Raw genomic sequence first — 56,049 nt, 5'->3', positions numbered from 1 at the left:
AGAGAGCATTATTCGCGACAATATGTTACCAGGCGACCGCCTGCCGCAGGAAAAGGATCTGGCGGCCCATTACGCCGCGGGAAAAGGTACGGTGCGCGAAGCGCTGAAATCGCTGGAGGTGCAGGGGCTGATCCGCACCCGAACCGGCCCCGGCGGCGGTGCCTTTATCGAATCAATGACCGAAACCCGCGCCATGACGCTGCTATCGAACTATCTGTTCACCCGCCAGCTGTCGATCGGCAATATCTATGGGCTGCGCCGGGCGCTGGAGCCGCTGGCGGCGGTCAGCGCCATCGCCAATATTGATGAGGCGGGCTTTGACCGGCTTAACCAGCTTATTGCCGTTTACGACCATCCACCTGCCGATGATGAGGAGCGCTGGGCGCAGCGCATGGCTGAGCTGGATTTTCACGGCGTGGTAGCCAGCTACGCCGACAACGTACTGCTGGCATTTCTCTGCCACTTTTTACAGCGACTGCTGAAAGATTTAGCGGTGTGCAAAGATATCTATCAGCGCCCTGAGCCGGTTGACCGCCGCCTTGGCATCGACTTCCAGCGACGCCTGATCGCCGCCCTGCGCCAGAAGGACGCCGCACAGGTCGGGGAAATTATGCGTCAGCACATGGCCCATGCCGAACAGGCGATGCTGGCGCTGGAGGCGACGCTGGAAGAACGCTTTTTAAGCGACAACCGCAGCTAATACGCCAACTATGCTTGCCTGGCGCTCCAGGCGCTCCACGAGCCAACGTATAGCGTCGGATCAATGTCCAGATCCTGCAACGCCGCCGCCAGCCAGGCGGCGGCATTACCGGAACCACAATAAATCACCAGCGGGCGATCGCGTTGTTTCAGGTTAAATTCATCCACCAATCCCTTACGCTGCGAGTAAGGCAGTAACTTCCCTTCTGCATCCTGTAGTAACGCCATGGGAATATTAATCGCGCCGGGCAAATGCGCAGGCGCGCTACCGTCGCCGTCAAAAGCGCTTGTGCCGCGCGCATCCACCAGCAGAAAGCCTTGCGGATTTTGACCAATCTCTTCGCTAGTAATTGACTGAAAGCTACCGTGTGAAGTGAATACCGTCGGCTCCGCAGCGGCAGCTTCCGGATTGCCACTTTTCAGGCCGCCGTCGAGAATAGCCACGCGATGATGGCCGGCCCAGTTGAGTACCCACCAGGCCCTGGCTGCGCTGCTACCGTTGCCGGCGTCATAAACAACCACGTCAGTCTGGCTATCAATGCCCTCTTGCGCCAGCCAGGCCCGGACCGCAGCGCGCTCCGGCAACGGCAGGCGGCCACGATCGCCACCGCCCTCTCCGGCATAGTGACGGGCAATCCAGGTCGGTAGCGAGTTTGGCAGCAGGTTATCCGGCAAGCTGGCTTCCGTGCTGACGTATATCAGCCTGGCTGCCGCAGGTATCCGGCTTATAAAGGGCGATGTCGCGCTTGATGACATAGATTCTCCTCACTTTTTAGTTTTGCTTAACAGCAGGCTGTCACCCACCGCAGCGGGCATGCGAATACACATAGCGGCGCTGACCAGCGCCAGCAGCGCCAACAGCAGCCAGGTCCACAGCAGGCTGCCCTGAATGCTTTGTGCCACATGGGCAGTAAAAAAACGCAGCAGCAGCGCGGCCAGCGCGACGCCGAGGGCGGTAGTCAGATTCTGAATCGACAAAAAGAAGCTGGTCGCCGCTGCCAGACGCGGTTTTTCCACCTCGGCATACGCCAGGGTACCGAAAGCATTCATCTGCAACGAGCGCGCCCAGCCGAAGCCGAACAGTGCCAGCACATAAACCACCATGACGTCCTGCGGGTGCAATACGCCGGCCAGCGCCAGGCAAATGCCCGCCAGCATGCCGTGCAGCGCCAGACCATTGCGATAGCCAAGCTTACGCAGCAGCCGGGTGCTGAAAAATTTCATGCTTAGCCCACCCGCTGCCGGAATTAGCACCACCATTCCGGCATACAGTGGGCTGTAGCCATAGCCTTTTTGCAGCGTGACAGGCAGCAGAAACGGCAGACCGCCGACCGCAATGCGAAACACCGAACCACTGAGCATAGAGGCGCGAAAGCTGTGGAGTTCCAGCATTGAAAGATTTAATACTGGCGATGTAATCCGCGCAGCGTGCCAGCGGTAACCCAGCAGCAGCAGCACGCCCGCCGCGAGAGCAAGACCGACCGTCCAGGACGGTTCCTGCGCCTCACCAAGCGTAATCAGTCCATAAATCAGGCAGGTAAAACCCAGCCCGGTCAACAACGATCCGCTTTTATCCAGCCTAATCTGGCGATCGCCTGCGGTGGCCGGTAAAAAGCGCCATATTAGCGCCAGGGTAAACAAACATAGCGGCACGTTCACCCAGAATATCCAGCGCCAGTCCAGCCAGGTGACAATGACGCCCCCAAGGAATGGCCCGATTACCGGCGCAATCATCGCCAACAAAATCACCAGCGCCATGGCCTCAACCAGCTCGTGTCTGGCCGCCGAACGCAACACGATCAGCCGCCCGACCGGCGCCATAAGCGCGCCGGACAGCCCCTGAATAAAGCGCAGTACAATCAGCGACTGCGCATCGCGGGCAAAGCCGCAGGCGGCTGAAACCAGCATAAAAGCAGCAATCGCGAGGGTAAAAAGCGCTTTATCGCCATAGCGTTCTGCCAGCTTACCGCTCACCGGAATTAGCACAGTTAACCCCAGCAGGTAGGCGGTGATGGTCGCACTCAGGGTGATAACATCACTACCAAGGGTATGGGCCATTTGCGGCAAGGCGGGCGCCACGATAGATGAGTCGAGCTGCTCAATAAAAAAAACCGCCGAGATTATCCAGGCTACGCGCCGGGTGGCCGGCGAGAGAGGCCCGACTGCCGCTTTCGGTGAAGAAGCGGAGGGGGTCATCCTACCTCCTCCAGCACGGCATTTTCGCTATTACCGGCAATTAAACTGCGCAGAGATTGCTTCACTTTCGCGTGCTCAGCCGTCGAGTCTTGCCACTGCGCGCGGGAAAAAATGCCGGCTACCTTACCAGGACGTTGCAACACCAGAATACGATCGGCTACCTCCAGCGCTTCATCCAACGAGTGAGTAATCTGATAAACGGTCTGCCCACGCGCGCGCGAAATTCGTTTAAAATCGTGGCGCAGCGCGCCGGCGGTAACCTCATCAAGATGGCCGAAGGCTTCGTCAGCGATCAAAATATCCGGTTGGGTAATCAGCGCGCGCGCAAAAGCCACGCGCTGACGCATGCCGCCTGATAACTGGTGCGGAAAAGCCTGTTCATAGCCCGCCAGCCCCACTCTGGCGAGCAACTCCGCCGCACTATCCCGGACAGAACTATTGCAGCTGCGTAAAATCTCCATCGGCATTAACACGTTATCAATGGCGCTGCGCCATGGCAGCAGCCTGTCGCTTTGAAATACGCAGCCAATTCGCCCACGCAGCCGCTGAAAATCCCGGTAAGGATCGACGCCCAGCACCCGCACGCTACCGGATGAGGCGGGCAATAAGCCTAGCAGCAGGCTAACACTGGTCGATTTACCGCAGCCGGTCCTCCCGACCACGCAAATATGCTCACCGGCGCTGATGGCGAAACTCAGGTCGGCAATGGCGGCTACGCTTTCGCGGGCGCCCTGGCGTGAAAAGTGGCGCGAAACCCGGGAGAAACTAATGGCTGATTCAGTTGACATTGTCGCCCACCCCATCGCCGGAGCGATAAAAAAGATAGTGACGCTCAGCCAGGCTGATTAGCGCATTGCTGACAATCACAAACAAAACCAGCACCGCGGTCCAGACAATGGTTTGATCCATGCGAAACATCTCCTGAGAGACCCGAAGTTCATGACCGATGCCACTGATGCCACCAAGCAGCTCGGCCATTATGGTGACGCGCGTGGCATTGCCGATATTGATGCGCCATCCCGTCAGCAGCGCGGGCAACACTGCCGGCCACCATAAAATACGCGCCTTTTGCCACGGCGTTGGGCGCAGTGAATGCACCAGTTCAACCCAGTCGCGAGGAATGCTGCGCAGCGCGTCGCGCGACTGATAGAAAAAGGTTGGCAGAGCAGATGTCACCACGACGAAAGCGATCCGCGCCTCGCTGTCAGCAAACCAGATAATCGCAAACAGCACCCAGCACAGCGCCGGAATCCCTTGCTTTAGTTCAATAAGCGGCAGCAAAAAGCGCTCAATATGTCTGTTCCAGGCCGCCAGCAGCCCCAGCAGTGAGGCGATAACAAAAGACCCGGCGAGATAAAACAAAATGCGTGCGTAGGTGGTTCCGACTGAAGCCCAGCCCTCCTGAGTGGAAAGCAGAGCGACTATATTGGTGAATATCTGCGTTAACGAAGGAAAAAACATCGGCGTCGAATAACGCGAAGCCCACACCCACGCGCCGAGCAGAATGGCGATAGCCAGAGAGCCTTCCCACGGGAGGCGACGCGGATTATTTCGCTTCGCTCGCTGTCGGAAAGTCCCTGCCTTTATTATTTGATTCGATAGATTGCTCACAGGACCTCGCTCCGTTAACGACTAACGTCAAAATCAGGCACCAAAGTATTCAGCTCATCGTCCGTCAGCGGGCGGGGCAGCAGTTGCGCCTCTGGCAATAGTTTTTGCGTCAGCAGCGCGATGGTGTTGCGATGCGACGCCAGCGGCTCGATGTGGATTAAGTCACGATAGCGACGCAGCACCTGCACCATGGTCGGCACGTCAAGCTTTGCATCATGCGCAACCAGCTTTGCCGCCGCCTCGGGCTGCGCGGCAATATAGGCGGCAGCTTCACGGTTTGCGGCATAGAATCGGCGGGCCAGGTCCTGGTTTTCCGGTTGGGCTAACCATCCGGTTGCTACGCCAGTGGTCACCTGAGGAACAAAATCGGTGCCGGAAACCTTTTTCCACAGCGCCTGGTTGAACACAGCGATGGTATGCAGCTGCCCCTGGCTTTGCTGCACCGCTGCCGCCCCTTCAATCGGGTTTACCAACAGCGCGTCGACGCGGTTAAGCTGCAGCTCCGCCAGAAACGCCGCGCCGCGCACGCTGGAAGATTTCACGGTGATTTTATTCATATCCAATCCCTGCTGCTCAAAGAACCATTTCGACAGCGCCCAACCGCCTGAGATAGTGTCGGTAAGCAGGGTTTTCCCCTGTAAATCCGCCAGGGTTTTGATTGCCGGATCTTTAACCACAATATCCGACTCAAAATTGAATACGTTCCACAACAGGGCAATATTCGCGCCCTGCTGCTTAAAGCGGGAAACGGCTGGCACGGCAGCGCAATAGCAAAATGAATCTTTGCCGGTGGCAAAATCGGTATAGGCGACGTTAGAAGGCTTTGGCGTAACGTTGAGCTTAAAACCGTTTTTCTTATCCAGCTCCAGATGCTGTATAAGCGCAGGGATCCAGATACTTTGCGAAGGTGCGGCAAATACGGTGATGTTTAATTGCGGTAACGTCCCGGCCTTAGCGCCTGCGGTGAAAAACAGCAGCATCAGCACTGCGATAAAAGCACTGCGCCCCGTCGGGTTAAATTGGTTCATCATGATTACCCGCCACTCAGTCGATAACCGCGCGGTGCAGCACGCGTTCCTGGCCGCCATAGTTAAAGACGCCGCGATGGTGAACAATCCGGTTATCCCAGATCAGCGTGGCGCCGTCCTGCCAGTAATACTGGGCGAGCACTTCCGGCGAACGTAAGTATTCAAAAACGATATGCAGAACGTGGTCGCTGACGATACGCGGCAGTCCAAGGACCCGCTGCGCATATAGCTCACAGGGGAACAGCTGTTTGGCGCCGGTTTCAGGATGAATACGCACCAGCGGCGCCTGCAAAGGCGGCGTTTTCTGGCGCGCCTCAAACAACAGTTCAGGCTGGGGGTAGGACATGGAAATAAGCCCCATCTGGTCGCCATTATTAATCAGGCTGAGCGTATCCAGCCAGGCGGCTAATTTAGCGTCCAGCAGACGATAGGCAGCGGTAGCATCAGTAAAAATAGTCTCACCGCCGAACCCGGGCGCTTTTAGCGCATGCAACGCAGTGAGCTTTTGCGGCTCTGGCCGATAGGCCTGGTCAATATGCCAGATGTAATTGGTACGCGTTTTTTTGCGCGAAGAGTCTATCGCATTGAGCTCTCCCGCCCCGGTACGCGGCGCCTGAGGATTGCCAGCAAAGCGCGGTGTGCCAAATAATTGGGAAAAATATTCAAAGGTATGGCTATTCACCGAGCCGGGTACAAATGATAAAAAACCATATTTAAGCAATGACCGGTAGAGAAACTTTCGCACCGGCTCTGCAACCTCCTTGCCCTCCCGCAGCTGAAAACCGTCGACAATACCACCTGCCACCGGCGTAAATGGCCGGATAGTGATATCGGCAAAAGTTTCTGGCTGATGACGAAACGTTTCCGGATCGAGAACGGCCGGTTGATGAAACTCCGGGTCAAGCGGCTGGTGCAGATGAATAAGGTCAGAACTCATTGAGAATACCCATTTTATGATGAACTACGGACACATTCATAATATTGAATGTATATTTAGCTCAGATTGAATAAGTAATCTCACGCTACAGGCAAAGGTAAAAAAATATAAATATATATTAGTGTCATCTTAATGCGTTTATCGTCTTTAGCGCACTGACCTCTGAGATAATAAATTGATGCCTGCGTATTCAGCTGTATCAACTCAGGTTTCGCGCCGGAGGTTTTTTATTGCCGCAATTAGTTCAGGTCTGATCGGAATATTTCAAGGTAGCAAATACCAGTTCGTCGCCGGGGCGCGATGCGTTTGCGCTCTTAGCCGGCGTGACGACGCTATGCTCACTGCTGCTTTGCGCCTGCAGCGCTGCAAGGGCCGACAGTAAGCGCGCAGGCAAGCCATCGCTCACCGCATAGGTAACCGACTTTGCTTCGCGCGTGGCGAAGAGCATTCCCGCTTCGCGCAGCACGGCCAAATGCTGTGAAATTGTCGGCTGACGAATATTGAGCTGCGCCTCCAGCATTGATACCGTTTGCGGCTGCTGGTGCAGCAGCAAAGCGATATGCAGCCGTACGGGATGACCGAGCAATCGAAGCAGCATGGCGACGTTGTTGCCGCGGGTTTCTGCCATTATTCCTTCTCCTTTACAGGCGCGGCACTCGCACAGGTTTTGTAATACCATTCCAGCGCGCTGGCATCTTCCCGGCGCTGACGCACCCCTTCCACCGTGCGCGGAGGCGGTATGATTGCATCATCGCCCGCCTGCCATTCCGCTGGCGTATAGAGAGGGAATTCATAGCTAAGTTTTATGGCTTCAAGCTGGCGCAGCTGTTCCGCCACGGAACGCCCGGTTGAAATTGGATACCAGTTAATTGCCTGAATGATGCCCTGCGGATCGATAAGAAAGCTTCCGCGAACGGTGCCGGATGAATGTGAATTGCGCGGCAGCATACCAAAGGCGCGCGCCACCACCATGGAGGGATCTTCAATCAGCGGGAAGGAGATATCGACGTTAAAATTCACCTTGATGCTGTTAAGCCATGCCAGATGGGCGTAAAGTCCATCGACCGACAGCGCCAGTAGCTGGCAGTTTAGCGCCTCAAATCTCCCGGCATTACGGGCAAATGCTACCAGCTCGCTGGTGCATACCGGCGTAAAATCCGCTGGATGCGAAAATAATAATACCCAGCGACCGCGAAAGTCACTGAGGTTAATATCACCCTGCGTTGATCGGGCGGAAAAATCGGGCGCCTCATCATATAAAAAAGGCGAACGGCCATAATCTGATGATAAGTCATTTTTTTCTGAACGATACATAAGCAATTTTCCTGACATTCAATATATTGAATATTTCACAAATATGCGCAGCAGTCACCGTCAGGGTTTATATGTATTTCAGAATAATAAAGCCACTTTCATCAAATAGCGATTTTCAAATCAAAAAAAGATAGCGACTGTACGCTTCGTCACAATAATCCCGAAGATGTCGCCTTACTTAATTTAAAAAAAATGCACCGGCGCTAAGAACACCACCCTTGGAATAAATGACTATAAAACGCGCCTCAAACTAAAATAACAAAGCTCTTCTTATTTGTGCAGCGGATTAAAACTGCCAGATGCAATAATTAAAATCATCCGCTCATGCAACTGCTCCGCCTTTAACGCAAACCACCAGCCACCTGTAGCCTTCGCCTGAGCGCGCGCCAGGCTGCTGGCTAACATCGCGGACTTGCTGAATACATAAGTGTGTGCTTATATAATTAATGCAGGCAGATACGCCGCCGCCGATGAAAATCCCGCACTGACCCGGAGACGTCGCGCGGCCTTCGCCTGCTGTACGTATCCAGTCCGCAATGCGCCGGGCTACGCATTGATAGCAGCCAACGCCGGGAGTTTTTATGTTCTACAACAACAACGACAGGGAGGAGACGGAGAAATTTGTCCCTCAGAATCCCCTGCTTACGGATAGCCTTCTCAAAGCCCGAAAAATTTTTATTACCGGCACCGTTGAGGAGAAGATGGCGAAGGAAGCAGTGCAGCAGCTACACATTCTGGCCGCCATCAGTGATGAGCCAATCTCTGTTTTTGTTAACTCACCCGGTGGGCACGTTGAATCCGGCGACATGATCTTTGATGCCATCCGCTTTATCAGGCCAGAGGTTATCGTGGTAGGAACCGGCAGCGTCGCCAGCGCCGGCGCCCTGATTTACGCAGCGGCGAAAAAAGCCAATCGCTATGCCCTGCCGAATACCCGATTTCTGCTTCATCAGCCGGCGGGGGGGATGCAGGGGCCGGCCACTACTCTGGAAATCTATCGCGACGAGATAGTCAGGATGAAGAACCGACTGAACGCCATTTTTGCCGAGGCCACCGGACAAACGGTGGAAAAGATCGATGCCGATACTCAACGCGACTTCTGGATGAGCGCTGAACAGGCGGTGGCATATGGCCTGGTGGCAAAAATCATCGTTGCGGAAAGCGAAATCGTAAAGCCTGGCCAGCCGCGAAAGCGTACCGGCTGAGCGTTGCGCCCGACATAAGCGCCTGCTAATGTAAAATGATGAACGAAAACGCCATATTCAAAGCCCTGGCCGACCCCACTCGCCGGGCCATTTTTGACAAGCTGGTCAACGGCCGAATGAACGCCACCGCCCTGCGCGCGGGGATCGACATCAGCCAGCCAGCAATGTCTCAACACCTTGCCGTGCTGCGCGATGCCAGGCTGGTACGCGAGGCGCGTCAGGGTCGCTTCGTTAACTATGAGGTCGACCCGCAGGGACTTTCGCTGATGCTGAGCTGGCTGGCGAAATATCACGCGTTCTGGCCAGAGCGCATCAATGCACTCAATCATTTACTGAAGGACATGGACCAATGACCGACGTTGAAACTAAAAATGAGGCAACGGAACTTGTTCTCGAATATCGGCTGGATGCCGCACCGGAGAAAGTCTGGCGCGCAGTGACTATTGCCGAATACCGCCAACAGTGGCTGCCAGATGATACCCTGCATAGCCCTGAGCCAGTCTCATCCATCCCCGGAAAAGAAGTGCGCTATCGCATGAAGGAAGGTGAGGCGCCCTGGCCGGCAAGCGAAGTGCGTTTTACCATCGATGCAGACGGCGACGGCGGCACCATACTGACCATTAACCACCGTCCTCTGACGGAAAGCCAGCGTCTGCCGGCGGCAAACGACGATGCAGTGCTGATGATGGCGGCCTGATCATCGGCAGTGCATCAGTCAGTCGCCCGCATCCCTCAGGATGGCGGCATTCACCACGCTAACGCAGAGCTGCCGCAGGCCGTGGAAATCAGGGTGTTATACGACCACCGCGCGCGCACGCTGAAGAAGCCGGCAGCGCTAGCCAACAGCTGCCAGCGCGCTATCACTCTATCCATACGGCCAATCCCCTGATTAACCGCGTTCTGGCGCTTTTCTACGCGCCAACGTCGCGTTACTGGATATCAATTAAAAACAAGCCACCAAGTGATCATCAAGATCAATTTAAATCATAAAATCCAGTAAGTTAAATATACAAAATAGGATCAGATCACAGAATCTGTCGCTTTACATTGACGCAGATCAATACAACTAGGATATTAGATATCAAAACAACCAGACCCAGGGATCATAATTATGCAATCAGCAATAAACCCGCAGGTGAGCCGCACGGCGGCAATGGCGGCCCTGATTGGCACCGCCATCGAATGGTATGATTTTTTTATTTTCGGTACCGCATCAGCGCTGGTTTTTGGCAAACTCTTTTTCCCGCACGACACGCCGTGGGTCGGCATGCTCTCTTCTTTTGCCATCTTCAGCGCGGGATTTATTGCCCGACCGCTGGGGGGCTTTGTTTTTGGTCATTACGGCGATCGTATTGGCCGCAAAGCCACGCTGGTTACCACGCTGCTGCTAATGGGAGCGGCAACTACGCTTATCGGCCTGCTACCGACCGCCGCGCAAATCGGCGTCTGGGCGCCGGTATTACTGGCGATTTTGCGCCTGTTGCAGGGCTTCGCCGTCGGCGGCGAATGGGGCGGCTCGGTGCTGGTTTCCGTCGAGAACTCACCGCCTGAGCATCGCGGACGCTATGGCTCCTTTACCCAGATGGGCAACGGCGTCGGCGTGGCGCTTTCCACCACCGCATTTGCCCTTGCCTCGCTGCTGCCGGAGGAAAGCTTTATGTCATGGGGATGGCGCCTGCCTTTCCTGGCAAGCGCTATCCTGGTGGTGGTCGGGCTGTTGATGCGAATGAAAATGGAAGAAACGCCTGATTTTACCGAGCTGAAGCGCACCAACAGCCTGGCTGAGAAGCCGATCAAAGATGCTTTCACGCACAGTGCTAAGCCGATGCTGATCGTTGCCGGCCTGAAGTTTTCAGAAAGCGTGTTTGGCTTTATTGTGCTGGCGTTTCTGCTCTCTTATGCCGTGCAAAATACCGGCATGGATAAGTCGGTGGTTCTCTGGGCCAACGTGATAGGCGCCCTGCTCTCTATCGGCGTGTTCTATCTGTTTGGCGTGATATCCGACCGCGTTGGACGCCGACCAACCTTTATTTTTTCGTCGCTGGTGGTGATCGTTTCCGCTTTTCCGATGTTCTGGGTGATCCAAACCGGTATGCCGCTGTATGTGATTCCGTTTGTGGTGCTGATTTATAATCTGGGCCAGGGCGGCACTTACGGCGTTGAGCCGGCTTATTTCAGCGAGCTGTTTCCGGCCAGGCTACGCTATTCCGGCATTTCAATTTCTACCCAATTAGTCACCATAATCGCAGGCGGTATGGCGCCGACTATCGCTACCCTGCTACTGGCCGCCGGCAATGGAAATCCTTGGATGATTTCCGTATATTTGATGCTATCTGGCGCCATAACCCTGGTTACCGCGCTGATTGCACAGGAAACCGCTCCGCGCATTCTGGCAAAACATCGTTTTAATACCCGCCAGGCTGACGAACAGGCTGATTGCCATGCAACCGACTGATGCCTTTCAGCGACGCAGCGGCGGGCAGAAATCTGGATTCAGCTAAATGGAGAGCGCCATCGTGTCACGCAGACAGCCAGAAGTTATTTTACCCGATCGCCTGTCGCTGCAAATTTATCAGGTTATCCGGCACAAGATCGTCTATGGCGAACTCAGGCAGGGACAGCGCCTGTCTTTGCCGGATCTGGCACAGGAATTCGGCACCTCGCGTATGCCGTTACGGGAAGCGCTGATGCGCCTCGAAAATGACCGGCTGGTGGTTTCCAAACCGCGCTCCGGCACCTACGTTGCTGAAATTACCATTCAGGATATAGAGGAAATCTGCGGCATTCGCAAAGCAATTGAATGGTTTGCCACCGCCGAAGCCACCAAGCGCATGCCGCGCACCGTGATGCGCCGCCTGCTGGATGAAGTTAACGCGGCCGATGAGGCAATTAAGGAAGGAAACTATATGCCCTTCTTTGAATCCGACCTGAACTTGCACCGCAGCATCGTTGAATACAGCGGTAACTCACGCATGCTGAATATTCGCGACTCGATTGAGCCATACGTTGAATGGCTGCGCGTGGCGGGCGCCACCAGCACGACCAACACCAAAGGCGCTTCCGCAAGGCACCGACAGATCCTTGAAACGATGATCGCCGGCGATATTGAAGGCGCCAGCAAGCTGGCGGCGATCCACGTTGACGAAGTCTGCGCCTGGACGGTGATCGACTTCGATAAAATCAGCTAAGACTCCACGTCCCTGACCCGCAACGTCGGGGATTTTTTGACGCCGCAAACTGATATATTAGATATCTGATATTAAAAAGGAGCATCCATGAAAGCATTTAATCCCAAAGGTATCATTGCCACCGTCGTCACGCCGTTTAACGAGGCTGGCGAGATTGCAGAAGATAAACTGCGCACCGAAGTAAGGTTCCTGCTGGGCGCCAGCATTACCGCTATCTGCGCCTGCGGCACTACCGGAGAAGGCAACACTCTCAGCGCGGAAGAGAGCGCACGCGTTTGCCGCATCGTGGTGGACGAGGTGGCAGGCAAAATTCCGGTCATCGGCGGCATTATTCAGAACTCAACCTATCAGGTCATCCGCTACGGTAAACAGCTGAAAGAAGCCGGCGTCACGGCATTGCAGGTCACCCCGGTTCACTACCTGTGGACGCCGACCGATGAATCCACGGTGGAATACTATGAAACCATTGGCCGCGAAGTCGGCCTGCCGCTGATTATTTACAACGTGGTGCCCTGGGCGCTGATCCGCCCGGAGATCGTCTCGAAGCTGGCTGATATTCCTGAGGTGTGCGGCATTAAGCAATCCGGCGGCGACATTCATAAAATCGCCGATCTGGTGCTGAACGTTTCCGACCGCATTTCAGTGCTGGCAGCGGTGGATGACCTGCACTACCCGGCCTTTATGCTCGGCGCCCAGGGCGCGCTGGCGGCCATTCCGACGGTAACCCCTTACCTGAGCACCGCGCTGTGGGATGCCGTGCAATCCGGCGATCTCAAAAAGGCCAAAGCGCTGCATGAAACCATTCTGCCTATCTGGCGCGCTATCGATGGTCCTAACCAGCCTGCTACCATTAAAGAGGCGCTGCGCCTGCAGGGCCGTGACGGCGGCCTGCCGCGCAAACCGGTCAGCCCGGTAACGCCCGAGGTTTCCAAACGTATCGCCGCTGCGCTGGAGAAAGCGGGCATGTTGCATAAACAGCAGGCTTAATGGCCGATCATGACGCCCGCGCTGCGGGCGTCACAACGCCGAAACATAGCGAGGTAGACAATCAGCAGCGCACCGCCCTCACCAGAGGAATAACCCTGCGACCTGCTTTTTTATTTCATCAACCAGAAGGTATTTTATGACGCTTACCGGAGAGGTATTTATTGGCGCCGCCCGCCAGCGTGGCGGCGGGGACGCTTTCCCGGCGATCAACCCTGCGAGTAATACCGCACTGACGCCTGACTTCCATGACGCCAGCGCAGAGCAGGTTGATCGGGCCTGCGAGCTGGCGCGCCGGGCGGCACGGCCGTGGCGCGATGCAACGCCGGTGCAGCGTGCAGAGCTGCTGGAACGCATTGGCGATAATATTATGGCGCTCGGCGAGACGCTGATTCAGCGCGCCATGCAGGAAACCGCGCTGCCGCAGGCCAGGCTGGAAGGCGAACGCGCCCGCACCGTCGGACAGCTGCGCATGTTTGCCGCCATGCTGCGCAGCGGTGAATGGTTACAGCCGGTTATCGAACCCGCGCTGCCCGAACGTAAGCCGCTGCCGCGCCCCGACCTGCGTCAGCGCCAGATTGCGCTGGGCCCGGTCGCCGTTTTCGGCGCCAGCAATTTCCCCCTCGCCTTTTCCGTCGCCGGCGGTGATAGCGCCTCGGCGCTGGCGGCTGGCTGTCCGCTGGTGGTTAAAGCCCACCCGGCCCATCCCGGCACCAGCGAACTGGTCGCCTCGGCGGTGCAGGCTGCGGTGAAAACCCTCGGCCTGCCGGAAGGCGTCTTTTCAATGCTGCACGGTGCCAGCCATAAGGTTGGTGAACAACTGGTCAGCCATCCTGCCATTCAGGCGGTGGGTTTTACCGGTTCACGCGCCGGCGGCATGGCATTAATCAAGCGCGTACAAAGCCGTGAGATCCCGATTCCGATCTACGCTGAGATGAGCAGTATCAATCCGCTGATTATTTTACCGACGGCGCTGGCGCAGCACAGCGCGCAGCTGGCACAAAACTATGCCGATTCACTGACCCTCGGCGTCGGGCAATTTTGTACGAATCCCGGCCTTATTTTGCTGCCCGCAGGTGAAGCAGCGGATCTCTTCGCCAGTAATCTGGCGCAGGTGTTGCAAAGCAAAAGCGCCGGAACCATGCTGACCAAAGGGATTGCCAGCGCCTGTCGCGACGCCACTGAGCGCCTCGACAGCGCTAACGACGCTGAACGACTGGCATCCGGCGCTGCGGCCAGCGGCGCAAACCAGGCTGCGGCGGCCGTTTTCAAAACCGATGCCGCGAGCTTTATATCCTCCCGGTGGCTGCAACAGGAAATTTTCGGTCCGGTCGCGCTGCTGGTCAGCTGTCGCGACGTTGCAGAAATGCAGCAGATCGTTGATTCGCTGGAAGGCCAGCTAACGATTACCCTGCAGCTTGAGCAGCAAGACAACGCGCTTGCCAGCACGCTGCTGCCGTCGATTGAGGAAAAAGCGGGCAGGCTGCTGGTCAACGGTTATCCGACCGGGGTGGATGTCGGCCATGCCATGGTGCACGGCGGCCCCTGGCCGGCCACCAGCGACGTGCGTACCACCTCGGTCGGCGCCAGCGCTATCCTGCGTTTTGTACGCCCGATCTGCTATCAGGATTTCCCGGATGCCCTGCTGCCGCAGGAACTGCGCCGCTAGCGGATAACATAATGAGGGGGCGCTTGCCGGCCTTCTGTGACCTGAGTGCCAGGCTTGCAGCAATGAGGGGGATGCCGTTCGCACGGGCTATGGGTTGTTTATTTAACCTACGGTGGGCTGTTCCGTTCGCCGGTGTTCACCTCTGATGGGTTGTTCCGCTCGCCTCTACGGCCAGTGCCATCGCTGCCCGCCGCTGCGGGCGACCGGCAAGGGGCCATCAAACGTCATGGCCCCTTGACCCCGGACTTCCGGCAGTTTCTGCGTGGCTGCGCCCTTCCCTCACGCATGTAGCCCGCCGTACGGGCCGTTCGCGATGCGTTCCCGACGCAGCGCTTACTTTCGCCGCATCCCTGCGGCTCACCCTGGCGGACTTCATTCGTTCGGCGCAGAAAAGCCTGTTGGTACAGGTTTGTGGGAAACGGCATCCGTTTTTAATCGATAACGGCGTTGGGCGCAGGTTTGCTGAAAATGGCATTCGTTTTTTATTAAAAAGCAAAACCAGGTTGCGGGCATCCAGCCCGGCGCAGACCTGCTTTTATCTTTTCACTCAAAGCGATGAAGAGGTTTACGGGGGAGGAGAAGGCCCGGCTGCTTTCAGCAGGCTCGCGGCCAGGGATGGCCGGGCGCCAGGCCACACGGATGTGCTTGCGCCAGTGCGGAAAGCTGCCGGGCCTTTTGCAGCCGCAGCGGGTTGGTCGCATGTGGTTAACTTATACACATATAATTTATTTGTATAAGTTTTGCGCATCATTATTCCCTCAGCCAGGCTAAGCTTTTAGCTGGACTAACCATCAGCGATGCTGGCTGTCAACAGCATAAGCCAATAACAGCATCGTTGCGAATCAGGAAGCAGTCGATGATCGCTAACGATAGCCATTTCCCTCCACGTCAAACGCATCTCTCCGCAGAGGATCGCCATATTTATAACTGGGCGAAAAATGCCGCACTGGCCGATACGCAGGCGGTGATTAAGCCGGAAAACGAAGCGCAGCTGCAAGCGGCGATTGCTGGCGCTCAGGGTCAGGTGCGGGTGATGGGCAGCCGCATGTCGCCCGGACGGATGCTCAGCCTGCAAAATAGCCAGGATACCCTGATCGATACCTCCGCGCTGCGCGGCCTGCTTAGCAGCGATGAGCACAGCGCAACCTTTGCCGGCGGTACATCGCTGCACGAGGTTTATCAAGTGCTGACAGCGATGAATCGCATGTTGGCCGCCTCGCCCGGCGTTATTGACTCGCAGACGTTGGCGGGGGCGATCTCCACCGGCACCCACGGCCAGGGATTGCAGCAAAGCTCGCTGGCGGATGAGGCGCTGAGTATTCGCCTGGTGGACGCGGAAGGTGACGTTCACCACTTTGACCGCCAGCATCCATGGTTCGGCGCGGTGCAGCTGGGACTGGGCGCGCTCGGCGCAATCAGCGCAGTAACGCTGCGTACCCGCCCTGCAACTCTGTTTACCTGCTATAAAAATGCCGGAGAAGCCGATAATCTGGAAAAAGAGTTACTGGAATGGAATCAGCAGTGGCCGTTAAGCAAATGCTGGTGGTTCCCGGATGAGAATCAGGTCCACGTCTGGAATGCACATCAGGCCAGCGATGCCGAACAGGCGGCCTGGCGCAATAATCGCGGCGATTTGGTGGTCGAGCAACAAACCAGCGATGAAATGAACGACACGGTGGATAAAACCCTCGTTCAGATGCGCAGCGACACCAATATTCGCGATGAAAACGGTAAACCATTTCGCACCGTTACCCGTTTCAAGGACTTCTCCAACGTTACCGGCGATATCTACCAGGTATTTTGCCGCGGCATCGCAACGCCGCAAATTAATATCGAAATCGGCATTCCGCTGGCGCGTGCGCCGCAGGTCATCGAGGCGCTGAAGGCCTGGCATGCCAGCGATCATCCGCATATGCACTACCCGGTAATCCTGCGCTGTACCGGTCCCTCACAGGCCTGGCTAAGTCCGGCCTGGCAGGAGGCAACCTGCTTTTTCGGCTTCGTGGTTTATTATGCTGAGGACGGCTCGCTGTCGCAGGAAGGCGTCGCTTTTCTGCGCGAGGTGGAAAAGCTGCTGGCGCAGCACGGCGGCAAGCCGCACTGGGGAAAATACTTCGATGCCAGCCTGTATGACTGGCCAGCGCTTTATCCGCAGTGGCAACAGTTTGCCAGCGTGCGCGCGGCGCTGGACCCGCAGGGAAAATTTCTGAATCAATTTAGCGCGGAGCTACTGGCATGAGCAGCAAAGATAATAAAGCCTGGGCTACGTTGCTGACTCAGCCCGGCTACCGGCCTGGCGTCGAGGCGCTACAGCGTTCACTGCGCCGCAGTGGCAGCAGATGGCCGCTGGTGGTGATGGTGACCGATGCCATTGACAGCGGACTGCGTAATCAGCTGGAGGCGCAGGGCTGTCTGATCCGTCAGGTACCGATGGTCGGCCCCGATCCACAGCTGGCGCATCGCTATGCAAATGCGCGTTTTGCCGAGGTATGGAGCAAGCTCGGCGCCTGGAACCTGACAGAATTTTCCCGACTGGTATTTCTCGATGCAGATATGCTGGTCGTACAAAATATGGATGAGCTGTTCGATTTAGCGCTGGCGCCCGACACCATCGCCGCCTGCCACGCCTGTCGCTGCAATCCTAATCGTATCGCCAGCTATCCGGCGCACTGGCAGCCGGAGAACTGTTATTACAGCTGGTGCCAGGATGCTGCGATGACAGCCCATCCGCCGGCAAAGGTCGATAATTACCTCAACGGCGGTTTGCTGGTATTGCAGCCGGACGCCGGAGTTTATCAGCAGATGATGGGCCAGCTGGCAGCGATGACAGATATCTCAGCGCTGTTTTTTGCCGAGCAGGATTTTCTCAATGATTTTTATCGCCAGCGCTGGCAGCCGCTGCACTATGGTTATAACGCGCTGAAAACCCTGAGCCATCAACATCCGCAGATGTGGGATATGCAGCGGGTTAAAAATATTCACTACATCATTGATAAACCTTGGGAAAAATATCCGCAGCCGGGCGACCAATGGTTTGAACTGCACCGGCTGTGGTGGCAGATATATCAGTCGTCACCGCTAAACGACCGCTAACCCTGGTACAATGGCACCGGCTGGCCGATGATATAGCGTTTGCGCAGCCGGGCTGAAATGGCATCCATAATCATCACCACCGCCACCAGAATCAGGGTAATAAACATCACAACGTCCCAGTTCCACAGGCGCATATTCTCGGCGTACACCAGCCCGACGCCGCCTGCGCCGACAAAGCCCAGCACTGCCGCCGAGCGGGTATTGGATTCAATCTGATATAAACTCAACGCCAGCAGCGTGGGAAAAGACTGGGTAAAAATGCCAAAACGGTGCTTTTGCAGCGATCCAGCCCCCAGCGCGCTCAGTCCACGTCCCGGTCCTTTTTCTACCGCTTCGTGCCCCTCAGCATACAGCTTGCCCAGCAGACCAAGATCCTGCATGACTATTGCCAGCACGCCGGCCAGCGGCCCCAGCCCCAGCGCGCGCACAAAAATCAATCCCCAGATAGCCATGTCCACGCCGCGTAGCAGGTCGAACAGTCGACGCATGAGGAAGGATACCGGCTTCGACCAGCCTTCGTGCATTACGTTGCGGGCGGCGAGAAAAGAGAGCGGCAGCGCCAGTACTGTGGCGGTGAGCGTGCCGGCAAAGACAATCGCCAGGGTAATAAGCACCTGACTAAAGTAATAGCGAAATGGCCACTCAGCTACATCCTGCCAGATAAACATACGCAGAAAATAGCGACCAACATCGGTCATTCCCTGATCGAAGCGCGCCCAGCTAATGCCAAAGTGCGCGAAAAAAAACAGATAATAAAGCAGCCCCAGCGCAATAAAAATGGCTACGCGCGTCAGATAGCGCCGCTGCATAGCAAAAATATCCCGGTGCTGGCGGCGAACCTCTGCCAGCGATGCGGTTCCGGCTACGCCCATCATGACATCCCCTCCACTACCCGCCGCCGTACGTAACCGGATACCGTATCCAGCAGCGCCACGACTAAAATAATCAACAATAACGTGATGCTGACCTGGTCATAGCGGTCCAGTTTGATATTCACCATCAGCTCCTGGCCAATACCACCGGCGCCCACCAGCCCAAGAATGGTCGACTGGCGAAAATTGACCTCAAGGCGCATAAAGCTATAAGAAAGAAACGTCGGCTTAACCTGCGGCCAAAAGGCAAAGCGCATTCGCTGCAGGCGGCTGGCGCCACAGGCATCGAGTCCGCGCACCGGTTTCAGCGAGGCGCTTTCCAGCGACTCATAAAACAATTTGGTCAGGCTGCCAATGGTATGCAGTGCCAGTGCGACGAATCCGGGGAATACGCCGACGCCGAAGGCCATAACGAACATCACCGCCCAGGCCAGTTCCGGCATGGTGCGCATAAAAGCCACGATGGCGCGCAGAATAAAGCGCGCCAGCGGATGGCTGCCGGTATTGTCTGCCGCCAGGAAAGCCAGCACGGTGGCAATTGCCGAAGAGAGCAACGTGGCCGCCAGCGCCAGGTTGAGGGTTTCCCAAACTAGCGGCAGCTGGATATGCAGGCGATAGCCCCAGTAGGCCAGGGAGCCTTTAACTTTTGCACTGGCAAACAGCTGGTCCCAGTGCAATACCGGTAAGGTGTCGTAGATGTAGTCGAGCATATCCGGCCCGGCATCAATGAGGCGCGCCGGACTGAATTCGGTGTAATGGCCGCTGACCAGATAGAGCAACAGGATCCCCAACGACCACAGCAGCGCATCGCGCTTTTGCCGGCCGCGTATCCGCTGATAATAGCTTTCAAAATCGGTATGAGACATGCAGCTACCAGACTTTAGCCCCTCCCCGCCGGGAGAGGGGCTGATTAAAGGAAGGGTTTATCAACTACGTCCGGCGTTCATCAGATCGCGCTTCATCTCAATGACCTTTTCGTAATCCTTCACCGTGGCCGGTACGATATGCTGCTTGCCGCCCATCGCTTTGATAAAGCAGTCGTGATGATCTTTATCCAGGGTTTTAATCGCCGCAATCAGTTTGGCTTTAAAGTCGGCGTCCAGCTTATGGTTCACCAGGATCGGACCGTTAGGGATCAGCGGCGATTCCCAGATAATGCGGATTTGCTTCATCAGGTCAGGATGACCGACACGTATCAGACGGCCAAAGGAGCCGCTGGTGTAGCCGGTGTTGTAATCACCGATCATCGACGTCCAGGTGACCGCCCCTTCAAACTGGCCGTTCAGCACGCCAAGGATGTCCTGCTCGTGGCCGCCGGAGAAAGTGACGCTGGAGAAAAAGCCGTTATATTTGTTGTCCATATTGGCATCTTTGCCAAACTTGTCCTGGAAGGCTTTATTCGGGAACAGATAGCCAGAGGTAGAATCCGGATCGGCAAAGCCAAATGATTTTCCTTTCAAATCGTCAAGGGTCTTGTACGGACTGTCGGCCTTGACCACCACCACCGAGTGATAGCCTTTTGACTGATCGCTATCATCGGCAGCAATGCCTACCACGTCTACCGCTTGCGGATTTTCAATATAGACCGAGGCAAACGAGGCCGGCGACATGCTCAGCACCACGTCAATTTTATTATTTTTTAAGCCCTGAATAATCGCCGAATAATCGGAAGCGTTGTTCAGTTTGGTTTCAACGTTCAGCGCCTTGTCAAAATAGCTTTTCACGCACTGGTTATCACCAATCTGCTGCGTGCTGTTTTGACCGCCGAGAATGCCAAGAGTCAGCTGTTTTGGCGCGGCGGCCTGCGCGCAGGAAAGCGTCATGAAGCCAGTCAGCACGGCAAGAGTAGCGAGTTTTTTCATTGCTGCGTCCGTATCCCAAAAGTTAGTTAAGTTGCGTGATTTCTTCGCCATACAGGGTATGAAGAAGGTTTTCATTAAGCTGCGCGGGGTGACCATCGAAAATAATGCGTCCACTGGCGATGCCAATGACCCGCGTGCAGTACTCTTTCACCAGCTCGACCGAATGCAGATTCACCATCACGCTGATGCCGTTGTCGCTAATCTGACGCAGCACTTCCATAATGCGACGGGTGTTTTTCGGATCCAGCGAGGCGACCGGCTCGTCGGCCAGCAATATTTTCGGGTTCTGCATGAGCGCGCGGCAGATAGCAACGCGCTGCATCTGTCCGCCAGAGAGATTTTCCGCACGCTGCAGCGCCTGCGGCAGCATGTTCAGCCACTCCAGCAGGCCAATCGCTCTGGCGCGATCTTCATCAGAAAAAATTTTGCAAAAAGATTTCAGGGTAGAAGTCTGGCTGAGTCGTCCCAGCAGCACGTTCGTCAGTACGTCCAGTCGTGGTACCAGGCAGAAATCCTGGAAAATCATGCCGCACTCGCTGCGCCACTGGCGCATCTTGCGCGCCGGCAGCGCCGCGACGTTCTGCTGACTGCCATCGTCGCGCTGATTGATGATTTGCCCTTCGCTGGCCGTGATGGTGCCGTTCAGGGTATGCAGCAGGGTGGATTTACCGGCGCCGGAACGGCCGATTACCGCCACCAGTTCTCCGGCGTGCAGGTCGAAGCTGATATCATCCAGCACCCTGGAACCGGCGTTGTAGGCTTTTCCCAGCCCGACAACCGACAGTACTTTTTTATTAACTGCCCGCAGGGAAGATTCGACAGGTACGGGACGTAAGATTGCCAGTGACATAAGTTTTACCGTTAAAAGTAAGCATTAATGATCCGGGCAGGCTATGCCTGAGCGCGACTTTATTAACGGCGACGCAGATGACGCGTTGATGACAAACCGGTGATGAAAAAATGACGCTGGCGTGGCTAACCGGCGAGCAGCGTCAGACCGTCGTGCGCAGGCTTTACATTCGCCGGCAGTACGTTTTGTAATAGCCAGTCGTCCACCTGATGACTGATATGCGTCAACCAGCTGACCTGCGGCCTGAGCTGTTCATGAAGCTGTAACGCAAGGGTAATGTCGTTGTGATTGCGCGGGCGCTGCGCCTGCGGAGAATGGCTGCAATCCAGCACCAGCACGTCAAGACGCCGATGTTGCAAAAAGCGCAGAGTCTGCGGCGGTAAGCCGACGGTGTCCGTCAGGTAAGCCAGCTGCCAGTCGCCGTAGCGAATCAGATAGCCGTAGGTTAATTTTGAATGAATCAGCGGCAGCGGCGTCAGGGTGAAATCACCGCAGGCCAGCGGCTGGAACGGCGGCGGCAGCGGCTGAAAATCCAGCAGGCCGGGATGGCGATAGAGATCGTCACAGCCCTGCTCGTCCGGCGGGCCAAACACCGGAATACGCGCCCCCATGCCCCAGCGCAGAGCGAACAAGCCCTGCACATGATCCATATGATAATGCGTTAGCAGGATACGGCTTAGCTCACCGGGGTGAAAGCGCCGCTCGAGATGCACCAGGCCGGCATCCAGCAGCGTGGTTTCACCATTACATTCAATCAGCGCACTGGCGCTGGCGCGCTGGTAAGCGGGCTGCTGACGAGCGCGCTGGCAAACCCGACAATCGCAGCCGAACACCGGCACCTGCTGCACGCCGCCGGTGCCAAGGAAGGTAAATCTCATCGCATCTGCTCCAGCAGCCGGTTAAAGGCCGCCAGCGTCTCGCTGAGCGGCCCGTCGTTGCTCAGTGAGTGACAGCCCTCTGGCGCCGGAGCAGCGGCGCGCGCCAGCCGCACGGCGATCTGCTGCTCGTCCTCGCGTCCACGCCGGCGCAGGCGCTGTTCAAGCTGCGGCAGAGAGACCGTCAGACAGATCGGCAGCATGCGCGCGCCGTAGCGCGCTGCCGGCGCCGCCAGATGCAGGCGGGAACCGTTGACCAGCACATCCAGCCCGCGTTCCAGCCAGAGATCGATCTCAATGCCCAGCCCGTAATGCTGGTCGTGCGCCTGCCAGTGGACGGCGAACAGACCCGCCGCGCAGCGCCGCTGAAATTCCTGCGAACTAAGGGCAATATGGTTCTCGCCGCCAGCGTCCGCCGATCGGGTGATATAGCGATGGGCAATCAGCAAGGCTGGCGGCGTCTGAGCGCGCAGCGCCTGCAGCAGGCTATCCTTACCCGCGCCGGATGCGCCCATCAGCCAGATGAGCCGGGCCATCAGTAAACCACCCGCCCCTGACGCCAGACGCGATCGAGATAAACCTGCTGCCGGTGCGCTTTAACCAGCAGCAAATCGGCACGTTTGCCTTCGGCTATCACCCCGCGATCCTCTAAGCCGATCGCCCGCGCCGGATTGCGGGTTACCAGCGCGATCGCGGCCGGAATGTCGTAGCCATTATCCGGCTGCTGCGCGATGCGAAACGCCGCGTCCAGCAGGCTGGCGGGATAATAATCTGATGACAGAATGTCCAGCCGCTGGCGCGTCGCCAGTTCAGCGGCGGCGACGTTGCCGGAATGGGAGCCGCCGCGCACAATATTCGGCGCCCCCATCAGCACCTGCATACCCCGGCGGTGCGAGGCATCTGCCGCCTCAACGGTGGTGGGAAACTCGGCGATTACGCTGCCGACCTCGTGTGATTCGTTGACGTGGGCTTCGCTGGCGTCATCGTGGCTGGCAATCGGAATGCCGTTCTGACGACACAGGGCGGCAATGGCCTGGCGGTTTGGCTGCGACCAGCGGCTGGCAAGTTGCAGCTGCTCGCGTTCAAACGTGGCCATCTCTTCATCGCTCAGGCCGTACTTTCCCTTAAAATAGATGCGGTATTTTTCCAGCGAGACATACTGACGCTGGCCTGGAGAATGATCCATCAGCGACACCAGCGCCAGCTCCGGCAGCGATTGCAGCTGTTCAAACAGCGCTAAGGTGCTGTCGTGAGGCAGCTCGCAGCGCAGGTGAATGCGATGCTCTGCGCGGTTGAGCCCGTGCTGCTGGCTATAGCGGATGGCCTCGATCATCTTTTGCAGATTTTCCATGCGATGGCCGCCGTCACGCACATCACCGACGCCAATCGCATCCAGCACGGTCGTAATCCCGCTGGTAATCATCAGCGCATCGTGGCTGCTCATTGCCGAGTGCGCCGGCCAGTCAACTTTCGGCCGCGGGGTAAAGAACTTATCGAGGTTATCGGTATGCAGTTCGACCATGCCCGGCATCAGCCAGCCGCCCGCGCCGTCTATCGCCTGCGGCAGGCTGCTTGGCGTATCGGCAATGGCATTAATCACCCCGTCCACCACCGACAGCGAGCCATTAACCACCTCGTTTTCTAACACCAGCCGCACGTTATTGATAATCATTGCCCGGTCTCCCCGCCCTCTGGTTGCATAACGTGTAAACGATCGGCGACGCGCTCACGTACCGCCGCATCATGAAAAATACCCACCACCGCGGCGCCGCCGGCGCGCGCTTCTTCAATCAGCCCCACCACCGCCTGGCTATTGGCGCTGTCCAGCGAGGCGGTAGGCTCATCCAGCAGTAAGATGGGATGCCCGGCGATAAAACCGCGGGCGATATTAACGCGCTGCTGCTCACCGCCGGAGAAGGTTGAAGGCGCCAGCTGCCAGAGCCGCTGCGGTACGTTCAGGCGGCTCAGCAGATGGCTGGCTTTGTCCTGGCATTCTTCACGGCCTACGCCGCGCTCCAGCAGCGGCTGCATCACTACCTCAAGGGCAGAGATGCGCGGTATTACCCGCAGGAACTGGCTGACCCAACCGAGGGTATCGCGCCGCACCGCCAGCACATCGCGCGCCGGCGCGCTGACCAGATCGACCCACTGCTGCTGATGGTTGACCCAGATATGCCCGCTATCTGGCTGGTAATTGGCATATAGCGAGCGCAGCAAGGTTGATTTACCGCTGCCGGAGTGGCCGTGTAGCACCACGCACTCACCGGCGGCGACCTGCAGGCTGGCGTTATGCAATACCGCCAAACGGGCGCCGTTTTGATTGTGAAGTACAAACGTTTTTGACAGATTTTCTGCCCGAAGCATGGTTTTCATGTTTTACCTGATGAACAGAGATCGTGACGCCCGTCCTGCGGGCGGCCGGTAAATGCCGACTCAGCTGAGCACCGAAGAAACCAGCAGCTGAGTGTAGGGATGATGCGGGTCATCCAGCACCCGATCGGTCAGCCCGCTCTCCACGACCTCGCCTTGCTGCATAACCAGCAGCCGGTGGGCCAACAGCCGCGCTACGCCCAGATCGTGGGTCACGATCACCAGCGCCAGGTTAAGATCGCGCACCAGTCCACGCACCAGGTCCAGCAGTCGGGCCTGCACCGAGACGTCCAGCCCGCCGGTCGGCTCGTCCATAAATACCAGCTGCGGGTGAGTAACCAGATTGCGGGCAATTTGCAGACGCTGCTGCATACCGCCGGAGAACGTACCCGGCAGGTCGTCCAGCCGCGACAGCGGAATTTCAACGTCCTGTAGCCAGCGGCCAGCTTTGCTGCGAATCTGGCCATAGTGACGTTCGCCGATTGCCATCAGGCGCTCACCAATATTGCCGCCCGCCGAAACCTGTGGCCGCAAACCATCCATCGGATACTGATGGACCACGCCCCATTCCGTGCGCAGCAGCCGTCGCCGGTCGCTCTCGCTGATGCCATACAGATCCTGTCCGCGGTAAATAACCTCGCCCTGCTGCGGCGCCAGGCGCGCAGAAAGTGCCTTCAGCAGCGTGGTCTTACCGGAGCCGGATTCACCGACGATGCCCAGCACTTCACCGGGATAAAGCGCAAAAGAGACATCGCGGAAGCCCTTGCCCGGCGCGTAAAGATGGGTGAGCTGATTAACCGTCAGCAGCGGTTGTTGCATTATCATGCTGGCTTCGTCTCCTGTTGCTGACGGCAGTGGTCGGTATCCGAGCAGACGAACATGCGCGTACCGCTATCATCCATGAAGATTTCATCGAGATAGCTGTCTTTAGCCCCGCACAGAGCGCAGGGTTGCGTCCACTGCTGGATACTGAAAGGATGATCGTCAAAGTCGAGGCTTTTCACCCGGCAGAAAGGCGGCAGCGCGTAAATGCGCTTCTCGCGACCGGCACCAAAGAGCTGTAGCGTCGGCATCATGTCCATTTTCGGGTTATCAAACTTCGGGATCGGCGACGGGTCCATCACATAGCGTTCGTTGACCTTCACCGGATAGGCATAGCTGGTGGCTATGTGGCCAAAGCGGGCAATGTCTTCATACAGCTTGACCTGCATCACGCCGTACTCCTCAAGCGCATGCATTTTGCGCGTTTCCGTTTCGCGCGGTTCGATAAAACGCAGCGGCTCCGGCACCGGCACCTGGTAGATCAGAATCTGGTCCTCACGCAGTGGCGTTTCCGGGATGCGGTGACGCGTTTGTATCAGCGTGGCCTCCGCCGTACGCTCCGTGGTGCTGGCGCTGCTGACGCGCTGGAAAAACGTGCGTATCGACACCGCATTGGTGGTGTCATCGGCACCCTGGTCGATCACTTTCAGCACGTCCTGCTGACCAATCAGGCTGGCGGTTATCTGAATGCCGCCAGTGCCCCAGCCGTAGGGCATTGGCATTTCGCGTCCGCCAAAGGGCACCTGGTAGCCCGGAATGGCAACCGCTTTCAACAACGCGCGACGAATGCTGCGCTTACTTTGTTCGTCCAGATAGCCGGGGTTATAGCCCGTCAGTTCACTCGCCATTGGTTTTCTCCTGCCAGTCGGCGCGCAGCTGGTTTATCAGCGTCAGCTCCGCCTGGAAATCAACGTAGTGCGGCAGTTTGAGATGAGAAACAAAGCCGGCGGCTTCAACGTTGTCGGCATGTGACAGCACAAACTCCTCGTCCTGCGCCGGGCTGTTGACCCGCTCGGCGTATTCCGCGGTTTGCAGCGCGCGGTCAACCAATGCCATCGCCATCGCTTTGCGCTCCGCGCGGCCAAACACCAGTCCGTAGCCACGGGTAAAGAACGGCGGCTTATCTTCCGGCGCGTTAAAGCCGTTAACCATTTCACATTCGGTCAGCAGCAGCTCGCCGATTTCAACGGCAAACCCCAGCTCTTCCGGGGCGATCGCTACCGTGACGTAGCCGGTACGGATCTCGCCGACAAACGGATGGTTGCGCCCATAGCCGCGCTGGGTGGAATAGCCAAGCGCCAGCAAAAAACCCTCATCGCCGCGTACCAGCTGCTGCAAGCGCGCGCTACGCGGCGCCGGATAAGATGGCGGCTGACGGGTAATATCCAGCGGTTCGCTGCCATCGTCTTCTTCCGCAGCCGCCAGCCCTTCGCGGGTCATTAAGTCAAATACCGGCGGACAGGCGCCAAGCGGCTGCTCAGCGCGCGGCGCAGCGGGGACGCCCCCTTCCGCCAGCAGAGCAAAATCCAACAGCCGGTGGGTATAATCGTATGTCGGCCCCAGCACCTGGCCGCCGGGCAGGTCTTTATAGACCGCCGAAATACGCCGCTCCAGCCGCATCTCCGCCGTCTCCAGCGGCAGGCTATCGGCGATGCGCGGCAACGTCGTGCGGTAAGCGCGCAGCAAAAAAATCGCCTCGACCAGGTCACCGCTGGCCTGCTTTATTGCCAGCGCCGCCAGCTGCCGATCGTAGATGCCGCCCTCGGTCATTACCCGGTCCACCGCCAGCCCCAGCTGCTGCTCTATCTGACTGCTTTGTAGCTCAGCCTCATCCGGCGCGCCGCGCCGCAGGGCGGCCTGCAGCTGGTGCGCCGCCTCAATGGCTTTTTCTCCGCCTTTAACCGCAACGTACATCAGCACACCTCCACGTCGATGGTGCGCGGCAGCGCCATCAGCTGGCTGCCTGCGGTGAAAATTAAATCCACCCCCTGCGGGAAACGATGCGGACGTTCTCGTAGCCAGTGCAGCAGGTCCGGCGGTAGCTTTGGCGCCACCGCACGCGACTCAAGAATGCCAGGTCCGCGCAGGCGTAGAGTCAGGCCGCCATTCAGCGCGCCAACCTCAACGATCACCGTGGTGCTGGTTTCCGGCGACAGATCATCGCCGGGATTAAACTGCGTGGCATCCCAGACGCTGCCCTGGGTTAAAACGGCGAAGGGCGCGCCGGGTTCAGCGGCCAGACTGGCGCCGGTATGAAAGCGCAGGTTATTGATCAGCGTGGTCTGGCGCAGAATCGGATCAAGCCAGACAGGGGTTTCACCATCGGCCAGCGTCATCAGCAGCGCGGTGGCGGCGGGCGAAAGCGTCCCCCAGGCGGGTATAGACGGCAGCGTGACCACCACGCCCGGCTCGCTCATCGCCTTCAGAATGCGGCGAAAAGCACTCTGCGCGTCGGCCACCGGCTGGGTAAAACTGGCAAGTAACGTCATTAATTATCTCCGCGAACAAGCGTGAAAAAGTCAACGCGGCTGCTGGCGATCTCGCGGGCGCGCTGCGACTGTTGCTCAGCGCGCTCGGCAGCCAGCGGCACGATCAGCTGACGATAAAGCAGCGTGCTTTCGCCCTGCTGTTGCAGCAAGCCATCCAGCAGCGCACAAAGCTCAGCGTGCGCCTTATCACGACCCAGCACGTAGCTGTAGCCGCAGGTACCATCGTCAAGACGAATAACGGCGCGGGTAACCGTGGCATCGCCGAGAATAAAGCGACGACCGCTGCCGCCCATACGCGCTTGCAGCCGCGTCAAACCGATTTCCGGCGCGCGCAGGGGTTGGTAATTAGCCTTGATATTTAACGGCTGCCAGTAATGACGCAGCCTTTCCGGCGCGCTATGCGCCAGCACCGACATCCAGTGCTGGCGATTCTTTACAGGTTCCATTTAGTGCTCCAGCGTTAGTTCAAGCATGTCGGCACGCGTCAGGCTGACGGAATATTCCGCCACCTCCCCCGAGGCGTGGACGTTCAGCGTACGCACGCACAACAGCGGCGCCTGCAAGGCGATAGTCAGCAGCTTGCTCTCTTTGGCCTTAGCGCGCCGGGCGCTAATGCGCGTCTGACGTCGGGTCAGCGCACAGCCCAGCTCGCTGGCAATAAATTCATGCAGCGACCCGGCGCTGAAATGCTGCAAAGTCGGCCACCAGCTGAGATCCGGCAGATAGTGATTAATAATGGAAACCGGAATGCCATTGACGCTGCGCAGCGTACGCAGGTGGATAACGGTTTGCCCCTCCTCGCAGGCCAGCGCGGCGGCGACATCAGCATTGCAGGGGCGTAATACCGCCAGCAGCCGCTGACTGCCGGGCGTGCTGCCCTGCTCCAGCAGGTTCTGACTGAAATGCGCCTGCGCATGCAGCGGATAGTCCCAAGGACGCATCAGCACCAGAATGCCTTTTCCCTGGCGGCGCTGAACGAGCCCCTTATCAACCAGCTCGTCAACGGCCCGACGCAGCGTATGGCGGTTGACGGCAAAGCGTGCCGCCAGCTGTTTTTCAGAAGGCAGATATTCCCCGCTGCGATAGCGGCTGCGCAGCTCATCTTCCAGCTGTGTGGCGATGGCCTGGTATAGAGTGGTCGGATGTCTGGATAAGTTAAGCATATAAAAATCTCCAGCCGGCTTGAGAGAGCGCCGAAGCAGAGCTTGGGCGTGATTAACGCTTTCTAAGATGACGAGGTTTTATGACGTTGCGGTTAAGGCGTGGTGACGCTGCGATGAAATTGCGCTGAGGGGGAATGGGCCGTCTGGCGTCACGGCGGCCTTAACCCGGACGCTGGGGGATCCCCCTCCTGCCTTCCCGATTTGTTTCACCTTCGGTGGGGGGGGATTTCACCTACGGTGGGTTGTTTATTTCACCTGCGGTGGGTTGTTCCGTTCGCCTGCCAGGCAGGTGGCTTATTTGCCCGCCGCTGCGGGCGACCGGCAAGGGGCCATCAAACGTCATGGCCCCTTGACCCCGGACTTCCGGCAGTTTCTGCGTGGCTGCGCCCTACCCTCACGCATATAGCCCGCCGTACGGGCCGTTCGCGATGCGTTCCCGACGCAGCGCTCACTTTCGCCGCCTCCCTGCGGCTCACCCTGGCGGGCTTCATTCGTTCGGCGCAGAAAAGCCTGTTGGTACAGGTTTGCTGAAACGGCATCCGTTTATCGACAACGGCGTTGGGAAGCAGGTTTGCTGGTACCTCAACGTTGTTATCAAGCAGGTGGCTGATTTCTCCACCTTAGGTGGGTTGTTCCGCTCGCCTGCCAGGCAGGTGGCTTATTTGCCCGCCGCTGCGGGCGACCGGCAAGGGGCCATCAAACGTCATGGCCCCTTGACCCCGGACTTCCGGCAGTTTCTGCGTGGCTGCGTCCTACCCTCACGCATGTAGCCCGCCGTACGGGCCGTTCGCGATGCGTTCCCGACGCAGCGCTTACTTTCGCCGCTTCCCTGCGGCTCACCCTGGCGGGCTTCATGCGTTCGGCGCAGAAAAGCCTGTTGATACAGGTTTGCGGGAAACGGCATCCGTTTTTAATTGATGAAGGCGTTGGGCGCAGGTTTGCTGGTACCTCAACGTTGTTATCTAGCTGGTGGCTGATTTATTCACCTCTGATGGGTTGTTCCGTTCGCCTGCCCAGCAGGTGGCTTATTTGCCCGCCGCTGCGGGCGACCGGCAAGGGGCCATCAAACGTCATGGCCCCTTGACCCCGGACTTCCGGCAGTTTCTGCGTGGCTGCGCCATTCCCTCACTGCTTCAGCCCGCCGTACGGGCCGTTCGCGATGCGTTCCCGACGCAGCGCTTACTTTCGCCGCTTCCCTGCGGCTCACCCTGGCGGGCTTCATTCGCTCGGCGCAGAAAAGCCTGTTGATACAGGTTTGCGGGAAACGGCATCCGTTTTTAATTGATGAAGGCGTTGGGTGCGGGTTTGTGGCGACAGTGGTTATCTTCCGCTTAAAAGCTACGGTGAGGTTGCCGGCATTCAGTCCGGCGCAGGCCTGCGTTTAGCTTTTCACTCATAGCGATGAAGAAGTTTACGAGGGAGGAGAAGGCCCGGCTGATTTCAGCAGGCTCGCGGCCAGGGATGGCCGTGCGCCAGGCCACACGGACGTGCTTGTGCCGGTGCGGAAAACAGCCGGGCCTTCTGTGACCTGGGTGCCGGGCATGCAGCAATGAGGGGCAGCCGCTTGCATAGTCAGGCCACGCGGATGTGCTTGTGCCGGTGCGGAAAGCAGCCGGACCTTCTGCGACCAGGGGGCCGGGCTTACAGCAATGAGGGTATGCCGTTTGCCCGCCGGATGGACCGTTTGCCACAGAAAAGCCTGCGGGTGCAGGCTTGTAGGAAACGGTATCTGTTTTTAATTGATTATGACGGGTAGTCAGTATCCAGCGCAGTTTGCTTCCACTGTTCAATTTCAGCCAGCCGCTCTTTGAGCTTTTTGGTCACTGCTTCATGCCCGATGGCGCCGAGTACCAGATGGCGTGGCGGTTTATCGACCTGCGTAATGGCAATCATCGCCTGCGCGGCGCGCACCGGATCGCCCGCCTGCTTACCGCTATTATCTGACGTGGTTTTCATCCTTGCACCGGCGGTATCAGCATAATCGGCAATTTTATTCGGCGTCTGTTTGAGTGAACGGCCCGCCCAGTCGGTGCGAAAGGGACCTGGCTCAACGCAGGTGACATGAATGCCCAATGGCGATACTTCAAGACTCAGCGAGTCAGACCAGCCTTCCACCGCATGTTTGGTCGCCGAGTAATAGCCAGAGCTGGCAAAACCCATCAATCCACCAATAGAGGTAACGTTAATGATATGTCCACGCCCTGCTTCACGCATCAGCGGCAACACCGCACGGGTGACAGCAAACAGACCAAAAACGTTGGCGTCAAACTGGTCGCGAATGGCCTGCTCTTCGCCCTCTTCAACCGAAGACTGGTAGCCGTAACCCGCATTATTGACCAGTACGTCGACCGCACCGAATTTAGCGTTAGCCTGCTCTACCGCATGATGGATCGCTCGCGGGTCGGTAACATCCAGCGCCAGAGCCAGCGCGTTCTGCTCGTGGCCGACAACCAGATCTTCAACGCTGTGCTTATTGCGCGCGGTGATCACTGCCCGAAAGCCCTTTTTTAACACCTCTTTGGCCAGTTCACGCCCAAAACCAGTAGAACAACCGGTAATTAACCAGACAGGATTCTGCGTCATTTTTGACCTCGTTATGAATTTTATATTGCTGACCACGTTCGCAGTCGCAGGAGGGATGATGCGCAAGCGCATCGCAAAAGATGGAATATAAGCGTAGTTCTAACCAGAGGGTTTTTCTTTAGTGAAATGTGCGAAAATGTTTCCCAATAACTGGAAACAGGACTGCTATAGTGTGGCTATATTAACCGCCCGGAGGCTGTCTTATTATGAGTAACCAACGCTGGACCGAAGTTGATAATTATCTCAATAAACATCTGGTTGAACAGGATGTTGCCCTGCTCTGCGCGCTTAATACTAATGCCGATGCTGGCCTGCCAGCCATTGACGTGTCACCGAACCAGGGCAAATTACTGCACATCTATGCACGTATGATTCAGGCGCGCCGGGTGCTGGAAATTGGCACGCTCGGTGGATATAGCACCATCTGGCTGGCGCGCGCGTTGCCAGAAGATGGCAAGGTTATTACCCTGGAATACGATGAGCGCCACGCTGAGATTGCCAGCCAGAACATCCGCCGCGCAGGGCTGGAAGATAAAATAACTATCCGCCCGGGCGCCGCGCTCGACACATTACCGACACTGCATAACAGCGAGCCTTTCGACCTGATTTTTATCGATGCCGATAAAAAGAACAACCCGGCTTATCTGGAATGGGCGCTGCGCTATTCGCGTCCCGGCACGGTGATCATCGGTGATAACGTGGTCCGTGATGGTGCGATTACCCATCCAACGCCACAGGATGAAAACATCGCTGGCATCTGCCGCTTTATCGATTTAATTGGTCAGAATAGCCGACTCACCGCAACCGCACTGCAAACCGTCGGCAGCAAAGGCTGGGACGGGTTTATTATTGCGTTGGTTAATCACTGAGTAGTTTTCCAGCTGGTCTACGGGCGCGCTTGTGATTAAAAATGCGCCTGCTATCAAGCCATGCTTTCATTCGCTTGATACCTCCCACCGACTTTCTGCTTACACCTTCGGCCATGGAGCGCACACCGGATCAGCGAGTAAAGGCAAATAGTTCGATATATAGATTGCATTATCGCTAAAGCGATAACTATAATTATCACGATTAAGTAAGGAGAAAAATGCAAATTTATTTTAAACCAAATAATGCAAAACAATATTATTGCATAACACTGGCCTCTCCTCCCGGTAAGATGCATCTAAGTTTATTTTTTTGTAAACAAACCAACAGAATAGTAACTCTCCTCGCTGCCACTGGAGAGTTTGAAAAGGAATAGTAATTAATGTTCATACGGAAGTTTTTAGGTTGGGAAGAGGCATCTTTACAAGAGTACAAAAATTGCCACCTCCGATATGGAGGTAATTTTGAAACCCATCCTGACATACTCAATTTCATTCATGGTCGCGCCGACTGTAAAGAGAAGTTTTATGTACATCATACAGCAGGAAACATCAACGGTTCGGTGTGCGTCTGGGGCAATAAGCATTTGGCCAATGATATCACCCCATTTACTCCCGTTAATGAACTGTGCCTCCCGCTGGCTCGGGATGAACTTATTCTGCCAGTTGAAAAAAACCGGAAAATGGTCATCCCGTGGAAAAGTAAAATATTATCCCCGGTTCAAAAAAATATAATAAACAGCAGCGAGTTCTTTAATGCATGCCGGAGCCTTTGCCTGGCAAAAACGCTGGATGAGTTTTCCAAGAAAACCGTTCAAATCCGCAACAGAGAAATAAAGAGTTTTATTAACGAAGGCGGAGAAATAAGAGACCAGTCTGAGTTATCGGCCAGCGTCCTCTTTGAAATTTATGATAATTTGTTTGAGAAACGCAGAGGTTTACGGATTGATAAGAAAGAAAATGTCATTGATTTTATTCACAACTTCCGCAATAACATATTTGGCAAGCTTTTATATTTAGAAGGTAATCCCTGCGCCTTTCAGTTAATAACTAAATGCGAATCTTTAAACATTAACTCATTTAACTTTATAAATATCGGCATTGATAAAGAAATAAAAGAATTGCCGTTAGGAACTATTCTTATGTGGATTAATATTAATGAGGCCTGTAAAACTCTTGAAAATGAGAACCAGCAGATGAGATTTTCCTTTGGCCGCCCTACTGCTGAATATAAAAACCGGTGGTGCTATCAGGAAAAACTCAGCAGGCTTTTGTGATAGCATTAAAATATTACTGTGAATGCTGATTTTCCATGTTCGCATCCAATCATACGACCTTACCTGTTAGTGTATAACGCTAGCCGGATGCTGGCATTAACGCTTCGGCAAACTAGTACCTAATCATGAGTGGGTGCACTATATACATATCATCGGTATGTCCACAGCTGAAACCTTGCGGTTGATAGCATAACCGGCGCATTCATCTCTCAATTTCGAATACATAAAGCTGAGCTTTCGGAGCGCGGCGCGCTCAACATTCTCATCGCACTCAGCAAACGTCTCTACCTGATTGCTCCTACTTACTAATAATGAGCACGTTATTTAGTGAGTAAACTCCTAATCAGAAGAAATTTACATGCCGGAGTCCGTTGCAACGAGTAAGAACCCCAAAAAAGATTCCCCTGGGCCCCAGGGTGAAGCCCTAAAATTAGCAAAACGTATCAGTGTCGCCACCACCCCTTGTGAACTCAATCTGTATGAGTCGTAATTCTACAACTGATGAAGGAAACAGCAGCAACTGATAACGTATTCCGACAGAGAGAACCAACAGACTGCAGAGATTGCCCATCTGAAATACCAGTGAGCTTAGCGGGAGCAGACCAATTTTCCACCAGCGTTACACCGAGCCTTCAATATTACTTTTATTATGGCGAAAAGCTCTACGACTTGCTGGTTATCTAGCGAAATTCAAGATTAAAAATATCTAGTCAGCCAGCACCAACGTGAACTACAGGAAAAAACATCGCCATAACCGTTCAATATGTGCTAATAATAAATCGCATTGGAAGCACTGATTTAGTCTACTTCAGGAGAGAAGTTATGTTGCGATACTACCTTTACTTGTTAAGAAAAAAAACAAAACCCAGCATAGCAAGAACATATTTTAACACATCATTTACATCCAATAAAAAAAAGAAAAGGATATTAATTAAATCCGGATTAATTCTCAGTCCAGAATCAACTATAGTGCCACCTTTTTATTTTGAATTTGGCAATATAAAATTACAAGGAAATATATTCATCAATGCAAATTGTAATTTCCTTGACAATGCAGAGATAACAATAAAAAACAAAACCATGATTGGTCCAAACGTAACATTAACTACGGTCAGTCACCATACAGATCCGAATTTACGCCACGGGGCCAATATAATTTCCCCGATAGCGATAGGTGAAAACGTATGGATTGGCGCAGGTGCAGTGGTTTTACCCGGCATAACTATTGGAGATAATAGTGTGATTGCTGCAAATAGTGTGGTGACTGCCGATGTACCAGCAAATTGCTTATATGCTGGTACACCTGCAACATTTAAAAGAGAATGTTAGAAATTCTGTGTCATTCTAGTAATATACAATCAAAAAGGAATGACACATGTCCCAGCCCTTCTATTTGACATTGTCGCAATTAGTCATCTATTTTGACGGGCTACTGAATAACGTGATGACGCTGTAACTTTTTTATTGTGACACAGAATTCTGAACGCGCTCTTATGCACTTCTATACCACCCCATCAGTTTAATAAACGAGTTAGCTACAGAAAATGCAGTTCCAGATCCAACACTTGCTGTTGTGCCAGAAACAGAGTGCGAGTGAGCTCCGATTCCAACCCAATGATCGTGCCCACCTATGTAGACGTTATGCATATGTGCACCATCATCGCTCATTGTTCCATTTCTGATCCACGAACCGCCACCTGCGCCATACTTTATAGTTAGATTTCCATTATTATCGTAAGTGGCTTTGAATAGGCTATGAGTATGATTTCCCTGTGTGTCAGTCTGCTTCCATCCATAATCAAATCCTGTGGTTTGTTTCGTCCCATAATCAAAACTACTGGTATTCGCCGAAAATTGGTGACTATGAGCCGGCAAATTATCAGGCGTCAACGCTATGGTATCCGCGCCGCCGCTAGTCATCAGATCGTTAGCATCAGCGCTTGCCAGGCGGATAGTTTTATTCTCGCCGAGATATTTCCACGCGGTGCCTGGAAAAAGCAGGTTCGGATCCTTATTCTGAGCAAAAAAAGTCACTACGCCTACGGGATAAATTAAATCAACGATACCAAGATGACGTAACGCTGCGGATTTGTCAGCCAGATCGGTAAGGTTGTTATTCTGACGCAAAAACAGGCCATCGCCGGTTGCCACGTTAAGATTAATCTGCTCAGTGCAGGAAACGGCCAGCCTGAACTGGATGGTAATACTGATTCCACCCGACGGTTTTTCAATTGCAGCGCAGTTGGCTATAGCATAGAGCTCACCCTTTTCGGTAAAAAGGCCGACCTCACGCACGGTAAAGCAGCAGGTTTCTGCGGGTAGGGTTAATACGGCAATAATCTGGTTTTTTTGATCTGGTGAAACGCTGAGCGCTGAAATTTTTGCCCGATACTTTTCCCCCGCCAGTTTGGTACGCGTTGGGTCAGGCGGTAACGCCTTGCCGTCGCCAACGGCAAATTCGGTGAGCACAATTTGCTGGCCGCCGGCAATAGCTGCGGCCTCTAGTTCCCGACCAAGGTTAGTCAGAATTGCAGTGTAGTCAGTTTTCATTATTTAGCCTGCCTGAATAGTGAGATCAATATGTGAGGTGACGGCGCCACTGATAAAGTGCACGCCGGTATCGCCAACCTCTGCTATCACGTCAATTGAAGTAAGATAGCTGCGTAAATTTTTTGAGCGTTCGGTTTGCGCCCGGATGCGTTCAAACAATTGTTTGTTGATTACGCCAGTGGTATAGACCTCAACCCTGAAGGTATAGGGTTGTCGTAACGGCTTATCCTGCCACCATTCGACAACCCGGGTGGGATAGCCAACTGCCGCTAACGAACGCCGCACCGCCCCCGCCGTCCCTCGATGTCGGTGAATATAAGCGGCGTTTTCGATGGTCTGTATTTTTTGTTCAGCGCTCCAGGCTTCATCCCAGTAATCGACGGCGTACTCCCACGCCAGCCAGGGAAGTAACGGCTGCGGGCAGCGGCGCGGATCTTTGACTTTACAAACCATTTCACTATCGAGAGCCACGATCGGTGCATTACTGGCGCGCTCCAGCGCCCGCTCCTGTGGAGTACGATTGGCAGGTAGAAGCGATCTGTCTTTCATAGCTATCTCCTAAGCGATCGTCAGGCTAATTTTCTGGCACCAGGGCGCCATCCCCGGCTTGGCTAATATGTCTTGCTCAGGGGTATGTAAATTGACACGCTTAACCCCCGCCTGCTGTAGCGCGGCATATATAGCTGAACGCGGAACCATCGTGTTAATTCGGTGCGAAAGGCGGAGGTAATTATTAAGCACCTCATTCGCATGCTGATAGACGGTATTTTTGTCAGGCCCTTCGGGTATCTCCAGCTCAGCATTGACGCTGTAGCCGAGAATACCTGCCGAATAAACTTCGACCTTATCGGTTAACGGCCTTATTTCATCTGCAGTTAATGCTGCGTTTACTTTTATACATAACTCATTATTTGCCTGCCCGTCTCCGTTGCGCGACAGGATATAAACCTTGACGACGCCAGGTTGGGTATGTGTTTCAGGACCATAGGCGTCGGCATCCTGGATCGCGGGATCGGCACTTTTGGCGAAGAAACGGTAGGCATTACGCGGGCCCGCCACGCTCAGCTGTGACCAGGAAAGCTGGATACGTTCGCGATAGGCGTCGTCCGTTTCGAATAGCGGCTCGAACGGCGGAACCGCAGCAGGATCACCGGGCTTAATTAGCAGGCGCGGCACCGAATAATTAGCGCCAAGCTGGTCCAGATCGGCCCCCCTGGCGCTGGCTAACAGCACGGCACGTACGGCATCATTAATGCGCTGATATGCCAGCAGCAGCTGATAAGCGGTTGCCTCTCCCTGCTTGTAGGCCGGGTCAGACTCAACCAGCGCATCAAAGGTACTGTCCTGCTGGCGCAGATACGTTAGCCAGTTTTTAAAAATCGTGCTGCCGTCCGGAATGACTATCGCGTCCGGTACGGGAAGATCGGCCAGATTAATTACGTTGCTTGTTGCCATAAATATTGATTCCTTCCAGTTGCACAGCCTGATCGTTTTCTTTGTCCTGCGCCTGAATAGTGATTACGCAGCGCTGATCCGCGCCTTCAGGAAAGAGCACCTGAACCCGTTCGAGCTTGAGGCGCGGTTCCCAGTTAGCTAACGCCGAGGCGGTCGCGGCGATGATGCGCAATCGGGTAATGCCATCACGCGGGTTGTCGATTAATTCCAGTAGCTTGCTGCCGTAGTCACGCGCCAACACCCGACTTCCCACCGGGGTTGTCAGAATGTCGCAGACAGACTGGCGCAGATGTGCCGGGCCGGACAGCGGTTTACCCGTCCGGCGGTCAGTTCCGTTCATTAAAATGTCTCCAGGGATTGCGCTAAGAAGCAGCAGGGCTGAGAATTCAGCCAGTTACTGATGGGTAGGATTTAGCGGCGCGGTGTACTTTTTGCTGGATGCGGGTCGATAACCAGCGAGCAGGTATAGTTAAGCCCGGCGGTTCCCAAAGAAAATTCAAGTGATTCAATTACCCAGTGGCCATCTTCGTGCCGGCCGAATCCGGATGTAACGATCCGGCATTCAGCCGTGAGTGGAATATGGCTGAGGCGGCAGGGGCCGCTTAGCGTCATAGTGGATGCATTGCGCACTGCCTGCGCTTTACGCGCTTTGGCCTGCAAATCTGCATACTTTTTGCTCGGCTGAGTATAGGGGTTTTCCTGCGTTGCGCCGGCATACTCCACGCTGGCAACGCGCGTCTTGCCATCGTGCGCGTCATAATAACGCACCTTAACCCTGCCAGACTCTTTGCCTTTTTCCGCCCCATTGCTTGCCGTACTATTGCCCCGGCTTTTCTCAACATAGCTCCAGCGCGTCACCTGCGCAGGCGTAATGGTGACCGCGCTCAGCGGCCGTCCGCCTGCAGTCTGCCCTGACCCCTGCTTAAGGAAAAGCCAGTAACCACCGGTTGGTTTGCTCACTGCGTTTAGCTCGCGGGCTAGCCGGCTGAGTAAATTGGCGTCCGATTCAGCAACCTGATCGAGGTGATCAATATGATAGTTTGCCAGGCAGGCTGCCACTCGGGGGATCAATCCGTTTTCACCGGCAATCGTTTTGACCAAATCGACCAGCAGCAGGTCATGCCAGCTCCGGGTTTTGATTGCCAGTACATCCCCACGCTGCTTCTCTGCATTCATGGGCGCGGCCGTGGCGTTGATCTCAATTTTGCGCGGCGGGCCGCTGCTGGCCACGTCGCTAACCACAAACCAACCCTTATCGGTGAGTCGATCGTTAAAGCCTAGCCCAAGCCTCAGCCTGGCGCCTTTTGACGGCAGAGGGAGCGTTTCCGAAAGTAGCGTGATTTTTAACGTATCGGCCCTGGCCGACGTGCCGCCATAATCAGTCAGGGTTAGGCTTAGCAGACTGCGACGTAGCGCATTAGTGATGTCTTTCCCCTCTGCCGTCACTCTAAAGGCCGGGATGTACTCCGGCCCTGAAATTTGCTTTGTCATATTAGTCCCACAAATTAAACGGTGAGTGGGCAACCACCGGCACTAACTCTGGCAGCCTAATCGTAACTCCTGCGGCTAACACCGCACCTTTATCCGCCAGGCCCGGGTTTGCTTCCAGTACCTGCGTCACCCGGGCTGAGAGATTTTCTGTGCCATAACGCACGGCACAGATGGCATCCAGCACATCGCCATCATGGGTTTGATATATCATCTGCATAGTACTCCAGGGTTATCTTCCAGGCTTTATGACGGTGAGCGCCACCGGGTAAAAAACGGTTGGTGGTTTCACTAAAATTAGTTAATACCCACCAGCCAAGTACGTCGCCCTCCCCGCTTACCAGTTGCTGAGGCCGGGCCTGGTCGGCAAGGCGATAAAGCGCGTCGACGGCATCTATTCCCTTACCCAGGCTGGCATGTACCTCGCCGTTCAAGGTTACAGAGCGGGCCGCTTTACCGGTATATTGCAACAGATCCTGCCCGCCGATGCGCTCCTGCTTGCTCCAACGCCAGCTGGCCTCCCGGGTCAGTTGGTTATATGCGGTGGTATCAATTGAGAAAACAAAGTCACCGAGCATCATCATGACACTGGCCGTTTGTCGCGCGCGCGCAGTGCTGCCGGCAGCCTGCTGGTTATCTTCCAGCGGCTGAATAAGTGCACCAATCACCAGACACCTCCCCGATCATACATTTCGTTATTACCATTAAAGGTATTAAGCGCCGCGGCCCGGCTATATAGCGTATCCACAATATCTGTCGGACTCTGGCCCGGCAGGGTATTTATGGTGATCTGCCAGCTGCTGGAACGATTATCGTTGACCAACGAGGCGTCCATCCGGTCAACATTTGCAAGCCGTTGCGAAAGCGTTGGCCAGCGTCCCATTCCGTCAGTCGAACTTGCCGGCTTATCTGCAGAGGCTATGCCTTTTTCAGAGGATTGCTGTTTTAATTCCCCGCGAGCTTTATCTAACGATGCTTGCCAGCTTAGCGGCGCGTCATCGCTATCTTTGCCATCAATTTTTTCCAGCTGCGTCGCCACCAGCTGATCTCTGATAGCACCTCCCGCCGTCGGAGAAAAAGCAGCCATATAGCGCATGCTACGAAAATAGCCATCGTTTACCTGCTTCTTGATATTTTCAATGACACCAGGCCTGTTAACCTTGCTGTCAAACCACTGCAACACCCCCTTTTTTTTTGCTTCAGCGCGCAATTCTTTTAACGATTTCCCGTCAGCGGCCATCGTGAGAATATGCTTTTTGTCATCGTTTATATTGGGTAACAAAAAGGAAAGCTTGCTGGCTATGGCATAAATAACCTTACCGACCAGACATATGCCTGAAGCAAACGCTAATATGCGGGGGTAAAGTTCATTTGTAATAAAACCGGTAATTTTTTGAATCCCACCCGCCTTAAACCATTCGGCGAGATCTTTAGCCAGAGCACTCACCTTCGGCGCCAGCTCTTTTCCCAATACCCCAGAGACTTCAGTCACCGCCGAGGAAAAAACGGTACGCAGGTTTGAGAACGCAGCGTTAGCCTGAAATGCGCCTTCCGTTCCCTGCTGCGTGACCATGTTATATTGGCGTTGCTGCATAACGAGCGTGCTGAATGCCTCACCGGACTGCTGAACAAAAGCCAGCAGCCTGGGGGCATCCGGGCCCAGAAGTATACTCAGAGCAGACCCGGCCTCTGACTGATCCTGCATCCCCTGAGCTTTGGCGATAATACGATTAAACTGGTTTAAGCTACTCAGCCCGGAGAGCTGGCTGGCGTCCAGGCCGAGAGCGGTTAATGCCCGATCCCATTCGCTATGCCCACCGGTTTGCCGATGCGCCTTCGCCTTATCCCGATACTGCGCGTACATTGCACCAACGCTATCTCCACTCATGCCAAACTGGCTGGCGAGGCTATCCCATGCACCGTAGGTTTTCATATCGACACCATAGCCTCTTGCCGCAATCATCTTACGTACCGTCTGCTGATTAGCAGTAATCGGTGCCACCAGCGCATCGCCAAGCATTACCAGCAGCCCATGCCGGAAATCAACCAGCCCTTTTTTTACCGCACTGCCGGCAAAATGCTGTAGTCGCAGGCCCTTGCCTTTGAACCATTCCAGACGTTTTGCGGCACGCAGCTGGGTATTAAGCACCTGCTGCTGTTTAATCGTGCTGCGTATACGTTCTGAAATTGCCTCGTACTGCCGTTTTAGATGACTCAGATTCTGGCCAGCCAGCATCGAGCGGCGGATTTCCGTTGAGAGCCGGGCCTGGTTACTCCTGAGCGAGGTTAAGCTACTACCCACCCTATTGAGACTGGCCTCTACGCTGGTGGCGCTACGTCGCCAGCTTTCCGTGATGGTGCGACCAAAGTTGATTGCCGTGCTAAATTGATGGTTTACTGCACTCATGCTGAATTGCCTCCAGCTCATCGCTAAGTAATTTGGTAAAAGTGCTCACAGGCAAGCCCAGGTAGTCGGCAAAAGAGAAAGAGAGCCTTCGGCCGAGAAACCTGATGCCATCCATCAATCCGCTTTCAGTCGCTTCGCGGGCGGCAGCATAAAAACGTTAAAGGCATCGGTAAGCTGGGCATAATCTGCAGCAGTTAATAGCCAGATTTGCGCCTCGCTGAGATCGCACAGTTGGGCAATCATCCGCGCTTCCTTTTCTTCCTCATTGCCACGATCTTTAGCGAAAGCAATGCGATCGCGAACCAGTGGCTCACGCATGGTAAGCGTTTCCAGCACGCGGCCATTTTCCAGGTCAATTGGGGTATAAAGCGTAATCAGCTGGGTTTCAGTCGGATAATTCATGGTCTACTCCAAAAAAAACGGCCCGCAGGCCGTTTTAGTCAATCAATAATTAGGTTTACAGTCGAACATTCAGCGCCAGGCCGGCGAGCGTATCTACGCCGTTAACCCGGCGAACGAAGCGCTGGGGATCAATTTCAAACAACTCTTTCCCATTGAACGTCTGGCGATAATAGGTCACGGCGATATCTACCGTCATCGCTTTTTCCGCCAGCGCGCTATTGCCGCGGGCGTCCGGGGTTACAGTGGTCACGAAGCCTTCAATTTCTTCTTTGGTACCCAGCGAAATACCATTACCCAAATAGCCCTGATAAGCGGTAAAACGAGATGGGCCGCCGCCGGTAAAGCCAAAACTGGCGAGCATATCGCTATCAATGCCGTAGAATTTAATCTGACAGCTCATCGCCTCCATACCATCATCGACCGGGATAGGCGCATCCTGCGCGCCTGTACGAACGTCGGTTTTAGTAATGCTCAGTACGGGCGGGGTAAATTCGTGCGCGCCCTGAATGCGAACTCCCTGGCGAAAAAACGTCCAGGCACGTAATGTATTATTCATGCTCATGCCGCCTTTAACTCCTCTAATGCATATTTATTATTGACCCGGACACGAAGCGTGATCCGTTCAGTCGGTGATTTGGGTCCAAAATCGTAGTCGATGTAAAGCACGCCAGCAGCCAACGTTTCTGCGCTATTAAGCTCTTCGTCCAGCCACGCCTTGCCGCCGAAAATCGCTTTAAGCCCAACCAACTGCCGCATCCAGGCGTTAATAGTAGCGATGATGTCATCCGCATTTTGCCGGTCAAGCGGGCGGTCGACATAGCCAAGCATGGTTTCCTGGATACTGTCTTCAATAACGTCCGCCGTGCGGCGTACCGACTCAAAATGCCACTGCGGATCGCTGGTGCACAGGCGGTTACCCCAGTGTCTGAAGCCGTCCCGACGGATAATAGTGGAGACGTTTTGCATATTAAGCAGGTTAGCAGCGCAGTTCTCATCGCCGAGAATAAACTCATCAACTTGCTCAACGCCCAGGATGTTATTGATTTGTTGGTTAGACTTGCTCCACCACCAACCTTTTTCAAAATCGATGCGCGCACGCAGGCCAGCAGCAAACGCCGAATAAGGGCGCCAGGCTAATTGCCCCATACGGTTACTGATTTGTACGCGAGGTCGTAGCAGTTCAACGCGAGCGCCATACAGCTGACGGCGCGTCACCACCTCCTGCTGGGTTGCCTGCGAAGCGCAATCTACGTAGGCAATCGCCCGCAGCTTAGCGGCTACGCTTTCCAGCGCTTTACCAACCACATCGTCTTCACTGAAGCCGGTGGCGATGACAATGCGAGGTTGATAAGAAGTGACAGATTTACTGCTTGCCAGCAGGGTAATCCCGGCCAGAATCGCGGCGCGCTGTTGTTCTGCGTCGCTATCCTGCGCAACCCGAACAACGACGCTCAACGCATTGCGCTGTGCGTTCATATCGGATAGCGCCTGTGGCAGCGTTCCCTGAGTTCCAAGCTGGGCCAACTGGGCCGAACCCACTACGGCTACCGGCGTATTCAGAGGAAAAGGCTCATCCTCGCCACCCGCCAGCTGAAGCCGGAATGGTGCCATCACACCTTCCCCCTTATCACTGACGATCGCCGCCACAACGCCTGAGTCAGCTAACCCCTTCACCGCCGCCGCAACATCGGCGGCGGTCGCGGTTACTTTACCCTGCTCATCGACGGCCAGCGTGATGGTGAGCGTTTCGTCTTTCCAGGCTGCCAGCGTTTGCCCGACCGCCTCTTTTCCAGACTCATGTTTCGCGATAATGGCCTGTATCGCAATACGATTACCCTGACGGCCTGCGACCGCAGCGGTAAAGCTCAGCGCATTGTCAAGGATTGGCGTTCCCGATGTGCCGCTGGCGGCAACCCCTTTTGATGCATCCGGGGCCGTTCCCACCAATCCGATAATCGCGGTTTGCACCGTCGTGACTTCAACAGAGCCTGACACCAGCTCGATTGTTTCAACTCCATGTAATTGCGCCATATATTCTCCAGGCATAAAAAAACCCGCCGAGGCGGGTTACATTTTCTGATTTGGTTTATCGGTCATCCCGCCACTATCGCCAGGATGGTTATGATTATTAAAAATTTCCCGCATTGCGGACATGGTGCCTCTGGCATCCGCGACGTTATTCTTCGCCGCCAGGCTGCCATTAACATTGAGGTTATTGGTTATCTTCACGTTACCATCCAGTATCCCCTCTCCTTTGATAATGTATGATCCCTTCTCTGCCAGCGTAATAGTCAGTCGGTGATCGGTGCGGTTATAGCGAACTTCAGTACCATCGCCGTAACGCGTGATATGTTCTGTCTCGCTGCCAGCCGGTGCCGGCTGGATTACCGTATTCCAGCCAGGAATAACCCGTCCGTTACGCAACTCTCCAGCTTCAGATAACACCGTAACAGCATCTCCTGGCGCGCAGGGATTGATATCGGCGCGATTGGGCCCCGAGAATCCCTGACAAACCGGCAGCCAGTCAGTCAGAATATCACCCAGATCGACCTGACACTGAGGACTCGGTTCGAGGCGTACGGCATGAATAACGCCACGCCGAATTATATTAGCCAGCCTGCGCTGGAGATCGCCGGTCAGCTCACTCATGCGCATCGCTCCCGTAGACACGACGATAATTATCCAGATGCTGATTGCCAACGTCGGGAGCCTGCGCCAACCACACTGCGCTAAGCTGACCAGCCGCCGCCGAATATGCCGTCACTTTGCATAACTGGCTGTAGACAATACGCCAGACTTGATAGCCGGCAAGACGCAGTTCGTCGGCATCACGCTTCGCCAACTGAAAAACCGGCGGGGCGGCGGCAGGGGAACAGAACACCTGCTCCATCAGCCAGGCGGTTATATCCGCTGCGGCCTGCTCACTCTTAATCTGTGGGTTTTCGTCATCAGCGGCCTCAAGATCGGTAATAACGAATAGTTCACAGGATAAATCCACGGCGCAGGATTCCTCGCTGTTTTTACCCGCCGACCATCCGTTGACCCGGAACCACACCGCCGGTGTAGGCAGTTTGCCGGCATGAGCCGAATTATCGGTCGGGTAATTGCCAGCATAGGCAACCCAGGGAATTGCTTTCAACGCCGTAATAGTATTGCCGTTATATTCAGCCATACATCGAATATCAGCCATAGGCCAACTCCATTTGTTTCATAAAAAAACCTCCAGAATTTTGTTGTCCGATAACCCTATTCACCAGAAGTAAACGCAATGAATACTGTCATTGAGTGATAAAAATGAATTAGCGCCCGATTAAATATGTCGCGATAAAAATAATATTTTTTAATCGACACTAGTTTATCTACTGTAAGATGCTGGGGGCTAATTAGCACAAAATTGACGTATATATTGCTGCAGATACTTCACTTTTTGCCGGTCGCTGATAATACCGGCCCGGATAGCGAGAATGTTTTGTCCAGCAATAGCAGAGAGTTCGATGCCGGGCGCATCGCCCATGCTGCTGGCGCCGGAGCTAGCGTGTGGCAATTGGGTACATTTTCCTGCGACGCGCACCCGCCTACCATCAGCAAGCAGGCGACGCAGGCTGTCATTTTCACCAGTGGCATCAATCAGCTCCTCCATATTTTTTTTATCAAGCTCCGCCGCACTTTGTCGGGCTTGCTGCATAGCGTGAATGTCTTGCTGCTGACGCGTTGTCAGGGCAATATAATATTTTTGTTTATCGAGCAGCGCGTTTTTTTCCTGGCGGTAGTACTGCCCAAGCCCGATAAAAAACAATAGCGGTACCAGTATCAACATAAACCATTTTAAATTTATCATGACGCAATAAACCTGATATAAATTCAGATTATTTTTATTCTCCGAAAGAAACCACCTATTATAACAAGTCGAATATCGCAGCAGGTATTTTCAGACTAAGAAAAATAGAGATGCTTTACGTTAACTTAGCAAGATCATTTACTTATCAACGCCAAAGCGACATTTGATCACCTTTAGCAGCACGGAGCGTAAGGCATCAACGCCCACAAACCCGATGCCACCGCCAATCGCTATCGAAAGCACTTTCGGCAAATGCATATATTCAAAGCAAGATACGAAGGCTAGCGTTAACGCGCCGCAAAGCAGGCCTCCAAGGATCATTTTTTTTCTGCTCCCCCCCCGTATAGGCAATGCGCAATGTAGCCATCACGATAGCCATGACGACGCCCCCCAGGGGCGTTTCACCTCGCCACCAGCTGTTTAAAATACGCATTAGATGAAGCCATGAATTAAATTCACCGCTCATAGTTTCCCCTATATAAAATAAGACCAGTCATCTGAATACTCGCCTGTAGTTATCAAGTTATTTACTCTCTTTTTTCACCGCCGTTTTTGATTAAAGCATAAGAACGTTGCTTATTTATTCCGCTTATTATTTCACCTCCTCAACTTATAAAAGCAGGAGTATATTTTTTTGCCAACCTATTACGACGATGAAAAATGATGGCGTTAGCTATTGGGTATAGCCTAAAAATCTGTCACGTTCATATGCGCGTCGCAATATCAAACCAAAAACAACTTCGCCACCGGCGTTATGCCAGCGTAAAAACTCATCTGCGGCGCTTTGATACTGCCCGGCATTCAATTTTTTTAATAGTGTTGAATCTGTAAAGCTGGCTATTCCAACATTGTAAGTAAAGCTAATTAAAGCATCATACTGCCACTGCGTTAAATTGACCGTCACTTCGCCTCTTACGCCCGACTCATATTTTTGGATGCCCTCAACGAGTAATTCATCAGCCTGCTGCCGGGTAATGCTCATCCCTTCCTTCACCGGCTCGCCGTTAACCAGGCCGGTCCAGCCATAGCCAATCGTCCAGACTCCAGCCGTATCCTGATAGGCCTGGAGGCTGCAGCCTTCAAAGGTTTTAATTAAAATTATTCCATTGCTACTGATATTCATACGATAAACCCCAACTTGCAACTGATGCATTAGCATTAAACGCGCTAAAACTGCCCATACAGTTTTACTCACGTATCAATAATGCCGGCGTAGCCGGAATTATTGATACGCTTAATTGAGCAAACATATTTATAAACGATTAATTAACCATTAACTGGATAGTTGAATTCTATCAGACAGAAATTGTTTTGAATGAATTCTAATCCAGCCTTGTGAGGCCGAAATATTACAGTTTATTAACATATACGAGTAACAACCAGTCTGCAGTGGAGTCTGTCATCATACCACCACATTTATTTAGCGTTAATGCAATGCCGGTCAGAAGGTTAAAATTAATGAGTCATTAGACAGTTATGCGCTAACTAAATAATCACTATAAACAGGTTAATGGCCTTATTGTCATTACACAACTTTTTTAAGTGGAATCTCTAAAATTTTTTCTTTTTGACAGTATTTGTCCATCTCCAGCTTGATATCCAATACCGCGAGACAGCCATCAATAAATCCTTCAGCTGACTGCAGGCGGGTGGCAACTTGATTATGGGAAACACCAAGCTTTTTACCCATCAGCCGCACGGACATGGCTTTGATATAGTGCATCTCCAGCAGAGTACATAAATAAGCATTTCTTTTCTTAAGGCAGTTCATTGCAGAACTGACAATAAGACCATCATCATCACAGCACCGGCTTCTTGATTTGCTGCTATTGACCAACAACCCCTTGAATCCCGCAGCGAGTGACGCATAGCCGAGATGCCCGCCATCTCCTGCCGCCCAGCTCCCCCAACGTTGCAGGACCTTTTGAATATCACGCATTTTTACTCTCCTTTTACCCAATGTCTATTTAACAATACATTTTCTCTTCAAAACTCTAGGTATAAAATATACCCTGTAGGTTTTTTCACTTTCAATACCTATAGGTAATTTACCTGCAGATAAGTAACGTTTACATTGGATTCATGGACAAGTTTGAGAAGCGCCGTCGGCGCCTGCAGCAGTTACGGGATGAGTTCTGTAACGGAAAAATCGTTGAGCTGGCCCGTCGTATAGAGCGGGAGCCTTCATACGTTTCAAGAATGCTGTATGCTGAAAATAAGGCTGGCAGAAAGCGTATAGCTGATGAAATGATGGAAGTCATAGAGCAAGCTTTCAACCTACCAAGAGGCTGGATGGATGGTCTTATCAGCGAGGGTTGTCGCCTGTCTACCGCCAATAATCCTCCCCAGGTACAACAATTTCCCCTGCTCAGCTGGGAACAGGCCGCAAACTGGCCCAACCCACAGCACATCTCAGTGGAAGAGCTGGAGTGGTATGACTCAGGCACGCCGGTAATTGGTGATGCCTTCTGGCTAAAAATGCACGGAGACTCTATGACCTCAAGCGTCGGATTAAGTATCCCCGAAGGGATGCTGATCCTGTTTGATAGCGAAAAGAAAGCGGTTATCGATAGTCTGGTCCTTGCAAAGATGGCAAACAGCGGCGAAGTAACGTTTAAAAAATTAATCAGCGATGCAGGATTCTGGTACCTGAAAGCCCTCAACCCGGCCTTTCCGCTTATCCCACTGGGTGACGCCTGTAGTGTTATCGCCGTCGCCATCGAAGCCAGAATTTACTTTGCCTGAGGCAAACCCTTTGAGTGTAGCTCTGGCCCCCACCACATTTTGATGTGCAACGCGTTAGCTTGATCTGTTACCTTAAATATGATCTTTGGGTATTGAATGTTTAATATACCCTAAGGTATTCTTCCTGCATGATACGCTTGTCCAGTCGGCCATTTACGTTAAACTGGCAAAACATATGATTAAATTTTAGTCTGACATAAGGCCGCCTCTGACCAGAAGTTCATGTAATTTCAGGCCTCACATCATATCTGCGGGTAAGGAGTACTTCTGTGACCAGGTATAATGGCAATAAGGATATACGCATTGACGAAATTGCAATTTCGGCGAACAATTTACAAAACTTATTAGAACTTATATTTAGCAATATGGAAGCCATGCCAAAAAAACAGGCGCATTCATTAATTGGGCTGGCCTATGATATTTCCGCTGACGTTTCATTATGGCTGGAGAAAAAAGAACAAGAAAATCTTCAAAGTTAAACCAACACCGATTTAACCTTTATTAAACCATTTTAACTTAATAAGTTGGCTAAATAAGAGGAAGCTATTCAATTCCTGTAACGACTTGAGTCATCGTTTTCTCTTCAAATCTGAAAATCAATCACTGGCGCTTCCGATTTATCATCTGACAGCGCCTGTCGTTTAATTTCCTCCAGCGACAAATTAGCGTTGCACAGTTCAATAAACTGCCAGACGTAATTACGCTGTAGCTGACCACGGCGAATACCCAACCAGACGGTGTTAGGTTCAAACAGCTCGCGGGCATTCAGCGTCGCTAATCCTTCACCCGGCGCGTCAATGTTGCAGGCGTGCTCTGCCAGAATACCAACGCCAAGACCCAATTCGACATAGGTTTTTACTACGTCGGAATCCTGCGCGCTGAGGACGATATCAGGCATCAATCCCGCCTGCTGAAAAGCGCGGTCAACGCGGGAACGCCCGGTGATACCTTGCCGGTAGGTAATGAGCGGATAGCGACTCAGGGCGCTAAGCGTAACAGGCTGCTGTTGCTGCAATGGGTGCCCCTGCGGCACCAGCAGCGCATGGTGCCAGCTGAACCACGGGAATGCGCTGATGCCTTCGTGATTAGTCAGCTGCTCGCTGGCAATGCCAATATCCGCCTCGCCGGCCAGCAGCATAGCCACTATTTCCTGAGGCGAGCCCTGATTCAACTCCAGTCGTACATTCGGCCACAGGGCGCGAAACGCTTTAATTATGCGCGGCAGGCTGTAGCGGGCCTGGGTGTGGGTTGTGGCAATGGTCAACACACCACTGGTTTCACTGCTGAATACGTCAGCAAGTCGACGTACCTTACTGGCTTCATCAAGAATGCGTTCGGCGATATTCAGCAGCGCCTTTCCCGGCTCAGTCATTCCCAGCAGGCGCTTACCCCGGCGAATGAACAGCTCAACGCCCAGCTCATCTTCAAGGTCGCGTATGTGTCGGCTAACGCCGGACTGCGAGGTGTAGAGGGTATTAGCGACTTCAGTAAGATTAAAGTCGCAGCGTGCGGCTTCACGAATAATTTTGAGCTGCTGGAAGTTCACGCAATTCTCTCCTCGGGAGTAATATTTATCCCGATGTTAAGCAGCCTTTTATCGCACAACAAATAATAAAAAAACTTTTTATATACCTTAAGGGAATAATAAACCGGCAATAGTTATGCGTAATGCAGGACATCCACCGATAGCGGTAATCTGAGGGTAGCCCGCTGCGGGTGTAAATAAAGCACCCGCTGGCAGGCAAACGAGATCGTCATTGCAGTGAAGTAAATGAGAGCCGGACCACTCTCCGACGGGCAGGCTAGCGCTAGCTATACCTAACCCACCAGCATCAGCTCCCGGTCTTCAATCGTCGGCTTACTCAGCAGCGATAGCAGAATATTTTTAACCGCCTGTGCCGAAGGTGAAAGCGGCAGGCGGGAAGAGACATTCAGCGACAGCGGCAAATTTAATGTCGGGCTGGTAATACGCGACATCCAGGCATTCGTTGAGCTGACCAAAACGCGCGCGGCGGATTCCGGCAGCACCGTGACGCCCATACCGCTGGCGACTGCCGCGGTCAGCGTCGAGATTGACTCAATCTCACCTATAATGCGCGCACTTAGCCGGCGCAGCGAGAAAGCTTCATCCACGCGCTTACGCACCGCGCTGTAATCTCGTGGCAAAAACAAATTCATCTGTGCAACATCGGCCAGATCAACGTTATGCCCCGGACTGTCGCCGGCACCGATCAGATAAAGCTCCTCTTTCAGCAGCATGGTACTGGTAATACCTGCCGTGGGCGCGCGATCGTAAAGTACCGCCATATCCAGCTGACCATGCATGACCTTATCATTCAATGAAGAGCCACTGTTTTCATGCAAGTAGACCAGCACTTCCGGTAGCTGCTCACGCACCGTCTGCAGTAAAGGCATCGTCAGAGATGAAGCGGCGGTGCCGGGCGCCAGTCCGATTGAAACCTGCCCGTTCAGCGCCTGGCCGGCGTTAACCACCGCCAGCTGCGCCTGCTCGCACTGCCGCAAAATAGCGCGGGCGTGGGCATAAAGGATTTTTCCGGCTTCGGTCGGCGTCACTCCGCGTTTAGTGCGGATCAGCAGCTGCTGGTCAAGCTCACCCTCCAGGGTTGCAACCTGCTGACTGAGCGCGGGTTGCGCGATGTGCAAAACTTCAGCGGCCTGAGTCAGACTGCCGATATCGACGATTTTCACAAAATACTTAAGCCGTCTTAAATTCATAATGCCTCCGTCACGGTTGCCCGAATGACTGCTCTATACCGGGAATAAGTTGTCAGTCTGCGACCGACCTGATTGAAACAGACATTGCAAGCGACGTGCCAAATTTTGCTTAATATCGATTTAGTTATCAGAGCGGACATGAGCAGCGGAAAAATAAGCACTTCTGATAGTCACGAAGCCATTCATCAGACAAATCTATGTTGTTCATTATTGACCCAACGCGTCTGCCGCACTTCAATGGTGCAAAAAATGCGTTTAGGGTGTGCAGCGAGCAAGCGTTCAATGCGCATGTGGCCATCAGGCACCGGCCGGGCTACAGATTTAACCGCCCTGCACAGTGCCCAATCGTTGAATTAAGCAGCAAACGCACGGCGAAAGTTAAATGGCGCTTTGACTTTTATCACCCACCCCATTACTATTCGCCCGGTTCAAACGATTCCTCTGTAGTTCAGTCGGTAGAACGGCGGACTGTTAATCCGTATGTCACTGGTTCGAGTCCAGTCAGAGGAGCCAAATTCCTGTTTTCATGCCAACGTACCAATCCCCTGTCTGTTTTTTATTCAACAGGTTAGTGTGAAAATTCCTCCTGATGCATTTTGATTTTACCCTCCACATCGGGAAAATTGGCCATCACATCCGGGTTCAGGCTAGTTCAATTATAGAGCGTCCTGTATATCTCTTTCCGGCACAGAAACCCATATTCCTGCACCACCCAATACTTTTTTAAGCTCTTCGGTGCCAACGGTCTGGATTTCTTTAAACCGGGCGACTCCGTCACTGGTATCTCAACGTTAAACACTACAGTCGACCTACATTGCAGCAGCGAAAAGCGCGTTCCCTTAGCCGTACTTGTAAACGGCACCGTCAGCGAATAGATATTTAAAATCATGCTGGCATCTGCTTGTAGGTTTTTTAACTAATCCGCCCACGCTGAAAAGAAACGGTAATCTCCCGAAAAACCAGTGTGTCTATAAGTAGGATTTTCTCGTAAAATGGATTAAATCTGCGGATACCTGTCAGGCAGGCCGACAGATTCTCTCAATTATTAATCAGTACAGGATCTTAAGCTGCAATGCATATTACGCCACCCTGAATTTCCCTTTTATCGTACTGAGAAAGGCTTAATGCCCCCTCTGCTACACCCCATCCAGGGATGTGACTGCTGTACATAAAATTTGGCCCGTTTCATAAGCTGGCTATAACTCAACCTGAGAATCAGAATGTTATTTTTTGATGGCGGAAATGGGTCCCGCCCGAAGCGCATATGGGAATACTTCCGTAGGGATTTATCCGCGTATTTATTACTTTTTCTGAATATCAGGTCCTGGTCTGTCCAGTCAGATGCTGCCTGCTTTACTCATTCTTGCGCGTTCAAGCGATAACTATTAAGGACCTGGAACATGCAATCTGGTAACACCCTGCCGCCTGAAAGGCAGATGCGCGTCTCACATGTATTAAAATCCCCCTCACTCTTAACCCGTGAGTGTCTGGCCGGTGTGATGACAGCCCTGGCTTTGATCCCGGAAGTCATTTCGTTTTCCGTTATTGCCGGCGTCGACCCTAAAGTCAGCCTGATTGCATCCGTTGTGCTTTGCCTGTCACTTTCAATTCTGGGTGGTCGTCCGGCCATGGTGTCTGCCGCAGCAGGCTCAATCGCATTAGTTATTGGCCCGATGGTGCATGCTCACGGCGTAGGATACATACTGCCCGCGGTGATTCTTGCCGGGATAATACAGATAATTTTTGGTTTAACTGGCCTCGCGCGCATGATGCGATACATTCCCCGCTCCGTCATGATTGGATTCGTCAATGCCCTGGGCATCCTGATATTTTTTGCACAGGTTCCGCATTTCTGGGGGCGAGACATCGTTGTCTGGAGCATGTTTGCGCTGACGCTGGCGATCGTCCTGCTGGCCCCCCGCGTTCTTAAAAACATCCCGTCACCACTGATCGCAATTATGGTGGTAACGGGAATGGTACTTGTTCTGGGATTAAACGTTGCGAACGTGGGTGATGAAGGTTCTATGGCACCCGGCCTTCCTGGCTTCACCGAACTTAGCGTGCCGTTAAATCTTGATACGTTGAGGATTATCTGGCCGGCCGCGTTAAGCGTCGCCTTTGTTGGCTTAATGGAGTCCCTGCTGACGGCAAAGCTGGTAGACGATTTAACGGATACTCATTCCAGTAAAAGCCGGGAATCCTGGGGACTGGGTATCGGCAACATTCTGGCAGGGCTGTACGGTGGCATCGCAGGCTGTGCCATGATTGGGCAAACTGTCGTCAACGTTGAAATGGGCAAAGCGCGTAGCCGAATTTCTACCGTTACCGCCGGTCTGACGCTGCTGATTCTGGTCACCGGCCTGAGCGAAATCATGGCTAAAATCCCTATGGTCGTTCTGGCGGCAATTATGGTGGTGGTCGCCGTTAAAACGGTCAACTGGCACAGCCTGCAAAGAGCAACGCTGAAACGTATGCCCTGGTCTGAAACGGCGGTGATGGTTTTGACCGTTGCCGTAACCGTCTGGAGCAGCAATCTGGCACTGGGGGTACTGGCGGGCGTAATCGCCGCGATGATGCTGTTTGCCCGCCGCATAGCGCATGTGATCTACGCCGAACGCACTATCAGCAGTGATGGCGAAACGGCACATTACCAGGTTCACGGCCCCCTATTTTTTGCCAGCAGCAATGACCTGTTTGAGCATTTTTACTATGCCCTCGACCCCAAAAACGTCGTTATTGACCTGAGCCACGCTCAGATATGGGATGCATCCAGCGTGGCTGCACTGGACGGAATTCAGTATCGATATGAGAAGCATGGCATCGAGGTTGTGATAACGGGCCTGGATGACCGCAGCAGTGACTTTCATCGCCGGTTAACAGGAAATCTTGGATAGTCACAATCATAGAATTCCACTATCAGCTCTCCCGCCGCGGCGACCCGTTCACCCTTGCGGGTCCCACTCGTTGAAGGCGCTGACCAGCGACCGGGGGGCATCTTCACCGAACAGAGTATTAAACAGCCCGGCCCCCTCGCGCGCCGCTTCGGCGGCACGCGGAAACATGCTGCTTTCATAGGCCAGTAGCGCCGCCTCTACGTCTCCCGGGTGCGCGACAATAGCCGCAGCCAGCTCGGCGGCATCCAGCATCGCCAGATTGGCGCCCTCGCCGTTAGGGCCGGCGAGATGGGCGGCATCACCGATCAGCGTCACCCCCTTACGGCGCGGCCAGTGATGTTCAGTCGGCAGCGCGTAGAGGGTGCGCAGCACCGGCGGCGTATCGCCATCGGTAATCAGGGCAGTCAGCGCCGGCGCCCAGCCGGAAAACGCCTCGGCGATGCGGGCGCGCGTCGCGGCGACGGCGCTAAAATCAAGGGCGGCAAACCATGCCTGCGGCTGGTTCAGGGAGATATAGGCGTGCAGCGTGCCGTGTTTTTCCCGATGTGCCATGATCCCCTTACCCGGCGCCAGGCAAAACATTGAGCCGCCGCCAACCGCACCGGCGGTTGCCGGATAACGCTTATCGCTGTCATACAGCCAGGTTTCAACAAACGAGGTGCCGATATATTCAGGCCGGGCGTCTGACAGCAGTGGTCGCACCTTTGACCAGGCGCCATCGGCCCCCACCAGCAGGCCGGTTTCCTGCGTTTCGCCGTCGGCAAAAGTCAGTTGGTAGCGCCCCTCCCCGCTCTCCCGCACCTGCGTCAGCTTTTTGCCCCAGCGCACGGTTTCCGGCGCCAGCGAGTCAAGCAGCATCTGGCGCAGTTCGCCGCGATAGACTTCAGGGCGGCCGCCCTCGCCGTCATCCGGCTTATCGAACAGCACCACGGCGTGCTTATCGAGTACCCGGGTCGCCTGGTGGCCTTCAAGGATCAGCCGACGAAACGGCGCCATCAGCCCGGCCGCCTGCAGCGCCAGCTGGCCGTTATAATCATGAATATCAAGCAAACCGCCCTGCGAGCGGGCTATTGATGATGCTTCCGCCTCATAAACGCAGCAGTTAATTCCGTGAACCTGGAGGATGCGGGCCAGCATCAGGCCGCCTAAACCGGCGCCAACGATCGTAACCTGTGAAGTCATAGTTTCTCCCTGGAACGGCAAATGGCCGGGTAACGGCGCAGGCTGGTAGAGCGCTACTATTACAAATTATCTTTTAAGCAACAACGGTCGATGCACGCCGGTGGAATTCAGCGCCTCGGCGAATCAATCTCATCGGGGTGGCTGAACACCGGCAGGCCGAGCTCACGGGCAAGGCGCACGTCGTTATCCGCGCCCTGCGAGGCGCCCGCAATGCGTACTACGGCATCACAGGCGTGGATGAGCCTGCGTGCCACCGGATAGAGAAAAGCGTCGCTAATGTCGTCGCCGATGCGCTGCGAGCCTGCCGCCTCAGCCAGCGGTATTGCCAGCCATTCGCCGATGACCGGCGTATGCCCCTTATAATAAACCTCAAGCGCCACGTCGCGCAGCCTGTTAAGG

59 protein-coding genes, 1 tRNA gene and 1 pseudogene (2 of these 61 running past the window's edge) are annotated in these 56,049 nt (G+C 54.4%); 17 read left to right on the top strand and 44 right to left on the bottom strand.

The window, feature by feature from the left end:
• A protein-coding gene (locus tag BTJ39_RS12355; RefSeq protein WP_078003006.1) for a FadR/GntR family transcriptional regulator crosses the window boundary here: on the top strand, positions 1-700 show its 3' portion. The gene continues 74 nt to the left of window position 1, outside the view; the window shows 700 of its 774 coding nt (coding positions 75-774); its start codon lies beyond the left edge, outside the window; its stop codon occupies positions 698-700.
• An 8-nt stretch (positions 701-708) separates the two neighbouring features.
• Here BTJ39_RS12355 and BTJ39_RS12350 read toward each other — a convergent pair whose 3' ends face one another.
• The 8 genes from BTJ39_RS12350 to BTJ39_RS12315 form a co-directional block, all read right to left on the bottom strand.
• Entirely contained in the window at positions 709-1,455 is a 747-nt protein-coding gene (locus BTJ39_RS12350) for a sulfurtransferase (RefSeq protein ID WP_078003005.1), read from the bottom strand.
• A gap of 9 nt (positions 1,456-1,464) precedes the next feature.
• On the bottom strand, positions 1,465-2,895 hold the full coding sequence (locus tag BTJ39_RS12345; protein ID WP_078003004.1) for an MFS transporter: 1,431 nt from the start codon (positions 2,893-2,895) through the stop codon (positions 1,465-1,467).
• Complete coding sequence (locus tag BTJ39_RS12340) at positions 2,892-3,683, bottom strand: ABC transporter ATP-binding protein (RefSeq protein WP_176110311.1); 792 nt, start codon at positions 3,681-3,683, stop codon at positions 2,892-2,894. Before BTJ39_RS12340 ends, BTJ39_RS12345 begins: the two co-directional genes overlap by 4 nt.
• Positions 3,673-4,506 carry an ABC transporter permease gene (locus tag BTJ39_RS12335; RefSeq protein ID WP_139356344.1) on the bottom strand — a complete coding sequence of 278 codons (834 nt, stop codon included), beginning with the start codon at positions 4,504-4,506 and terminating at the stop codon, positions 3,673-3,675. Before BTJ39_RS12335 ends, BTJ39_RS12340 begins: the two co-directional genes overlap by 11 nt.
• Before the next feature lie 14 nt (positions 4,507-4,520).
• Positions 4,521-5,537 (bottom strand): ABC transporter substrate-binding protein, encoded by a 1,017-nt coding sequence (locus BTJ39_RS12330; protein ID WP_176110309.1) that lies wholly within the window; start codon positions 5,535-5,537, stop codon positions 4,521-4,523.
• Between the two features lie 13 nt (positions 5,538-5,550).
• Positions 5,551-6,471, bottom strand: coding sequence for a TauD/TfdA dioxygenase family protein (locus BTJ39_RS12325; protein ID WP_078003000.1), 921 nt, complete (start codon positions 6,469-6,471; stop codon positions 5,551-5,553).
• A 244-nt stretch (positions 6,472-6,715) separates the two neighbouring features.
• Entirely contained in the window at positions 6,716-7,099 is a 384-nt protein-coding gene (locus BTJ39_RS12320; RefSeq protein WP_078002999.1) for an ArsR/SmtB family transcription factor, read from the bottom strand.
• The gene (locus tag BTJ39_RS12315; RefSeq protein WP_078002998.1) at positions 7,099-7,785 is read right to left on the bottom strand and encodes a peroxiredoxin; all 687 of its coding nucleotides are present in this window, start codon (positions 7,783-7,785) and stop codon (positions 7,099-7,101) included. Before BTJ39_RS12315 ends, BTJ39_RS12320 begins: the two co-directional genes overlap by 1 nt.
• 581 nt (positions 7,786-8,366) lie before the next feature.
• Here BTJ39_RS12315 and BTJ39_RS12310 point away from each other — a divergent pair.
• The 9 genes from BTJ39_RS12310 (at position 8,367) to BTJ39_RS12265 (ending at position 17,924) form a co-directional block, all read left to right on the top strand.
• Entirely contained in the window at positions 8,367-8,990 is a 624-nt protein-coding gene (locus tag BTJ39_RS12310; protein ID WP_078002997.1) for an ATP-dependent Clp protease proteolytic subunit, read from the top strand.
• Between the two features lie 35 nt (positions 8,991-9,025).
• Positions 9,026-9,343: an ArsR/SmtB family transcription factor gene (locus BTJ39_RS12305; RefSeq protein WP_241825907.1), complete on the top strand. Its 318-nt coding sequence runs from the start codon at positions 9,026-9,028 to the stop codon at positions 9,341-9,343.
• Positions 9,340-9,687 carry an SRPBCC family protein gene (locus BTJ39_RS12300; RefSeq protein ID WP_078002996.1) on the top strand — a complete coding sequence of 116 codons (348 nt, stop codon included), beginning with the start codon at positions 9,340-9,342 and terminating at the stop codon, positions 9,685-9,687. Before BTJ39_RS12305 ends, BTJ39_RS12300 begins: the two co-directional genes overlap by 4 nt.
• A 414-nt stretch (positions 9,688-10,101) precedes the next feature.
• Positions 10,102-11,445: an MFS transporter gene (locus BTJ39_RS12295; protein WP_078002995.1), complete on the top strand. Its 1,344-nt coding sequence runs from the start codon at positions 10,102-10,104 to the stop codon at positions 11,443-11,445.
• Between the two features lie 61 nt (positions 11,446-11,506).
• Positions 11,507-12,178: a GntR family transcriptional regulator gene (locus BTJ39_RS12290; protein ID WP_176110307.1), complete on the top strand. Its 672-nt coding sequence runs from the start codon at positions 11,507-11,509 to the stop codon at positions 12,176-12,178.
• A gap of 87 nt (positions 12,179-12,265) precedes the next feature.
• A complete protein-coding gene (locus BTJ39_RS12285) occupies positions 12,266-13,165 on the top strand; it encodes a dihydrodipicolinate synthase family protein (RefSeq protein WP_078002993.1) in 900 nt (299 codons plus the stop codon).
• A gap of 136 nt (positions 13,166-13,301) precedes the next feature.
• The gene (locus BTJ39_RS12280) at positions 13,302-14,831 is read left to right on the top strand and encodes an aldehyde dehydrogenase (NADP(+)) (RefSeq protein WP_078002992.1); all 1,530 of its coding nucleotides are present in this window, start codon (positions 13,302-13,304) and stop codon (positions 14,829-14,831) included.
• 856 nt (positions 14,832-15,687) lie between these two features.
• A complete protein-coding gene (locus BTJ39_RS12270) occupies positions 15,688-17,070 on the top strand; it encodes a D-arabinono-1,4-lactone oxidase (RefSeq protein WP_078002990.1) in 1,383 nt (460 codons plus the stop codon).
• Entirely contained in the window at positions 17,067-17,924 is an 858-nt protein-coding gene (locus BTJ39_RS12265) for a glycosyltransferase family 8 protein (protein WP_078002989.1), read from the top strand. The genes BTJ39_RS12270 and BTJ39_RS12265 overlap by 4 nt, the downstream gene beginning before the upstream one ends.
• Here the strand turns inward: BTJ39_RS12265 and phnE (BTJ39_RS12260) are convergent.
• The 15 genes from phnE (BTJ39_RS12260) to BTJ39_RS12180 all read right to left on the bottom strand — a co-directional run bounded on the left by phnE (BTJ39_RS12260) (position 17,921) and on the right by BTJ39_RS12180 (position 31,810).
• Positions 17,921-18,799: a phosphonate ABC transporter, permease protein PhnE gene (gene phnE / locus BTJ39_RS12260; protein ID WP_078002988.1), complete on the bottom strand. Its 879-nt coding sequence runs from the start codon at positions 18,797-18,799 to the stop codon at positions 17,921-17,923. The genes BTJ39_RS12265 and phnE (BTJ39_RS12260) overlap by 4 nt on opposite strands.
• Positions 18,796-19,662 (bottom strand): phosphonate ABC transporter, permease protein PhnE, encoded by an 867-nt coding sequence (gene phnE / locus BTJ39_RS12255; RefSeq protein WP_078002987.1) that lies wholly within the window; start codon positions 19,660-19,662, stop codon positions 18,796-18,798. Before phnE (BTJ39_RS12255) ends, phnE (BTJ39_RS12260) begins: the two co-directional genes overlap by 4 nt.
• Before the next feature lie 60 nt (positions 19,663-19,722).
• Complete coding sequence (gene phnD, locus BTJ39_RS12250) at positions 19,723-20,658, bottom strand: phosphonate ABC transporter substrate-binding protein (RefSeq protein ID WP_078002986.1); 936 nt, start codon at positions 20,656-20,658, stop codon at positions 19,723-19,725.
• A gap of 22 nt (positions 20,659-20,680) precedes the next feature.
• Complete coding sequence (gene phnC, locus BTJ39_RS12245) at positions 20,681-21,508, bottom strand: phosphonate ABC transporter ATP-binding protein (RefSeq protein ID WP_078002985.1); 828 nt, start codon at positions 21,506-21,508, stop codon at positions 20,681-20,683.
• 125 nt (positions 21,509-21,633) lie between these two features.
• Complete coding sequence (gene phnP, locus BTJ39_RS12240; protein WP_078002984.1) at positions 21,634-22,386, bottom strand: phosphonate metabolism protein PhnP; 753 nt, start codon at positions 22,384-22,386, stop codon at positions 21,634-21,636.
• A complete protein-coding gene (phnN, locus tag BTJ39_RS12235) occupies positions 22,383-22,919 on the bottom strand; it encodes a ribose 1,5-bisphosphokinase (RefSeq protein WP_078002983.1) in 537 nt (178 codons plus the stop codon). The genes phnP and phnN overlap by 4 nt, the downstream gene beginning before the upstream one ends.
• Positions 22,919-24,055: an alpha-D-ribose 1-methylphosphonate 5-triphosphate diphosphatase gene (gene phnM / locus BTJ39_RS12230; RefSeq protein ID WP_078002982.1), complete on the bottom strand. Its 1,137-nt coding sequence runs from the start codon at positions 24,053-24,055 to the stop codon at positions 22,919-22,921. Before phnM ends, phnN begins: the two co-directional genes overlap by 1 nt.
• Positions 24,052-24,756 (bottom strand): phosphonate C-P lyase system protein PhnL, encoded by a 705-nt coding sequence (phnL, locus tag BTJ39_RS12225; RefSeq protein ID WP_078002981.1) that lies wholly within the window; start codon positions 24,754-24,756, stop codon positions 24,052-24,054. The genes phnM and phnL overlap by 4 nt, the downstream gene beginning before the upstream one ends.
• Before the next feature lie 60 nt (positions 24,757-24,816).
• Positions 24,817-25,578, bottom strand: a complete 762-nt coding sequence (phnK, locus tag BTJ39_RS12220) for a phosphonate C-P lyase system protein PhnK (RefSeq protein WP_078002980.1) — start codon at positions 25,576-25,578, stop codon at positions 24,817-24,819.
• Positions 25,575-26,423 carry an alpha-D-ribose 1-methylphosphonate 5-phosphate C-P-lyase PhnJ gene (locus BTJ39_RS12215; RefSeq protein WP_078002979.1) on the bottom strand — a complete coding sequence of 283 codons (849 nt, stop codon included), beginning with the start codon at positions 26,421-26,423 and terminating at the stop codon, positions 25,575-25,577. The genes phnK and BTJ39_RS12215 overlap by 4 nt, the downstream gene beginning before the upstream one ends.
• Entirely contained in the window at positions 26,413-27,489 is a 1,077-nt protein-coding gene (locus BTJ39_RS12210; RefSeq protein WP_078002978.1) for a carbon-phosphorus lyase complex subunit, read from the bottom strand. The genes BTJ39_RS12215 and BTJ39_RS12210 overlap by 11 nt, the downstream gene beginning before the upstream one ends.
• Positions 27,489-28,064: a phosphonate C-P lyase system protein PhnH gene (gene phnH, locus BTJ39_RS12205; RefSeq protein WP_078002977.1), complete on the bottom strand. Its 576-nt coding sequence runs from the start codon at positions 28,062-28,064 to the stop codon at positions 27,489-27,491. Before phnH ends, BTJ39_RS12210 begins: the two co-directional genes overlap by 1 nt.
• Positions 28,064-28,510 (bottom strand): phosphonate C-P lyase system protein PhnG, encoded by a 447-nt coding sequence (phnG, locus tag BTJ39_RS12200; RefSeq protein WP_078002976.1) that lies wholly within the window; start codon positions 28,508-28,510, stop codon positions 28,064-28,066. Before phnG ends, phnH begins: the two co-directional genes overlap by 1 nt.
• The gene (phnF, locus tag BTJ39_RS12195) at positions 28,511-29,227 is read right to left on the bottom strand and encodes a phosphonate metabolism transcriptional regulator PhnF (protein WP_078002975.1); all 717 of its coding nucleotides are present in this window, start codon (positions 29,225-29,227) and stop codon (positions 28,511-28,513) included. It lies immediately after the preceding gene.
• A gap of 1,743 nt (positions 29,228-30,970) precedes the next feature.
• Positions 30,971-31,810, bottom strand: a complete 840-nt coding sequence (locus tag BTJ39_RS12180) for an oxidoreductase (protein WP_078002972.1) — start codon at positions 31,808-31,810, stop codon at positions 30,971-30,973.
• Between the two features lie 206 nt (positions 31,811-32,016).
• Between BTJ39_RS12180 and BTJ39_RS12175 the strand changes: the two genes are divergently transcribed.
• The 3 genes from BTJ39_RS12175 to BTJ39_RS12165 all read left to right on the top strand — a co-directional run bounded on the left by BTJ39_RS12175 (position 32,017) and on the right by BTJ39_RS12165 (position 35,282).
• Complete coding sequence (locus BTJ39_RS12175) at positions 32,017-32,679, top strand: O-methyltransferase (protein ID WP_078002971.1); 663 nt, start codon at positions 32,017-32,019, stop codon at positions 32,677-32,679.
• Between the two features lie 380 nt (positions 32,680-33,059).
• Positions 33,060-33,953 carry a GNAT family protein gene (locus BTJ39_RS12170; protein WP_078002970.1) on the top strand — a complete coding sequence of 298 codons (894 nt, stop codon included), beginning with the start codon at positions 33,060-33,062 and terminating at the stop codon, positions 33,951-33,953.
• An 822-nt stretch (positions 33,954-34,775) separates the two neighbouring features.
• Complete coding sequence (locus BTJ39_RS12165; protein WP_078002969.1) at positions 34,776-35,282, top strand: sugar O-acetyltransferase; 507 nt, start codon at positions 34,776-34,778, stop codon at positions 35,280-35,282.
• 162 nt (positions 35,283-35,444) lie between these two features.
• Here BTJ39_RS12165 and BTJ39_RS25165 read toward each other — a convergent pair whose 3' ends face one another.
• The 17 genes and pseudogenes from BTJ39_RS25165 to BTJ39_RS12080 form a co-directional block, all read right to left on the bottom strand.
• The gene (locus BTJ39_RS25165) at positions 35,445-36,503 is read right to left on the bottom strand and encodes a phage tail protein (RefSeq protein WP_078002968.1); all 1,059 of its coding nucleotides are present in this window, start codon (positions 36,501-36,503) and stop codon (positions 35,445-35,447) included.
• Positions 36,504-36,506: 3 nt separating this feature from the next.
• A complete protein-coding gene (locus BTJ39_RS12155; RefSeq protein WP_078002967.1) occupies positions 36,507-37,052 on the bottom strand; it encodes a phage tail protein I in 546 nt (181 codons plus the stop codon).
• A gap of 9 nt (positions 37,053-37,061) precedes the next feature.
• A complete protein-coding gene (locus tag BTJ39_RS12150; protein ID WP_078002966.1) occupies positions 37,062-37,958 on the bottom strand; it encodes a baseplate assembly protein in 897 nt (298 codons plus the stop codon).
• Positions 37,936-38,298 (bottom strand): GPW/gp25 family protein, encoded by a 363-nt coding sequence (locus BTJ39_RS12145; RefSeq protein WP_078002965.1) that lies wholly within the window; start codon positions 38,296-38,298, stop codon positions 37,936-37,938. The genes BTJ39_RS12150 and BTJ39_RS12145 overlap by 23 nt, the downstream gene beginning before the upstream one ends.
• A gap of 71 nt (positions 38,299-38,369) precedes the next feature.
• Positions 38,370-39,449, bottom strand: coding sequence for a contractile injection system protein, VgrG/Pvc8 family (locus tag BTJ39_RS12140; protein ID WP_078002964.1), 1,080 nt, complete (start codon positions 39,447-39,449; stop codon positions 38,370-38,372).
• Between the two features lies 1 nt (position 39,450).
• Positions 39,451-39,666: a tail protein X gene (locus tag BTJ39_RS12135; RefSeq protein ID WP_078002963.1), complete on the bottom strand. Its 216-nt coding sequence runs from the start codon at positions 39,664-39,666 to the stop codon at positions 39,451-39,453.
• Positions 39,641-40,114: a phage tail protein gene (locus BTJ39_RS12130; RefSeq protein ID WP_338418163.1), complete on the bottom strand. Its 474-nt coding sequence runs from the start codon at positions 40,112-40,114 to the stop codon at positions 39,641-39,643. Before BTJ39_RS12130 ends, BTJ39_RS12135 begins: the two co-directional genes overlap by 26 nt.
• Positions 40,111-41,853 carry a hypothetical protein gene (locus tag BTJ39_RS12125; protein WP_139356343.1) on the bottom strand — a complete coding sequence of 581 codons (1,743 nt, stop codon included), beginning with the start codon at positions 41,851-41,853 and terminating at the stop codon, positions 40,111-40,113. Before BTJ39_RS12125 ends, BTJ39_RS12130 begins: the two co-directional genes overlap by 4 nt.
• Positions 41,854-41,967: 114 nt before the next feature.
• The gene (locus BTJ39_RS12120) at positions 41,968-42,255 is read right to left on the bottom strand and encodes a phage tail assembly protein (protein ID WP_078002961.1); all 288 of its coding nucleotides are present in this window, start codon (positions 42,253-42,255) and stop codon (positions 41,968-41,970) included.
• Between the two features lie 55 nt (positions 42,256-42,310).
• Positions 42,311-42,817 carry a phage major tail tube protein gene (locus BTJ39_RS12115; protein ID WP_078002960.1) on the bottom strand — a complete coding sequence of 169 codons (507 nt, stop codon included), beginning with the start codon at positions 42,815-42,817 and terminating at the stop codon, positions 42,311-42,313.
• Positions 42,814-44,286 (bottom strand): phage tail sheath C-terminal domain-containing protein, encoded by a 1,473-nt coding sequence (locus BTJ39_RS12110; RefSeq protein WP_078002959.1) that lies wholly within the window; start codon positions 44,284-44,286, stop codon positions 42,814-42,816. Before BTJ39_RS12110 ends, BTJ39_RS12115 begins: the two co-directional genes overlap by 4 nt.
• 36 nt (positions 44,287-44,322) lie before the next feature.
• Complete coding sequence (locus tag BTJ39_RS12105) at positions 44,323-44,904, bottom strand: phage baseplate assembly protein V (RefSeq protein WP_078002958.1); 582 nt, start codon at positions 44,902-44,904, stop codon at positions 44,323-44,325.
• Positions 44,897-45,445: a hypothetical protein gene (locus BTJ39_RS12100; RefSeq protein WP_078002957.1), complete on the bottom strand. Its 549-nt coding sequence runs from the start codon at positions 45,443-45,445 to the stop codon at positions 44,897-44,899. Before BTJ39_RS12100 ends, BTJ39_RS12105 begins: the two co-directional genes overlap by 8 nt.
• Positions 45,446-45,634: 189 nt before the next feature.
• Positions 45,635-46,093 (bottom strand): lysis system i-spanin subunit Rz, encoded by a 459-nt coding sequence (locus BTJ39_RS24335; protein WP_096777725.1) that lies wholly within the window; start codon positions 46,091-46,093, stop codon positions 45,635-45,637.
• Between the two features lie 138 nt (positions 46,094-46,231).
• A pseudogene (locus tag BTJ39_RS12090) lies at positions 46,232-46,559 on the bottom strand (phage holin, lambda family).
• A 207-nt stretch (positions 46,560-46,766) separates the two neighbouring features.
• Positions 46,767-47,216 (bottom strand): lysozyme, encoded by a 450-nt coding sequence (locus BTJ39_RS12085; protein ID WP_078003031.1) that lies wholly within the window; start codon positions 47,214-47,216, stop codon positions 46,767-46,769.
• A 402-nt stretch (positions 47,217-47,618) separates the two neighbouring features.
• A complete protein-coding gene (locus BTJ39_RS12080) occupies positions 47,619-48,032 on the bottom strand; it encodes an antiterminator Q family protein (RefSeq protein WP_078002955.1) in 414 nt (137 codons plus the stop codon).
• Positions 48,033-48,175: 143 nt separating this feature from the next.
• Here BTJ39_RS12080 and BTJ39_RS24565 point away from each other — a divergent pair, with 143 nt between their 5' ends.
• Together BTJ39_RS24565 and BTJ39_RS12070 are read left to right on the top strand one after the other, a co-directional pair.
• A complete protein-coding gene (locus BTJ39_RS24565; protein ID WP_139356342.1) occupies positions 48,176-48,838 on the top strand; it encodes a LexA family protein in 663 nt (220 codons plus the stop codon).
• A 269-nt stretch (positions 48,839-49,107) separates the two neighbouring features.
• Positions 49,108-49,317, top strand: a complete 210-nt coding sequence (locus BTJ39_RS12070; RefSeq protein WP_078002954.1) for a hypothetical protein — start codon at positions 49,108-49,110, stop codon at positions 49,315-49,317.
• Between the two features lie 104 nt (positions 49,318-49,421).
• Here BTJ39_RS12070 and cbl read toward each other — a convergent pair whose 3' ends face one another.
• Positions 49,422-50,384 carry an HTH-type transcriptional regulator Cbl gene (gene cbl / locus BTJ39_RS12065; RefSeq protein WP_078002953.1) on the bottom strand — a complete coding sequence of 321 codons (963 nt, stop codon included), beginning with the start codon at positions 50,382-50,384 and terminating at the stop codon, positions 49,422-49,424.
• 272 nt (positions 50,385-50,656) lie between these two features.
• Positions 50,657-51,574, bottom strand: a complete 918-nt coding sequence (gene nac / locus BTJ39_RS12060) for a nitrogen assimilation transcriptional regulator NAC (protein WP_078002952.1) — start codon at positions 51,572-51,574, stop codon at positions 50,657-50,659.
• Between the two features lie 437 nt (positions 51,575-52,011).
• Here nac and BTJ39_RS12055 point away from each other — a divergent pair.
• Both BTJ39_RS12055 and BTJ39_RS12050 read left to right on the top strand, forming a co-directional pair.
• A tRNA-Asn gene (locus tag BTJ39_RS12055) sits at positions 52,012-52,087 on the top strand.
• A gap of 887 nt (positions 52,088-52,974) precedes the next feature.
• Entirely contained in the window at positions 52,975-54,468 is a 1,494-nt protein-coding gene (locus tag BTJ39_RS12050) for a SulP family inorganic anion transporter (protein ID WP_078002951.1), read from the top strand.
• A gap of 48 nt (positions 54,469-54,516) precedes the next feature.
• On the opposite strand, the gene BTJ39_RS12045 is transcribed toward BTJ39_RS12050, so the two are convergent.
• Positions 54,517-55,650: an FAD-dependent oxidoreductase gene (locus tag BTJ39_RS12045; RefSeq protein ID WP_078002950.1), complete on the bottom strand. Its 1,134-nt coding sequence runs from the start codon at positions 55,648-55,650 to the stop codon at positions 54,517-54,519.
• Positions 55,651-55,757: 107 nt separating this feature from the next.
• A protein-coding gene (locus BTJ39_RS12040; protein WP_078002949.1) for an NUDIX hydrolase crosses the window boundary here: on the bottom strand, positions 55,758-56,049 show its 3' portion. 68 nt of this gene lie beyond the right edge of the window; 292 of the gene's 360 nt are visible here — the last part of the coding sequence; the start codon falls outside the window, past its right edge — the gene reads right to left on this strand; it ends in the stop codon at positions 55,758-55,760.

This window comes from Izhakiella australiensis, assembly GCF_002006995.1.
Lineage (GTDB): Bacteria > Pseudomonadota > Gammaproteobacteria > Enterobacterales > Enterobacteriaceae > Izhakiella > Izhakiella australiensis.
This window is presented reverse-complemented; position numbering and strand designations above follow the sequence as displayed.

What these genes read in the sequence shown, in the direction of transcription:
- BTJ39_RS12215 (WP_078002979.1), bottom strand. Translation starts at nt 26,423, where the DNA reads ATGGCGAGTGAACTGACGGGCTATAACCCCGGCTATCTGGACGAACAA.
- BTJ39_RS12295 (WP_078002995.1), top strand. Translation starts at nt 10,102, where the DNA reads ATGCAATCAGCAATAAACCCGCAGGTGAGCCGCACGGCGGCAATGGCG.
- BTJ39_RS12135 (WP_078002963.1), bottom strand. Translation starts at nt 39,666, where the DNA reads ATGCAGATGATATATCAAACCCATGATGGCGATGTGCTGGATGCCATC.
- BTJ39_RS12100 (WP_078002957.1), bottom strand. Translation starts at nt 45,445, where the DNA reads ATGGCTGATATTCGATGTATGGCTGAATATAACGGCAATACTATTACG.
- BTJ39_RS12315 (WP_078002998.1), bottom strand. Translation starts at nt 7,785, where the DNA reads ATGTATCGTTCAGAAAAAAATGACTTATCATCAGATTATGGCCGTTCG.
- BTJ39_RS12155 (WP_078002967.1), bottom strand. Translation starts at nt 37,052, where the DNA reads ATGAAAGACAGATCGCTTCTACCTGCCAATCGTACTCCACAGGAGCGG.
- BTJ39_RS24565 (WP_139356342.1), top strand. Translation starts at nt 48,176, where the DNA reads ATGGACAAGTTTGAGAAGCGCCGTCGGCGCCTGCAGCAGTTACGGGAT.
- BTJ39_RS12310 (WP_078002997.1), top strand. Translation starts at nt 8,367, where the DNA reads ATGTTCTACAACAACAACGACAGGGAGGAGACGGAGAAATTTGTCCCT.
- BTJ39_RS12325 (WP_078003000.1), bottom strand. Translation starts at nt 6,471, where the DNA reads ATGAGTTCTGACCTTATTCATCTGCACCAGCCGCTTGACCCGGAGTTT.
- BTJ39_RS12150 (WP_078002966.1), bottom strand. Translation starts at nt 37,958, where the DNA reads ATGGCAACAAGCAACGTAATTAATCTGGCCGATCTTCCCGTACCGGAC.
- BTJ39_RS12265 (WP_078002989.1), top strand. Translation starts at nt 17,067, where the DNA reads ATGAGCAGCAAAGATAATAAAGCCTGGGCTACGTTGCTGACTCAGCCC.
- BTJ39_RS12165 (WP_078002969.1), top strand. Translation starts at nt 34,776, where the DNA reads ATGTTGCGATACTACCTTTACTTGTTAAGAAAAAAAACAAAACCCAGC.
- BTJ39_RS12300 (WP_078002996.1), top strand. Translation starts at nt 9,340, where the DNA reads ATGACCGACGTTGAAACTAAAAATGAGGCAACGGAACTTGTTCTCGAA.
- phnE (WP_078002987.1), bottom strand. Translation starts at nt 19,662, where the DNA reads ATGTCTCATACCGATTTTGAAAGCTATTATCAGCGGATACGCGGCCGG.
- BTJ39_RS12180 (WP_078002972.1), bottom strand. Translation starts at nt 31,810, where the DNA reads ATGACGCAGAATCCTGTCTGGTTAATTACCGGTTGTTCTACTGGTTTT.
- phnE (WP_078002988.1), bottom strand. Translation starts at nt 18,799, where the DNA reads ATGATGGGCGTAGCCGGAACCGCATCGCTGGCAGAGGTTCGCCGCCAG.
- BTJ39_RS12320 (WP_078002999.1), bottom strand. Translation starts at nt 7,099, where the DNA reads ATGGCAGAAACCCGCGGCAACAACGTCGCCATGCTGCTTCGATTGCTC.
- phnD (WP_078002986.1), bottom strand. Translation starts at nt 20,658, where the DNA reads ATGAAAAAACTCGCTACTCTTGCCGTGCTGACTGGCTTCATGACGCTT.
- BTJ39_RS12080 (WP_078002955.1), bottom strand. Translation starts at nt 48,032, where the DNA reads ATGCGTGATATTCAAAAGGTCCTGCAACGTTGGGGGAGCTGGGCGGCA.
- BTJ39_RS12050 (WP_078002951.1), top strand. Translation starts at nt 52,975, where the DNA reads ATGCAATCTGGTAACACCCTGCCGCCTGAAAGGCAGATGCGCGTCTCA.
- BTJ39_RS24335 (WP_096777725.1), bottom strand. Translation starts at nt 46,093, where the DNA reads ATGATAAATTTAAAATGGTTTATGTTGATACTGGTACCGCTATTGTTT.
- BTJ39_RS12105 (WP_078002958.1), bottom strand. Translation starts at nt 44,904, where the DNA reads ATGAGTGAGCTGACCGGCGATCTCCAGCGCAGGCTGGCTAATATAATT.
- BTJ39_RS12115 (WP_078002960.1), bottom strand. Translation starts at nt 42,817, where the DNA reads ATGAGCATGAATAATACATTACGTGCCTGGACGTTTTTTCGCCAGGGA.
- BTJ39_RS12330 (WP_176110309.1), bottom strand. Translation starts at nt 5,537, where the DNA reads ATGATGAACCAATTTAACCCGACGGGGCGCAGTGCTTTTATCGCAGTG.
- BTJ39_RS12125 (WP_139356343.1), bottom strand. Translation starts at nt 41,853, where the DNA reads ATGAGTGCAGTAAACCATCAATTTAGCACGGCAATCAACTTTGGTCGC.
- BTJ39_RS12350 (WP_078003005.1), bottom strand. Translation starts at nt 1,455, where the DNA reads ATGTCATCAAGCGCGACATCGCCCTTTATAAGCCGGATACCTGCGGCA.
- BTJ39_RS25165 (WP_078002968.1), bottom strand. Translation starts at nt 36,503, where the DNA reads ATGAAAACTGACTACACTGCAATTCTGACTAACCTTGGTCGGGAACTA.
- BTJ39_RS12270 (WP_078002990.1), top strand. Translation starts at nt 15,688, where the DNA reads ATGATCGCTAACGATAGCCATTTCCCTCCACGTCAAACGCATCTCTCC.
- BTJ39_RS12140 (WP_078002964.1), bottom strand. Translation starts at nt 39,449, where the DNA reads ATGACAAAGCAAATTTCAGGGCCGGAGTACATCCCGGCCTTTAGAGTG.
- BTJ39_RS12340 (WP_176110311.1), bottom strand. Translation starts at nt 3,683, where the DNA reads ATGTCAACTGAATCAGCCATTAGTTTCTCCCGGGTTTCGCGCCACTTT.
- BTJ39_RS12085 (WP_078003031.1), bottom strand. Translation starts at nt 47,216, where the DNA reads ATGAATATCAGTAGCAATGGAATAATTTTAATTAAAACCTTTGAAGGC.
- BTJ39_RS12145 (WP_078002965.1), bottom strand. Translation starts at nt 38,298, where the DNA reads ATGAACGGAACTGACCGCCGGACGGGTAAACCGCTGTCCGGCCCGGCA.
- phnF (WP_078002975.1), bottom strand. Translation starts at nt 29,227, where the DNA reads ATGCTTAACTTATCCAGACATCCGACCACTCTATACCAGGCCATCGCC.
- phnH (WP_078002977.1), bottom strand. Translation starts at nt 28,064, where the DNA reads ATGACGTTACTTGCCAGTTTTACCCAGCCGGTGGCCGACGCGCAGAGT.
- BTJ39_RS12120 (WP_078002961.1), bottom strand. Translation starts at nt 42,255, where the DNA reads ATGAATTATCCGACTGAAACCCAGCTGATTACGCTTTATACCCCAATT.
- BTJ39_RS12175 (WP_078002971.1), top strand. Translation starts at nt 32,017, where the DNA reads ATGAGTAACCAACGCTGGACCGAAGTTGATAATTATCTCAATAAACAT.
- phnG (WP_078002976.1), bottom strand. Translation starts at nt 28,510, where the DNA reads ATGGAACCTGTAAAGAATCGCCAGCACTGGATGTCGGTGCTGGCGCAT.
- nac (WP_078002952.1), bottom strand. Translation starts at nt 51,574, where the DNA reads ATGAATTTAAGACGGCTTAAGTATTTTGTGAAAATCGTCGATATCGGC.
- phnC (WP_078002985.1), bottom strand. Translation starts at nt 21,508, where the DNA reads ATGTCACTGGCAATCTTACGTCCCGTACCTGTCGAATCTTCCCTGCGG.
- BTJ39_RS12280 (WP_078002992.1), top strand. Translation starts at nt 13,302, where the DNA reads ATGACGCTTACCGGAGAGGTATTTATTGGCGCCGCCCGCCAGCGTGGC.
- phnM (WP_078002982.1), bottom strand. Translation starts at nt 24,055, where the DNA reads ATGATTATCAATAACGTGCGGCTGGTGTTAGAAAACGAGGTGGTTAAT.
- phnL (WP_078002981.1), bottom strand. Translation starts at nt 24,756, where the DNA reads ATGAAAACCATGCTTCGGGCAGAAAATCTGTCAAAAACGTTTGTACTT.
- BTJ39_RS12045 (WP_078002950.1), bottom strand. Translation starts at nt 55,650, where the DNA reads ATGACTTCACAGGTTACGATCGTTGGCGCCGGTTTAGGCGGCCTGATG.
- BTJ39_RS12285 (WP_078002993.1), top strand. Translation starts at nt 12,266, where the DNA reads ATGAAAGCATTTAATCCCAAAGGTATCATTGCCACCGTCGTCACGCCG.
- BTJ39_RS12305 (WP_241825907.1), top strand. Translation starts at nt 9,026, where the DNA reads ATGATGAACGAAAACGCCATATTCAAAGCCCTGGCCGACCCCACTCGC.
- BTJ39_RS12110 (WP_078002959.1), bottom strand. Translation starts at nt 44,286, where the DNA reads ATGGCGCAATTACATGGAGTTGAAACAATCGAGCTGGTGTCAGGCTCT.
- BTJ39_RS12170 (WP_078002970.1), top strand. Translation starts at nt 33,060, where the DNA reads ATGTTCATACGGAAGTTTTTAGGTTGGGAAGAGGCATCTTTACAAGAG.
- phnP (WP_078002984.1), bottom strand. Translation starts at nt 22,386, where the DNA reads ATGAGATTTACCTTCCTTGGCACCGGCGGCGTGCAGCAGGTGCCGGTG.
- phnK (WP_078002980.1), bottom strand. Translation starts at nt 25,578, where the DNA reads ATGATAATGCAACAACCGCTGCTGACGGTTAATCAGCTCACCCATCTT.
- BTJ39_RS12210 (WP_078002978.1), bottom strand. Translation starts at nt 27,489, where the DNA reads ATGTACGTTGCGGTTAAAGGCGGAGAAAAAGCCATTGAGGCGGCGCAC.
- BTJ39_RS12345 (WP_078003004.1), bottom strand. Translation starts at nt 2,895, where the DNA reads ATGACCCCCTCCGCTTCTTCACCGAAAGCGGCAGTCGGGCCTCTCTCG.
- phnN (WP_078002983.1), bottom strand. Translation starts at nt 22,919, where the DNA reads ATGGCCCGGCTCATCTGGCTGATGGGCGCATCCGGCGCGGGTAAGGAT.